Origin of the sequence: Bacillus sp. FJAT-27001 (assembly GCF_019039175.1) — a bacterium.
GTDB classification, from domain to species: Bacteria; Bacillota; Bacilli; order Bacillales; family Bacillaceae; genus Bacillus; species Bacillus velezensis.
On the sequence record NZ_JAHOAA010000006.1, the window covers coordinates 9077 to 66747 of the forward strand.

Sequence of the window (57671 nt, forward strand, 5' to 3'; positions counted from 1 at the left end):
CTGAAGGAAGCTGAGTCGAACAATAAGCAGCATGAAACGGAAAAAGGCGCGAAAACGGCCGATGAAATTATGATCGATATTCCCTTAGGGCAGGTCACGGGAAACAGCATTCTCGGAAATCTGGGGCCGAAAATCCCCGTGCGCTTTAACCTGATCGGTGATGCGTTAACTGATGTGAAAACAAAAATAAAGCCGTACGGCATTAACAATGCCCTGATCGATATCAGTATTTTTGTGGAAATAAAAGTGAAGGTCATTATTCCGTTTGCCAGTAAGACATCAGTCGTGACAAATAATATTCCGGTCTCCATTAAAGCGATTCAAGGAGAGGTGCCGCAGTTTTATAACGGAAGCGGCGGGTCAGGTGTGACGCCTTCCGTCCAGCTGCCGAGTGAAAAACAGAAGAAAGATAAATAAAAACACACAGCCGCAATCTTTCCTGGCGGCTGTGTGTTTACTTTTTCCTGCGGATTTCTTTTCGCTCCCATGCCCTTAAATGGGGATACGGATCAAAAGACCATTCCGATCTGCCGTTATCTTTATACATCCCGTAGTGAAGATGCGGCGGAAATTTTCCCGCGGTGCCCGGCGGTCCGTACCCGGAACTGCCGACAGAGCCGATCACCTCTCCGGGTTTGACGATCTGGCCTTTATGCACACCTTTTGCAAAGCCGTTCAGGTGAGCGAAGTAGTGATACGTGTTATTGATATCCCTGATGCCGATTCTCCAGCCGCCGAAACGGTTCCAGCCCTTCATTTCAACAATACCGTAGCAGGTCGATCTGACGGGGAGCCCGTAATGAGCGAACAGATCCGTTCCTTCGTGAATCCGGCGCCCGCCGAAACCCCGTGCGGCGCCCCATGTGCTGCGGTAGCTGTAATCCGTCTTCACGGGAAGCGGAAAAGCGTGCTCTCCGAGATCAAGGCGGCCGAACGTTTTAAACAGTGTCATGAATTCGGTGATAATGCCGACCGTCTGATCACGGCGGTAATAATTCCAGAGACCGATGCGGATATGGTCAAGATCGGTTCCGAATCCCGCTAAATACTGAGCAAATGTATAAAGGATATCCTCATCATTGCTTACCTCGGCTTTTCCGTCGCCGTCGCCGTCCAGGCCGATCCCGTCAAATACTTTAATGCTGAGAGGCGCATCGTCCTTAGGATTTGGATTTTCAGGGCCGCTCCACAAATGATCCGGAATATAAATGCTGATGATTCCCGCTTTTTCCGGCAGATCCTTTCGGTTCGAGCGGACATTTTCTTCATATTGATCAACCGCCGCAAGCACATACCAAGGAATCTGCGTGACTGCTTCGGCTTTGCGGTACAACTGCATCCGTTCGCCGTAAACAAGAGCCGATTGTTCTTTCCCGCTTGCAGCCGGACAGAAAACTGAAAAAAGGAGAAGAGCAGATAACAGAACTTTCACAACATGATCTCCTTTCAGGATTGAATACAAATAGTTTGCGGCAACAATCCGAGAAAATGTAAGTAATTCTCTTCCCTTGTCGAGAAATTTTTCCTATGTTAAAGTGACTATTGAATAGAAATCCGCAAGTTTTATATCCATCGTGAAATAGAAATTTTTCGCACACGAACATGAATAAAGGGATAATGGAGATGATGGGGAAATGGCAAAGAAAGACGAGCATCTGAGAAAGCCGGAATGGCTCAAAATAAAGCTGAACACGAATGAAAACTATACGGGTCTGAAAAAATTAATGCGTGAAAATAATCTGCATACCGTATGTGAAGAAGCAAAATGCCCGAACATCCATGAATGCTGGGCTGTCAGACGTACGGCGACGTTCATGATTCTCGGTTCCGTCTGTACGAGAGCATGCCGCTTCTGCGCTGTAAAAACGGGTCTGCCGACCGAGGTGGATCTGCAGGAACCGGAACGCGTAGCTGATTCCGTCGCGCTGATGAATTTAAAACACGCCGTCATCACGGCCGTAGCGCGTGATGATCAGAAAGACGGCGGAGCAGGCGTCTTTGCGGAAACGGTCCGGGCGATCCGCAGAAAAAGCCCGTTCACGACAATTGAAGTGCTGCCATCCGATATGGGCGGAAATTACGACAACCTGAAAACATTAATGGATACCCGTCCTGATATTCTGAACCACAACATTGAAACCGTCCGCCGCCTGACACCGAGAGTCCGGGCCCGCGCAACATATGACCGTTCTTTGGAATTCTTGCGCCGTGCGAAAGAAATGCAGCCTGACATCCCGACGAAATCAAGCATTATGATCGGTCTCGGCGAAACGAAGGAAGAAATTATTGAAGTGATGGACGACCTGCTTGCGAACAATGTCGACATCATGGCGATCGGCCAATACCTGCAGCCGTCGAAAAAACATTTAAAAGTCCAAAAATATTATCATCCGGACGAATTTGCCGAACTGAAAGAAATCGCGATGCAAAAAGGCTTCAGCCACTGTGAAGCAGGCCCGCTTGTCCGTTCTTCCTACCATGCGGATGAACAAGTGAACGAAGCGTCTAAAAAACGCCAGGCCCAAGCATAAGATAAGCCGAAAAAACCCAAAACGCCGCAGGTTTTGGGTTTTTTGTGATGGAGCCGTTTTTGCAGGGAAAAAGTCATTCTTGAATAAGGATCGTCTGAACCGCTACACTGGATATAAAGAGGAAAAATTCTCCGTCCGTCCGAACCGTCTCATTTTGCAATTGATGGACAGAAGTCAATGAATTATGATAGTAAAGAGTGATAAAAGAGGTGAAGACATGATTCTTATTCAAAATGCCGAGTTTGAACTCGTACACGATTTTAAAAACGGCTTTAATGAAGAAGCGTTCAAAGCCCGCTATTCGGACATATTAAATAAATATGATTACATTGTGGGAGACTGGGGATACAGTCAGCTGCGGCTCAAAGGCTTCTTTGATGACCAGAATCAAAAAGCAACCTTTGAAACGAAAATCAGCACATTGGACGAATACATTTACGAATACTGCAATTTCGGCTGCGCGTATTTTGTTTTAAAACGAATCAGAAAATAATTGATGCAGAAGGGGATGCTGTCACGTGTATTTTGTTGACAGAAATAATATCGAACAAACACTCCGTTTTTTTGAGACCCAGCTGGCGCTGTTTGACAGCACGCCTGCATGGGAGAGCGAGATCGAAAAAAGGGCGCTTGAGCGGATCAGCCATCTTATGATCGAATGCATTCTCGATGTCGGAAATGATATGATTGACGGCTTTATCATGCGCGATCCGGGGAGTTATGACGACATCATGGATATTCTGACGGATGAAAAGGTGGTAGCTGAGGATGAAGGGAATAAGCTGAAGCAACTGATCTCTTCCAGAAAGCAGCTTGTCCAGGAATATCAGCACGCCGATTATCAAGAGCTGTTTACGCTGATCACGTCAAACAGAGATGTGCTGAAAGCCTTTCCGGCCCGTGTAAGAACCTACCTGGAAACAGAATTAGGGCCTGTTTCCGCATTTAAATAACAACGAGTGAGAAAATCCACAGGAGTGTTGAGTATGAAGGATTATAAAGGATATTTGATAGATTTGGACGGCACAATGTACAACGGGACGGAAAAAATCGAAGAAGCGTGTGAATTCGTGAGAACGCTTAAAGCGCGCGGCATTCCGTATTTATTCGTGACGAACAATTCTTCCCGGACGCCGAAGCAGGTGGCGGACAAGCTGATGAGCTTTGACATTCCGGCATCTGAAGAGCAGGTCTTCACGACGAGCATGGCGACTGCGCAGCATATCGCCCAGGAGAAAAAAGACGCGTCGGTGTATGTGATCGGCGAAGAAGGCATCCGTCAGGCCATTGAAGAAAACGGGCTGAGCTTCGGAGAAGAAAACGCGGACTTTGTCGTTGTGGGAATCGACCGCGGCATTACATATGAAAAGTTGGCAACGGGATGCCTTGCGATCAGAAACGGCGCCCGGTTCATTTCAACAAACGGCGACGTTGCCATTCCGACTGAAAGAGGGCTTTTACCAGGGAACGGTTCGCTCACATCCGTTTTGACGGTGTCAACGGGCGTTGAGCCTGTCTTTATCGGCAAGCCTGAATCCATTATTATGGAACAGGCGATGCGTGTGCTCGGAACGGATATTTCCGAAACACTCATGGTCGGCGATAACTATGCAACGGATATTATGGCCGGCATCAATGCGGGCATGGATACGCTGCTGGTTCATACCGGAGTGACAAAGCGTGAGCATATGGCAGATTACGGCCAAAAGCCGACATATGCGATTGACTCTTTAACCGAATGGATTGAACATCTATAAAAAAAGGGATGGCCATGACGGCCGTCCTTATTCTGTATTTCTGGCGCTGTGAGCAAGCCGGCTTGAAGCCGCTGCTGCGATTGCGCCGACGATATCATCAAGAAACGTATGGCATTCGCCCGTAGATTTATCATTTAACCGCCCGAGAATGCCGGGTTTTTCTTTGTCAATGTAGCCGTAATTCGTAAAGCCGATTGAGCCGTATATATTCACGATAGAGAAGGCGAGCACCTCGTCAACCCCATACAGGCTTTCATCAATGGCCAGAATAGTCTGAAGCGGTTCAGACAGCTTTTTTTGTTCGGCGAGCACATCTAATTCTATTCCCGTTAAAATGGCGTTTTGCACCTCGCGTTTTGCGATGACACGGTCCACATTGAGCCTGCATACCTCCATCGTCAAATCAGGATGATATTTTTTTTGAAGGAAATACACCAGCTCGGCAATATCGTCCGTCTCAACCCCCCGTTCTTTTAAACGCGCCCTGGCGACAGCTTCCACCTGATTCAGTTGTTCCTTTTCTGACATTTGCTTCACCCAATCTTTTTTTACTAGTTTATACAACACTCTTCCGATGTGTACGATGTTTCTCCACTTGATTCAAAGGATTACAATATGTATTCATAATTCCGCCGGCGTATGACTACGATGTGAATAGCTCTAATTTTTCAGGCAGGTGATTATGATGAAAAGCATCATTAAAGAAAAATACGGCATCCACGTCAGACAGCTCTCCGTTTATCAGAAATACCAATGCTTCCAGACGCCTAATTCCTTCTTTCTTATAATTCCCGTTTCCGGGTTTTCGCAATCAGAGCTGACGGAGCTTTACTACATGAGTCAGTATTTACAAGAACAAAGTGACCCATACGTTTCAGTGTTTATCTTTACGAAGGAAGGAGAACTGACCTTTGAGGACGAAGGCAAAACGTATGCGCTCTTAAAAGCGCCGATTCCCGTCTCAAACCGGTCGTTTTCTGTCGGAGGGGAGCTTGCCGAATTTCACAGAAAAGGGCGGGGTTTTCCGTACGAAGTGAAAGAAGCGGGCAGGATCGGCCAATGGAAGGACTTATGGGGAAAACGGGTGGATCAGCTGGAATCATTCTGGATGCAGAAAATTCATATGTCTCCGCTTGAACCGTTCGAAAAGAAAATGATCGAAGCATTTCCTTATTATTCAGGCTTAGCGGAAAACGCTATTCAATATTTAGTGGATACGGAGCTGGATGACAATCCCGGCGCAGAAGACTCGGGGACAATCTGCCATCAGCGGATGGAACGGGATACCTGGTCGGAGGAATCATTGATCCGCATTCCGGGCGATTGGGTATTCGACCATGCCGCCCGTGATATTGCGGAATATATGCGCAGCACATATTTGTATCATCGTGACGACCTGCTCAAAGATGGGTTTTTGTTTCTGCAGGAATATGAGCAAGTTACGCCGTTATCCTCCTTTTCCAAGCGCCTGTTTTACAGCCGCCTGCTGTTTCCGCTCCATTTCTTCGAGACGGTGGAGAGCTATTACATTTCTCATGATTCTGAAAAACAGTTTTACGAAGAGCAGCTTGACTACATTCTTGCCGACTGCACCCGCTATGAACAGTTTTTACAGACATGTCACAACATGATGAATGTCAGGTCGGCGCAGGTTTTTGTCCCGCCTGTGGCGTGGCTCGGAAAAGGAATCAGTTCGTAAGAAAATATGACGTAAAAATATTTAGAAAATAGGGAATCTTGTCATATCAGTGTGTTAAGCGTTTTCATATCCGCAGAAACAATATTCAGCCGCTTGTCAAAACAAATGCGGGCTTATATAATATTTGTAACTTAAATGTCTGTGAAGGGTTAACAATTGTCCTTTTCTAGTGGACAAAAGGAAGAAAGGTGGAGTTTCTCTTTGGAAGCGATTCGTATTGGACTGTTAGGACTGGGAACCGTGGGAAGCGGAGTCGTCAAAATTATACAAGATCATCAGGATAAGCTTATGCACCAGGTCGGCTGTCCGGTGACGATCAAAAAAGTGCTAGTTAAAGATATTGATAAAAAACGAGACGCAGACCTGCCGAAAGAAGTGCTGACGACAGAAGTCTATGATGTGATCGATGACCCTGAGGTCGACGTGATTATTGAAGTCATCGGCGGTGTCGAACAGACGAAGCAATATCTTCTTGATGCCTTGAAAGCGAAAAAACATGTTGTGACCGCAAATAAAGATCTGATCGCCGTATACGGGTCAGAGCTTTTAGCCGCCGCAAAGGAAAATGGCTGTGACTTGTATTATGAAGCGAGTGTCGCCGGCGGAATCCCGATTTTACGCACGCTCGAAGAAGGCCTTTCCTCTGACCGGATCACAAAAATGATGGGAATCGTCAACGGAACGACGAACTTCATCTTAACGAAAATGATTAAAGAAAAAAGCCCGTATGAAGAAGTGCTGAAGGAAGCGCAGGATCTCGGATTCGCGGAAGCGGACCCGACCGCCGATGTAGAAGGGCTCGATGCCGCACGCAAGATGGCGATTTTAGCCCGTCTCGGCTTCTCTATGAATGTCGATCTGGACGATGTCAAAGTAAAAGGAATTTCCCGGATTACGGATGAAGACATCAGCTTCAGCAAACGGCTCGGCTATACGATGAAGCTGATCGGCATCGCCCAGCGTGATGACAATAAAATCGAAGTCAGCGTTCAGCCGACACTGCTGCCGGATCATCATCCGCTCTCTGCGGTGCATAACGAGTTTAATGCCGTTTACGTGTACGGAGAAGCCGTCGGCGAAACGATGTTTTACGGCCCCGGAGCCGGAAGCATGCCGACTGCGACATCGGTCGTTTCCGATCTGGTCGCGGTCATGAAAAACATGCGTCTCGGCGTAAACGGAAACAGCTTTGTCGCCCCGCAGTTTGAAAGAAATCTGAAGCAGCCGTCTGATATCTACGCCCAGCAGTTTTTAAGAATTCACGTCAAAGACCAGGTCGGCTCTTTTTCAAAAATCACATCGGCCTTCTCAGAGCGCGGCGTCAGCTTTGAAAAAATTCTGCAGCTGCCGATCAAAGGCCATGACGACCTCGCGGAAATTGTCATCGTCACGCATCATACATCGGAAGAAGATTTCAGTGACATTCTGCAAAACTTAAATGACCTCGAAGTCGTACAAGAAGTAAAAAGCACATATCGCGTAGAAGGGAACGGTTGGAGCTAATGTGGAAAGGACTCATCCATCAATATAAAGAATTTCTGCCGGTGACGGATCAGACGCCGGCCCTGACATTGCATGAAGGCAACACGCCGCTGATTCACCTGCCGAAACTTTCCGAAAAGCTCGGAATTGAACTGCATGTGAAAACAGAGGGCGTTAATCCGACGGGATCCTTTAAAGACCGCGGCATGGTCATGGCGGTCGCCAAAGCGAAAGAAGAAGGCAATGATACCATCATGTGCGCCTCTACAGGCAACACATCCGCGGCAGCTGCGGCATACGCGGCGAGAGCCGGCATGAAATGCATCGTCATCATCCCGGACGGAAAAATCGCCTTCGGAAAACTTGCGCAGGCCGTCATGTACGGTGCGGAAATCATCGCGATTGACGGAAACTTTGACGACGCGCTGGCCATCGTCCGGTCAATTTGCGAAAAATCACCGATTGCATTAGTGAATTCAGTAAACCCTTACCGGATTGAAGGGCAAAAAACAGCGGCCTTTGAAGTATGCGAACAGCTCGGCGAAGCGCCGGACATTCTGGCGATCCCGGTAGGAAACGCCGGGAATATCACGGCCTACTGGAAAGGGTTCAAAGAATACCATGAGAAAAACGGCACCGGACTTCCGAAGATGCGCGGTTTTGAGGCGGAAGGTTCTGCGGCTATCGTCCGCGGCGAAGTCATTAAAAATCCAGAGACCGTTGCGACGGCAATCCGAATCGGGAATCCTGCCAGCTGGGACAAAGCGGTGCTCGCTGCGGAAGAATCAGCCGGAAAAATTGATGAAGTCACAGATGAAGACATTCTTCACGCTTATCAGCTGATTGCCCGTGAAGAAGGCGTGTTTGCCGAACCGGGCTCCTGTGCATCCATCGCCGGCGTTTTGAAACAGGTAAAATCCGGTGAAATTCCAAAAGGCAGCAAGGTTGTCGCAGTTTTGACCGGAAACGGCCTGAAAGATCCGAACACGGCTGTAGACGTATCTGACATAAAACCGATTACGCTGCCGACAGATGAGGACAGTATTCTGGAATACTTAAATGGAGCGGCGCGTGTATGAATGAGGCGGAGATGCTGTTTTCCATTACGGTTCCGGGAAGCACCGCCAACTTAGGGCCTGGGTTTGATTCTGTCGGGATGGCGCTCAGCAGATATTTGAAGCTTTCGGTTTTCCGAAACGATGAATGGCAGTTCTCGGCGGAAACCGAAACTGTTGCGGGCATCCCTCAAGGAACGGACAACCTCATCTACCAAGTCGCCAAACGGACGGCTGACCGCTATCAGAAAGAGCTGCCGCCCGCCCATGTCAAAGTGTGGAGTGACATCCCCCTTGCACGGGGTCTCGGAAGCAGCGCGGCCGCTATCGTCGCCGCCATTGAGCTTGCGGATGAGTTATGCGGCCTGCAGCTGTCGGAAAGCGACAAGCTGCACTTAGCCAGTCTTGAAGAGGGACACCCTGATAATGCCGCTGCTTCTCTTGCAGGAGGGCTTGTGATCGGCCTTCACGAAGAAGATGAAACACATATCGTGCGTGTTGCCGAAGCGGATATCGACGTTGTGGCAGTGATTCCGTTTTACGAAGTTCTGACCAGGGACGCAAGAGACGTGCTCCCGAAAGAGCTGCCGTACCGGCACGCCGTTAAAGCAAGCGCCGTCAGCAACCTTCTCGTTGCTGCGATCATGTCAAATGACTGGGCGCTCGCCGGGAAAATGATGAGAAAAGACATCCTCCATCAGCCATACCGCGCCATGCTTGTTCCTGAGCTTTCAAAGGTGGAACATGCGGCCGAAATGAAAGGCGCCTACGGGACGGCGCTGAGCGGAGCGGGACCGACGATTCTTGTCCTGATTGAAAAAGGAAAGGGAGAAGAGCTGAGAAAGCAGCTTTCTGAGCATTTCCCCCACTGTGAGATTGCGGCGCTTACCGTCCCGTCAGAAGGAAGCGTAATTGAACGGAATCCTTTAGAGCAGGTGAAAAGTGTATAATGATAAAAAAGCGTTCTTCCCATCAGAGAAGGACGCTTTCTTTTTCTGGAGAAGGATTTTTATTTAGGGAAGCGAAATAAAAAAGAAAAGGAGGAGATACGATTGAAAAAACTCATAACCGAGGAGGACATTGCGACTCTCGTATCCGTGACAGACCCGCAATATGCCCCTGACGGCAGAAGAGCCGCTTACGTCCGGACAACAGTCAATCATAAGCGTGATTCCTATTCCTCAGCCATTATGGTATATGACACAGAATCCGGCATCTCAAACCCATGGACTTTCGGGGACAACAGAAATACAAGTCCGCGGTGGTCACCTGACGGACAGCGCCTCGCCTTTGTTTCTGACAGGGAGAACGGCGTCCCTCAGCTGTACATCATCGACGCTGCCGGCGGAGAGGCAAAGCAGGCGGCCGATATTCCTTGGGGCGTATCAGATCCGATATGGGCGCCCGACGGCAGATCCGTGCTTGTGTCCGTCAGTCTGACATCAGCGGAGCGCGCCGATGAGAAAGAAAAAAAGAAGCATGACGAGTATGAGCCGGTTGATATTCAGTCATTAACATATAAACGTGACGGGAAAGGCCTGCTGAACGGAAGCTGGGCCCAGCTTGTGCTGATTCATCTTGAAACGGGGGAGATTCAGCAGCTGACCGATCATGAAGCGGATCATTATGGCGCGGCCTTTTCACCGGATGGCAGGCAGCTTGCGTTTACCGCCAATTTATGCGAGCCGGGTGACGCCGGAAAGCCGAGCGATGTCTATCTGATGAATCTGGCGGACGGAAACCTGAAGCAGATTACGCCGCACCGCGGTTCTTTCGGTTTCTGCGTGTTTTCACCAGACGGTTCTTATATCGCGATGCTGGGCCATGAAAATGAATTTCGCAATGCGACTTTAGAGAAAGCGTGGCTGTACGACGTGAAAACTGAGCGGCTCTCCTGCCTGACCGACATGCTGGATGTTCATTTGAGCGATGCGCTGATTGCGGATTCAATCATAGGAGGAGTGACGCCCCGGCCGGTATGGACAAACGACGGGCAGGGTTTTTACGTTCTCGGGAGCGAGCAGGGAAGCACCGGTATTTATTATATCTCGATTGACGGCCTCGTATATCCGATCCGATTAGAAGAAGAGTATGTGAATGGTTTTGCTTTTCATCCTGATCAGAAAAGCTGTATCGCTGTCATTGCCAAACCCGCACAGCCTTCCGAGCTTTACAGCATTTCGCTCGAAGATGGGGAAGAGAAGCAATTGACATCCGACAATGATCGGTTTATTGAGGAGCGCATCATATCCGTGCCGGAAAAGCTGCAATATGAAACAAAGGACGGGCTGACGGTAAACGGCTGGTTTTTAAAGCCCGCCGTTTTTGAAGAGGATCAAACTTATCCGCTCATTCTATACATACACGGCGGGCCTCACATGATGTACGGCCATACGTATTTTCACGAATTCCAAGTGCTGGCCGCACAAGGATATGCTGTCGTGTATGTCAACCCGAGAGGAAGCCACGGCTACGGGCAGGATTTTGTCAATCGTGTCAGGGGTGATTACGGAGGCGGAGATTACCGTGATGTCATGCAGGCGGTGGATGAAGCTGTTCAGGCGTATCCGTTTATTGACAGCGGCCGTCTCGGTGTGACGGGCGGAAGCTACGGAGGGTTTATGACAAATTGGATTGTCGGGCAGACCGGCCGTTTTAAAGCAGCCGTCACGCAGCGCTCCATTTCAAATTGGTTCAGTTTCCACGGTGTCAGCGATATCGGTTTCTTTTTTACTGACTGGCAGCTCGGACATGATTTGTTTGAGGAAGCGGATAAGCTTTGGGATCGTTCTCCTGTAAAATATGCGTCCCGCGTTTCGGCACCGCTTTTGATCCTGCACGGTGAGCGCGATGACCGCTGTCCGATAGAGCAGGCCGAGCAGCTTTTTACCGCATTGAAGAAACTGAACAAAACGACGTCGTTCATCCGGTTTCCGAAAGCCACGCATGAGCTGTCGAGAAGCGGCCATCCGGAACAGCGGATGAAACGCATCCGTTATATTTGTTCATGGTTTGATGACTATTTGTAAAAAATAAAAAACCAGGCTGTCATGCAGCCTGGTTTTATGATTAAAATACTTGTTCTACTTCAACGACACCCGGTACTTCTTCAAGAAGTGCGCGTTCGATTCCGGCTTTCAGCGTAATCGTTGAACTTGGGCAGCTGCCGCATGCGCCAAGGAGGCGAAGCTTTACAATGCCTTCGTCTACGTCAACAAGCTCACAGTCACCGCCGTCACGAAGCAGAAACGGACGTAATTTATCCAATACTTCCTGTACTTGCTCTTTCATTTCAACCTCAGTCATGAGATTCGCTCCTTTCATATACATAAAACCATTATATTCACAGTAACGGTAAAAATCTAATGTTTGGTTTGCAAAGCTGCTTTCCCCATTATAGCATATTTAAACTTGAACATAAAAACCGTTTTTTATACAAAAGCTGCCCCGTCCTTTGTATACTGGTGTAAAGGGGATGATATACATGATTAAGCCGGTTACGCTCAGTGTTTACGGCGCTGAAACGCTTTGCGCAAGCTGCGTGAATATGCCGAGCGCCAAAGATACGTTTGAATGGCTGGAGGCGGCGCTGAAACGGAAATACCCGGAGCAGCCTTTTCACATGCGGTATATTGATATTGACGCACCGCCTCAGCAAAAGGAGACAGAAGAGCTTGCGAAGCGCATCAGAAACGATGAATTTTTCTATCCGCTCGTGCTGGTGGAGGATGTCATTGTGGGGGAAGGGAATCCGCATTTAAAAGATATATATGAAGAAATGGAAAAGCGCGGCTATGTTGCGGGCTCTTAAAAAAAGCCGCTGATCGCAATCAGCGGCTTTTTTCTTATCAGCCGTTATGATGCTTGTACATCCATAAAAGGCCTGATTTTAATAAACGGGGCACACGCCCGATGAGCGGACGGTCGTTGACAAGACCGAAGCCCGCTTTTTTTCCGAGTGAACCGAGAACGCCTTTCAGCTTAAATTGCGGCATTGTTTCCGGCAGCTCTTCATTGTTCCAGCGTTTCAGGAGGATCTGCACAATTTGTTCCGCCTGTGCTTCAGCCAGCTGGGCGCTCGGCGCATGCGGCAGGCTCGCGCAATCACCGACGACGTAAACATGCTCATCGCCCGGAAGGTTGTGATGCGTTGTTAAAACGATGCGGCCTTGCGGATCTTTTTCAGCGTCCAGTTCTCTGACGGCTTTATTCGGCTGAATTCCCGCCGTCCACACGATGGCATCGGCCGCTATTCCTTCATCATGATTATAAACGATCCCGTCTTCCACTTTTGTAATATTCGCATTATTGATAATGGTGACGCCGTGTTCTTCAAACCATTTCTGAACATACTTGCTGAGTCTTTTCGGAAAGCTTGATAAAATCAGGTCGCCCCGGTCAAATAACATAATCTTCAGATCGTCACGGCTCTCTCTTAATTCACTGGCAAGCTCCACGCCGCTTAATCCCGCTCCGACGATAGCGACAGATGCATTGGCGCCGAGGTTGTTCAGCTTTTGATAGGCTTCGCGTGACTGATCAATGGTCTGAATGCTGTAAGTATGTTCCGGCGCGCCGGGCACGTTATGATACTTATCCTCGCAGCCCAGTCCGATCACCGCGTCATCGTAAGAAATCGGTTCGCGGTCATGAAACAGAACCTGTTTGTTTTTCGTGTCGACGGAAGCCACCTCACCGTATTGAACATCCAGATTCGGATGCTCAGGAAAAGACACCCTGATATGATGATCAGAAATCGTGCCGGCAGCGAGCGCATAATATTCTGTTTTTAAGCAGTGATACGGGTTTCTGTCAATCAGCGTGATGGATATATCTGACGGAAGCTGGTTCGGCAGTAAGCGGTGCAGCACCCGCATGTTTCCGTACCCCCCGCCGATCAAGACCAATTTTTTCATAATGATTCCCCTTTTACCCGAAAAATATGGTAGTCAATGTTGTTACAAAATAACGAACTATGTAAAATAACATCTAGAATTATATCGAATTTGATCTAAAACCACAATAATAGTTTTAAAATAACCTACAAATTGACCAGAAAACACGTAATAGTAAAACCTTTAACCTGAATTAATATGTTACGATAACATTGAGCGTGAAACCGGATCTTTGACGAATAGAGGAAATTCCGTTAGGATAAGGTACATATGTGAGGTGAAACCGCATGAATCCGATGATTGAATTCTGTGTCAGCAATTTAGCGCGCGGTTCCCAGGAAGCACTTGAGATCTTAGAGAAGGATCCGAACTTGGACGTGCTTGAATATGGCTGTTTAAGCTATTGCGGGAAATGCATGGAGTCCCTGTTCGCCCTGGTCAACGGCGAAGTGGTCACGGGAGGCACGCCTGCTGAACTGGTTGACAACATATATACATTCATAGAAGAAAATCCGATGTTTTAATCAGAGGCTCCGAACGGGGTCTCTTTTTTATTGCGCCCCGGGTTTTGGCAAAATAAAAAATTTGTAGACAGCAAAAATAAATATTGTTATCTTAATAAAGACTTTTTTTAAATAAAATTTTAGAGGTGGATTCATTGAATATCGTTTGGGGGCTGCTCGGGGCAGTTGCTATATTAGCCATTGCTTTTTTGTTATCAGAGAAGAAAAGCAAAATTAACCTGCGAACCGTCATTGTCGGTTTATGTTTACAAATGGCCTTCGGATTCATCGTATTAAAGTGGGACGCCGGACGGGCCGTATTTTTATGGTTCTCAAGCCGTGTGCAGCTTCTCATTGATTATGCGAACGAAGGCATCAGCTTTATTTTTGGCCCGCTGATAAAAGTGGGCAGCAGCCCGGCTTTCGCGCTGAGCGTTCTGCCGGTCATTATCTTTTTCTCAGCGCTGATTGCCGTTTTGTATCACTTGAAAATCATGCAGCTCATCTTTCGCGTCATCGGCGGCGGACTGTCAAAACTTCTTGGGACAAGCAGAACGGAATCGCTTGCGGCGGCTGCGAATATTTTTGTCGGACAGTCTGAATCACCGCTTGCCATTAAACCGCTGATTGCGGGATTGACCCGTTCCGAGCTGTTTACGATTATGACGAGCGGCCTTTCGGCTGTAGCGGGTTCGACGCTTTTCGGTTACGCCCTGTTAGGCATTCCGATCGAATACTTGCTGGCGGCCAGCTTTATGGCGGCTCCGGCCGGTCTCGTGTTCGGAAAAATTTTAATACCTGAAACGGAAAAAACGCAGACGATAAAAGGCGATTTTAATATGGACGAAGAAGGCGAAGGCGCCGCTAATGTGATTGATGCAGCGGCAAAAGGCGCGTCCACGGGCCTTCAGATTGCTCTAAATGTCGGCGCCATGCTGCTTGCGTTTGTCGCGCTCATCGCCGTAGTGAACGGAATTCTCGGCGGAATCGGCGGCTGGTTCGGTTTCAAACATATTACATTAGAATCCATTCTCGGTTACGTGTTTTCACCGATCGCATTTGTAATCGGCGTTCCTTGGCATGAAGCACTCGGAGCGGGAAGCTATATCGGACAGAAACTTGTGCTGAATGAGTTTGTCGCTTATTCAAACTTCGGTCCGCATATTGCGGACTTTTCTAAAAAAACGTCTACGATTATCAGCTTTGCGCTGTGCGGATTTGCCAACTTCTCTTCGATTGCGATTATGCTCGGCACACTGGGCGGTTTGGCCCCAAGCCGCCGTTCGGACATTGCGCGCCTCGGATTAAGAGCGGTTATTGCGGGAACACTCGCAAACCTTCTCAGCGCGGCGATTGCCGGCATGTTTATTTAGTAAACGATAAAAGCTCCCTGCATATGCAGGGAGCTTTTATGTATGAAAAACGGGGGATATTTGTATTGTGTCCGAGCAGAAGAGCTTTTATACTAAGTAAAAGAAAAAAAGTTGGAGGCCGATATGAATTCATTCCGTTTTACCAAGATGCACGGTCTTGGAAACAGTTATATATATGTAAATCAATTTGAAGAACAGCTGCCGGAAGAACGGCTGGCTGAGATTGCCGTTAAAGTGTCCAGCATTCACACGGGCATCGGCTCTGACGGAATGATCCTCATCTGTCCGTCAGAAAAAGCGCCCGTCAAAATGCGGATTTTTAATAATGACGGCTCAGAAGGGAAAAATTGCGGCAACGGCCTTCGCTGTGTGGCAAAGTACGCATACGAACATAAGCTGACAGAAGAAACGTCCTTTTTCATTGAGACGCTTTCAGGTCTAGTGAAAGCAGACATTACAGAGGACAACGGGATTGTGCGTGAAGTCACCGTTGATATGGGCGAACCGCGCCTCACCAAAAAAGAGCTGCCGATGCTCGGCAATGAAGATGAACGGACGATCGATGAAACCTTTGTTTTTGGAGAAACGGAGCTTTCCGGAACAGCCGTATCAATGGGAAACCCCCATATTGTTTTTCCGGTTGCGGATATCAATCAAGCGCCTCTTACAACGCTCGGTCCCGTCATTGAAAAAGACCCGAGATTTCCGGAAGGCGTCAATGTCGAATTTGTGGAAACCGTCAGCGCCGATGAACTTCATTTCCGCGTATGGGAACGCGGCTCCGGCATTACACAGGCTTGCGGAACAGGCGCCTGTGCGGCGGCTGTCGCATCCGTATTGAACGGTGTTTCCGAACGAAACCGGGATATCACCGTTCATTTAGCGGGAGGCGACCTTGTGATTAATTGGCAGGACAACGGGCACGTGCTGATGACGGGCCCCGCCGAAACCGTATGCAGCGGCGTCTATTATTTGTAAACAGCTCGTTTGAGAAATACTCTCCTCAAGGTTTATAATAGATATCAGCATCCGTTTTTAAAAAAGGAGGTCTACCTATGAGTGTTCCAGTAACCATCACTGAAGCAGCGGCTTTGCATATAAAAGATATGATGAAAGAGCATGAAGAAGAAAACGCGTTTCTCCGTGTGGGCGTAAAAGGCGGCGGCTGCAGCGGCCTGTCTTACGGAATGGGATTTGAGCACGAAAAAGGCGAAAAAGACAGCGTGTTTGAACAGCACGGAATCACCGTTTTGGTCGACAGCGAAAGCCTTGATATTATGACCGGCACGATCATTGACTTCAAACAGTCCATGATGGGCGGCGGTTTCACCATTGACAACCCGAATGCCATCGCTTCCTGCGGCTGCGGTTCATCTTTCCGCACGGCCAAAAACGCCGGTACGCCGGAAGAGTGCTAAGGGTCAACCCGCCATTCTTAGGATGAAAAAATATGACGTCTTTCTTTCCGGTGGCGCTTGCACCATTGTTAAGAAAGGCGTTTATCTGTTTAATAAAAGGAAAACCCGCTCAACAGAAGCGGGTTTTCCTTTTTCAAAGAGGTTATTCGATTGTATGTTTCATCGCATGGTACATATTTGCCGTATGTTCATCGGCTTTATCCCGTGACATGCGCAGCCGTTCTTCTGAAGAACCATATCCGATTTCTTGTTTGCCCTCTTTCAGTCCTTTAAAAATCCCATCAGCGAATTCATCCAGCGGTTCTCCTTGAGTATGCAGCCCTGCTCCGCCTAAATCTGTATTCACCGCCGGAGGCGCAACTTCAATCACTTCTACAGATGAATCAGAAAGCTGATGTCTCAGACTCATTGTAAATGAATGAAGCGCCGCTTTCGTTGCTGAATAGATCGGTGCAATGGCAAGCGGTGTAAAAGCCAATCCCGAAGAGACGTTAATGAAAGCCGCATCTTCTTTTCCGGCAAAAAACGGAGCGAACAGCATAGACAGGTGGAAGGGAGCTTCAATGTTCGTTGTGATTTCTTTATTGAAATAGTCCCAATTGTCCTTCGCATCCGCTTTCAGCACATGAAAACGTTGTTGAATCCCCGCGTTGTTTACTAACACATTCACTTCCGGATAATTTTCTTTCACCCAATCAAACAGTGATATACGTTCAGATGGAATGCTCAAATCACTGACATATGTAATAAGATCCGGGAATGTTTCCTTTGCTTTTTGAAGAGCGTGCTCACGCCGTCCGGTCACGATGACTTTATTTCCCGCTTTTAAAAACCGTTCTGCGAAAGCCAATCCTATTCCGGCATTTCCGCCTGTAATCAGTATTGTATTTCCCGTCAGTTTCATATTAACTCCTCTTTTCCGATTGTTTTTACATTTCTTTGTCACATTTCAGCTTTGATCCAATCAATATATTCATCCCGCAAATAGGCATGAAATAAGACAGCAGTGATTCTGTAAAATTGATTTTTAGATCATCGGGAAACCCGCCAAAACTATTCTTTCCTTGTCACAATATGATGATACGGCTTAAAGCACGGTTTAAGTCAACAAAAGAACCTTGTGCTTCCGTTTCGGTTACTCACATCAGACATAGGTCACGAAAGGAAAGGTGAACGTAAAGTCTTGGAATTTTCTTGATGCGATAAAGCGTACCGTATCACATGGGTGAGAGGCAATTAAAAAAACGTTTCTGATCAAAACAAAAGGACGGCGATGCATATGCAGGAAGGAAACAGCGTTGATATCAGGCCGCTCAGCTTGAATGATGCAGAGCAGGAACTGGTTTTGCAGAGGGAAAACCGCATGTTTTTTGAACGGTTTGCCATGACGAGACAAGAGGATTTTTATACGCTGGAAGGCCGGAAAAAACGAATTGAACAATCACTGAAGAATGCAGAAAATGATACTGAATACAGCTTCGGCATTTTTCTTCAGGATCAGACCCTGATTGGCACGATCAGCCTTTTTCAGGTGGTTCGGGGTTCCCTCCAAAGCGCTTTTATCGGTTATTTTTTAGATGGCAAATATAACGGGAAAGGCTATGCGACGAAGGCTGTCAAGCTGGCAGTCGATTATGCATTCAACGAGCTGGAACTGTATCGGATAGAAGCCGGAGTCATGCCGAACAATAAGGCGTCAATCCGGGTGCTCGAAAAAGCTGGCTTTCATAAAGAAGGCATTGCGAGAAAAAATGTAAAAATAAATGGAAAATGGGAAGATCATCAGGTGCTGACGATCATACATCCGGAGGATACATGACGATATCCTCTTTTTTTATATCCTTCGTCTCTTTCGACAGGTTCTTCCTAAAACTTCAAATCAATTGTCTAAATCATACTATTTGCAAATTCAAAAAAAAATAAAGGGTACATAGCACCAAAAACTCTGAAAGATGTGCTCTTTGTCAACACGTCCTAAAGTCATATTTTTCGAAAGGATATTGATTTTTTGATAGGATTAAACTAAATTGTAAAAGTATAGAATAGTTAATTTATTTTGTAAGAAAAGGATGATAATATGATAGGTCAATTGAGCAATAAAAAAATATTTTTAAGTTCTTTTTTCATCATTTTGATCTGTTCATTACTCTTCCAATTCAGTATTTCAGATAAAGTTCTGCAGTCGTATTATTCTTCCGTCGGAGAAAATACCTACGATATCGGGGAGAAAAGTGTTCGTACGATTGTCATGTTTCTGCAAGGGTTTATGATCTTCACAACTTTTGTGGAAATTCTGATAGGCGGATTTCTGTTATTCGTTGCCGCTTTTATTCTCGGTACAAAAAAACCGAAAAAAATATATTTGCTTCTATATACGCTGACTTCTTTAATCTCGGCATTTAAAATGTTGATTCTTTCAGTTGTTAACTACTTAACGGCTGATTCCTCGCTTATATATTCTGCCGGCGGCACCAGCTTGAGTCTGCAGCTGCTGGATCCATTTCTGCTCATATCAATCGCGGCTCTTTATGCTGCTGCGGGAAAACTGACCGATCTCAGTAAAGGCAAGAGAATCATTTTGACTGGATGTTTTGTTTTACTAAAACTCTTTACTATTTTCTTAAACTATTTTATGGCGGATAAAATTTAGCTCGGGAGAGAGTCAATTAAGCTGAATTTTATTATAAATTAAAAAAACAGAGTAGGGAGATGTTATGATGAACTTAGTAAAATCTAATAAAAAGTCTTTCATTTTGTTTGGCGCGGCTCTTGCTGCAGCAACATTGGTTTATGCACTATTATTAACGGGAACTGAATTAAACGTGGCGGCGGCTCATGCATTCTCAGCCAATGCTGAATTAGCTTCGACTCTCGGCATCTCTACAGCAGCAGCTAAAAAAGCAATTGATATTATTGATGCGGCATCAACAATTGCTTCTATCATTTCTCTTATCGGTATCGTTACAGGCGCAGGCGCGATTTCTTATGCAATCGTTGCAACAGCAAAAACAATGATTAAGAAATACGGCAAAAAATACGCAGCTGCTTGGTAAAATCGATCAATAAATAATTGCTCTTTTTGTACAAGCTGCAAAAAGAGCCTCTCTCCCAAATACATATGTAAGGATTGAAAGTATGATAGTCAAACAAATTGCGGCTCTTATCAAATATAATACCCTGTCATCGTTTCGAAAAAGAAAGGAAGATTGGGGCATTCCTCAACTCAACAGCAAACTGCTGTCTGCCATTATTATTTCTCTGTTATGTTTATATCTCGTTTTCCTGGGATGCGGTGTTGTATTCGGGACAAAACTGATTCAGCTGCCCCTAAGCGCATGGGGGCAATTTGTTTTAATCGCCGTTTCACTTGAGCAGCTTTTTTGGGCTGCCGGCTTCTTTAAAGAACACCACAATGCCTTTCTGCTGGATACGCGCAAGGTCATTCATCAATTAAAAAAGGTTCGTTTTTTACAGCTGTTTTCTGTTTTTGCCGGCCAGGCGATCAAAAAAACCATTTTCGTATGGTATCTTTTTGTTTTTCCGGTCTTTTTATTTTTATCAAGCGCAGGCATGACCGGGTCTGCGGCGGTCATCGTATTTTTCTTGGGCTTCGTTTATTTTCTTCTCAATTTATTTTTATCTATGCTGTTTTCTTATGTTGTTTATCTTCTTACAAATATGTGGAGCAAATTGTTTTACTTGAAAATCATGAAAGGCATTTTATTCAGCGTCAGCCTGCTGGTTCCGCTTGCAGTCGGGTATGCCGTTTATCTTCTCGTGTTTGGGGAGTATACCGCAAAGGATATTTCAAGCTTTACGGAGTCACCGGCTTTCCGGAACATCCTCATGAATACGCCGTATGTATGGTTAGCATTCCGCTCACATTCCGTGCTCGTTTTCGCCGCGGTGTTTGCGGCCGCCGTCCTTTTAACGGCGGGGATGTTTAAACTGTGGTCGGCCACGCTGAAGAAAATGGACCTTATTCCTTATATGTTTTTGACAAACGCAGATTTTGCGCCAAAGCTGAAATTATATAGAAATAACAAAATATTTCATGCCGTTTTTCAAAAGGATCTGCTGTTTTTATCGAGAATTGACGGGTTTTTTATCAGGAACTTCGGCAGTATGCTGTATTTGTTCATGCTGTTTTTAGGTTTTTGTATTCCGCTTCTGTCGCATCATTTTATCGGGTATTCGGCAGCCGCCATCGTGTCTGCGGCGGTTATCATTGCGAACTTTTCGTATCAGCTCGTCGGAGATGCGCTCAAAACAGTATTATCAGTTGACGGAGAAATAAAAAATCAGCATCTGTTTCACCGAAATATCAAACATGCGTGGCAGCTGGTGTTTCCGAAAGTATGTATTTATAATCTCGCCGCTCTTATCTATTCGTTCATCATCACCATTTTGATTACGGTGTTTTTTCCGTCTTCCGCTGCGCTGACGATTTACTTGTTTATTGTGTTTTTATGTTCGGGTTTTTTATACAGTCTTGTCCAGATTTCAAGCACCGCCCTGTATCCTAAGAAAAACTGGGAGCATATGTACGAAATTGGAGAAGCGGGGAAAGCAAAGACGTATAACAACTTATACGGATCTTTCATTTTCATTGTGTCGCTTCAAATCGCTGCGATCACGTCGTATTTTATCTATAAAAAGCCGGAACTTGAAACGATGCTTATTCATTCTGCATCAGGTATTTTTGTCCTGTTCACACTATTAAACTATGGAGTCATGTTTCTGTTTCTTCGCAGAATCAATATGGCGGAAAGGTTTGCGAACAATGATTAAATTAGTGAATATACAAAAAAACTATAGTGAAAAACAGGTGTTGAAAGATATTTCGTTTGAGGTGAAAAAAGGCTCAATTTATGCTTTGCTGGGGACTAATGGAGTCGGGAAAACAACGACTTTGAAAATCATTTCGGGCCTGCTTAAACCGACTTCAGGCAGCGTCATGATTGACGGTAAGGAACCGGATTCAGAAGAGGGGGGGCAAATATCGGCTGATATCGGTTTTGTGCCCGACCATGCCTTTTTATATGATTACTTAACGGGAGTCGAATACTTGCGTTTTACAGCGGAGATGTTTGAAGTACCGTCTCAGCGGACAAATGAGTATATAAAGAATATGTTAGAGACGCTGAAGCTTGCTCAAGACGGAAATCAGCTGATTAAAACATATTCACATGGAATGAAACAAAAATTATCAATTGCGGCCGCGCTCATTCATCAGCCAAAGATATTAATTCTTGACGAACCGCTGACGGGCATTGATTTAATCAGCGGTAAAACGATACGGACGTTATTAAAGGAATACGTCAAACAGGGACATACGGTCCTGTTATCGACTCACTTGCTGGAGCTGGCGCATTCGCTGTGCGATACGATCGGTATTATACATGAAGGCGTTTTTGCGGCGGAGTATCAGTCATCCGAGCATTCATTAGAAGAGATTGAAAAATTGGCTGAGAGTATTTATACATGATGAACCGCATGTTGCCGGCAATCAGGACGTCCGTCATTCCGTTAACCGCGTCATTGCTGTTTTTTTCAGGCGGTGTGATCGCTGCGTTTTTTTCCGATCACTTTGTTTCAACCGCGTCTTACAACGGCTCGTCAGGCGCGGTTGAACTGCTGAAAAACAATGCAATCGCTTGTCTGTTTTTAGCCGCGGGTTTTTTTACCTTTGGGTTGACCTCAATCTTTTATTTATTCACCAACGGGTTTATTTTAAGCGGCTCTATTATAGAAAATCTGCATAACGGGGTTCCTTTTTATCAGATTTTTTTACTGCTAATTCCTCATGGTATATTTGAAGTTCCCGCGTTATTATTAAGTGGCGCCATTGGTTTTAAGGGCGTTGAATTGGTCATCAGGCTGTGTTTTTCTAAGGAAAAAAAGATAATGGCTTCAATGTTCAGGCATATTGGAATATTGGTGCTCATAATTATTTGTCTGCTGATCGCCGCTGCCATTATTGAAGCTTACATCACACCAATTTTTAAGTAAAAGGGGCAGAAATCATATGAGAAGTAAATTATCATTAATCGGTGTGCCGATTGTTATGATTATCGGTTATATCATTTCTTTATCCTTTGAGTGGCTGTTTCCTGTTCTTACTTTTGGGGTGGCAGGACTATATCTCTTTATATTTGCACCGGTGCAAAATAAATTCATTCGTTACATCTTTTTGTTTATTTTTGTGATTAATCTGTTGGCCAGTGCGGCTCTTTATTTCGGTATTTAATAAAAAAAATGACATTCATATTGAATGTCATTTTCTTATTTTTTTGCGGCTCTGCTGCGTGTTAAAATCTGTCGCCGTTGAAAATAGAGTTTTTTACGATCACGTAGTCGACATTGCGGATGGCTTCGAGTGTATTGCCGCCGGCGTAAGAGATGGAAGATTGCAGATCCTGCTCCATTTCAACCAGCGTGTCCTGTAATGACCCTTTATGTTCGACATGCATTTTTTTGCCTTCGACGTTTTTCTTTTCGCCTTTTTGAAATTCAGAAGCGGAGCCGAAATATTCTTTGTACAGCTTGCCGTCGATTTCGATCGTTTGTCCCGGTGATTCTTCGTGGCCGGCGAATAATGATCCGATCATGACCATGGATGCGCCGAATCGGATGGATTTCGCGATATCGCCGTGCGTGCGGATGCCGCCGTCAGCAATGATCGGTTTGCTTGCCGCTTTTGCGCACCAGCGAAGCGCGGCTAATTGCCACCCGCCGGTTCCGAAGCCGGTTTTAATTTTTGTGATGCAGACTTTCCCGGGGCCGATTCCCACTTTTGTCGCGTCAGCGCCCGCTCGTTCCAGCTCCCTTACGGCTTCAGGCGTCCCGACATTCCCTGCAATGACAAAGCTTTCCGGGACATGTTCTTTAATAAATTCAATCATGCTGATCACGGCATTGGAATGGCCGTGCGCGATATCAATGGTAATATAATCCGGCACCAGCTCCTGTTCTTTCAGCTCCCGGATGAATTCATAGTCATTTTCCTTCACGCCGACACTGATGGAAGAAATCAGTCCGCGCGCTTTCATATCCCGGACAAAAGCCAGACGTTTTTCCGGCTCGAAGCGGTGCATGATATAAAAATACCCGTTTTCCGCGAGCCAGGCCGCGATGTTTTCATCTATTATCGTCTGCATGTTGGCCGGTACGACCGGAAGTTTAAACGTGTGTCCGCCCAACGTAACTGATGTATCACATTCAGATCGGCTTTCAACAATGCATTTTGCAGGAATCAGCTGAATATCTTCGTAATCAAATACATTTTCCATATATAACACCCCTAAAAGCGAATAATATAATTAAATAAAATTAAAATGTTCGTCTTTTTATAATGTACTTTGTTTTGTCAGGAATGTCAAATGATTTCATGCTGCCTCATATGCGGTCAGCTTGTCATCCATTTGCAGTTTGGTTATCATAGTAGTATTGGTTGTTGTAAGACATTTGTTACGATAGATAGATTTGCAGAAGAAGGGAGGGGCCGGTATGGAACAAAAACAGCCCGGGCACAGTCCGAAAGCCCAAAAAATTCAGGACCGGATTATTTTAGGCACGATTTGGGTCGTGTCGGCGCTTGTCATTGCGCTCGTTGTCGGAACCGTCATGAATTATATTTGGATGTTTAAATAAAAAAGAGTCTGTGCCGGTATGACACAGACTCTTTTTTATATTATTTTTCAAACATGCTTGTAGAATGCAGTGGCTGGACGCGCGCTTTCGGGTCCATGTAAGCCTTCGCGTTGTTCACGGCTGTCGGAGCTTCGCCGAAACCGCTGGCGATCAGCTTGACTTTGCCTTCATATGTGCAGATATCTCCGGCGGCAAAGAAGCCTTCAATATTCGTTTCCATCGTGCTTTTGACGACGATGGAATTTTTCTCGATGTCAAGCCCCCAGTTTTTAATCGGGCCGAGAGAAGAAACAAAGCCGTAGTTTACGATCAGGTCATCAATTTCAATGATTTCTTTACGGTCGCCTTTCACTTCTTCGAGAACGAGCTGTTCGATCCGGTCTTCACCGACAAGTTCAGCGGGAACAAACGGTGTCAGCACGTTGACTTTAGAATTATGCAGGTTTTCGACACTGTGCTCATGCGCGCGGAATTTATCACGGCGGTGGATAATGCTGACTTCTTTGGCAATCGGCTCAAGCATGAGCGCCCAGTCAACAGCGGAATCGCCGCCGCCCAGAACGGCAACGCGTCTGCCTGCGAATTGATTGAGGTCGTCAATGAAGTAGTGCAGGTTTTTGCCTTCATATTGTTCCGCTGATTCCAGCTCAAGCTTTCTCGGCTTAAATGCGCCGTTTCCCGCGGTAATAATGACCGTTTTTGAATAATGCGTTTCTGAATTCGTGACAAGCTTAAACACACCGTCCGCCTGTTTTTCAACAGATTCAACGGCCTGCTCTAAGCAGATGGTCTGATCGAACTTTGCCATTTGCTCTTTTAAGTTGTTCACAAGTTCCTGGGCGCGGATTTTCGGGAATCCGGCTACATCATAAATATATTTTTCAGGGTACAGCGCGCTGAGCTGGCCGCCAAGCTGAGGCAGGCTCTCGATGATTTTGACGCTCGCCTGTCTCATTCCCCCGTAAAAAGCGGTAAACAGGCCGACCGGGCCGCCGCCGATGACCGTAATATCATAAACCTTTGAATCCTCTTGCATACCAAATTGCCTCCTAATTGAAAATTGTTATTAATTATAACATACAATTTAAAAGGATGACGAGTGCCGAAAACCGCCCGGCCGCTTCATTCTTGAAAAAAATTGCGGCCGCCGCTAATATGGGGACAAATTCCAATCTGTTTTTTCCTGAATGTTTTCTGATTCTTCCGGATAGTATGGTGATATGCAGACATGTGCGGTTTTCTAAAAAATTTTATATTTCATTTCATAAAATCCCGCCAATAAGCTGAAGCTAATACAAATGTTGATTTGATTATGCGTCTAACAGCAAAAAAAAGAAGGTGGATGTGATGGCATTGAATAAACCCAAAATCGTGGTTTTAGGTGCAGGTTATGGTGGATTAATGACAGTAACAAGGCTTCCGAAGCATATCGGGGCAAATGACGCTGACATTACTTTGGTCAATAAACACAATTATCATTATGAAACGACATGGATGCATGAAGCGAGCGCAGGAACGCTACATCATGACCGCTGCAGATATCAAATAAAAGATGTAATCAATGAATCACGGGTCAAATTTGTGCAGGATACCGTAAAAGCGATAGATGTGCAAAATAAAAAGGTGACGCTTTCACAAGGGGACATCCCTTATGATTATCTTGTCATCGGGCTTGGCGCCGTCCCTGAAACATTCGGGATTAAAGGCTTAAAAGAATTCGCTTTTCCGATCGCGAATATTAATACGTCGCGCCAGCTGAAAGACCATATTGAGCTCCAATTTGCGACATACAATACGGAGGCCGAAAAACGCCCTGACCGCTTAACCATCGTTGTCGGCGGAGCGGGCTTTACGGGAATTGAATTTCTCGGTGAACTTGCGAACCGCAAGCCGGAGTTATGCAGATATTATGATATAGATGAAAGTCTCGTCCGGATCGTCTGTGTCGAGGCCGCCCCGACGGTTTTGCCGGGATTTGATCCGGAGCTTGTCGATTACGCCGTTCAATACCTTGAGAGCAAAGGCGTTGAATTTAAAATCGGCACCGCGGTTCAAGAATGCCGCGCAGACGGTGTCACAGTCGGCAAGAAAGATGAAGAGCCGGAAGAAATCAAATCCCAGACCGTTGTCTGGGCGGCGGGCGTGCGCGGACATCCGATCGTGGAGGAAGCGGGTTTTGAAAATATGCGCGGCCGTGTCAAGGTCAACCCTGATCTTCGGGCGCCGGGTCATGATGACGTTTTTATACTCGGCGACAGCTCGCTCTTTATCAATGAAGAGACGGAACGGCCGTACCCGCCGACTGCTCAGATCGCGATGCAGCAAGGAGAAACGGTCGCCAAAAATCTGGGCGGTTTGATTAAAGGAGGCCAGCTTGAAGAGTTCAAGCCTGACATTAAAGGAACCGTCGCCTCCCTCGGTGAGCATAACGCCGTCGGAGTCGTATACGGCAGGAAGCTCAAAGGCATGCCGGCGTCCTTTATGAAAAAGGTCATTGACAACCGATCGCTCTTTATGATCGGCGGGCTGGGCCTGACGCTGAAAAAAGGGAAGTTTAAATTCTTCTGAAAACCCGCGGCCGCGGGTTTTCTCTTCTTTTAAAAAAGAGCGCTATCAAAAGAATGTAAAAGAAAAAAATGAATGTTTTCGCTTACATGAGTTATTTTGTTACATATTCTGACTTGGTGCTTGACAAGTAAATATGATATATTATCAGAAAATTAAGAAAAAGGGTGATCCGCATGAAAACGACAGCAAAAAGCACGGCGGCGTGTCCGTTCTGCTCAGGTAAAGGGTATTTTCAATTGCTTCTTGGCGGCTCCGAAACATGTCCCTCCTGCCAGGGAAGCGGCAAAGAGAGACGCTGATTTTTCCAGACGTTGACTTTTTTACCGCCCCCGAGGTACACTGAAAGTGCTGTAGGGGGTGGATGTTTGTGATTAGTTTGCCGGTTGTCCTGATCTCAATCGTACTATTTTTTGTACTGTTTTTCGGCATAGGCTTTCTGTTGAACATGCTGCTTAGAATGTCGTGGATTATGGCTGTTGTCTATCCGATTGTATGCCTTTTCATTATCAGCAATAAAAAGATGATCAGTTACGTGCAGGCGCCGGGGGAATCCTTTCAAAGCCTGTTTCAGCGCATCATGTCATTAGCGGTTGCGGATGTCGTGATTTTGGCGGGCGGACTGGCGGGAGCCATCATGTCAGGCATTGCCATAAAGGCGCTCAGAAAAAGAGGATATCAAATGTTTTAAACCGCTTTCTTATTCAAGAAAGCTTTTTTTGTGTCACGGCGCTTTTTGTATAGCACCCCACCGAGTTGGGAACAATGACTCGGAGGAGAGTGATTTCAGATTGACGATAATCAGACGCGTATTCATGATCGTGCTCTTTTTGGGCGCATGCCATGCGACATACTTTTCCATAACGGGTGTTGAAGCAAAGGATCTGACAAATTGGATGACGGAACATCGCGGCGCCGTTTTGAAAAACATCGGCACTCCGTTTCAATCCTTACAGAATCAGCCGGAAAAGAAGGCATCAGGCAGGATAAAACCGCTGGAAGAAGCTTTTGACTGGGAACGCTATCCGTCACAAAAGGTGACGGCCACCGGTTATACCGCCGGAGCGGAATCTACCGGAAAATCTCCGGGTCATCCGGAGTACGGAATTACATATTCAGGCGTGAAGGTCAAACGCGATTTATATTCAACTGTTGCGGCCGATCCGTCTGTTTTCCCGATCGGGACGATTCTGTTTATACCGAATTACGGTTACGGGGTTGTCGCCGATACCGGCTCAAAAATTAAAGGCAGCCGCCTTGACCTCTACTTTGACACCGTCAAGGACGTCTATAACAATTGGGGCAAAAAAACACTTGAGGTCTACATGATTAAAAAAGGGAACGGCACAGTGACCGAGGACGAACTTGTAAAGCTGAACGAAACCAAGTCGATGCAAGTGTTCAGAAATCAATACAAAACGGTAAAAGAATAAAAACGCTTCAGCATCCGCTGAAGCGTTTTTTACATAAAGAAATAATCTAAAATCAATGTCAGCACAATACCGGTGACGCCGCCGAAGAACACTTCAATCGGCTGATGGCCGAGCAGTTCTTTCAGTTTCTTCTGTTTTTCCTTCTCTTCCGCTTTCTGAAAGTCCTTCGCTTCGCTGACAAACCGATTAAAGTCGATGACCAGTTTATTAATGACCGTCGCCTGTTCACCCGCATGCCGCCTGACACCAGTAGCGTCGAACATCGTAATGACGGCGAAAATCGCGGCGACTGCAAACAGGGGCGAGTCCAGTCCCTGTTCCAAAGCGATTCCGGTTGACAGCGCGGTGACGGCGGCGGAATGGGAGCTCGGCATGCCGCCGGTGCTCGTCACAAGAGACCAGTCAAGTTTTTTGGATACGATAAATTGAATAGGCACTTTTACAACTTGGGCAAAAATAATGGCGGCAAAACTCGCCAGTAAAGGAAAATTCATAAATACATCCATATGCAACATCCTTTCTGTATCTGCTGATTCCGATCGTATCGAAAAACTGCAGAAAACGCCCTTAGTTTGGTAAAATAAAATCAATGAAAAATGTTTTTTCATTATACCACTTTACATAACAAATACCCACATAAGGAGTGTGTACTCATGTTTTATGCATCTGATCAACTGCGGCATCCCGAAACACTGGTCATCGGTCTTTTTCAAAAAAGCACGCTGAACGGATTTACGAAGGAATTGGATGATAAATTGGACGGTCATCTGACCCAGCTGTTAAAGGATGGTGATGTGTCCGCCAAACGCAATCGTGTATCAAAAGTATACCCTCCGGCTGCGACCGGTATGAAACGTATTTATTTTATCGGCCTGGGAAGAGAAGCGGATTATTCGTTTGAAGATACGAAAGAATGCTTTGCACGAGTATTTCAGCAGGTTCATCAAGATAAAAAACAGGAAGTATCCGTTTTGCTCGATACATTCGTCTCCGGGGAAGTGCCTGCCGCCGATGCCGCTCATGCGCTTTCAGAAAGCTGTCTGCTTGCGGTTTACGAAGTGCAGGATTATAAACATAAATCAAATGAGCCGGATCAGGAACTGAAATCAGTCTGCGCCGTGACCGAAGAAGACCTGAGGGAAGTGCAGGCCGGCCTGAACGTTGGCGCGGCATACGGCCAAGGGACGAATTCAGCCCGCACACTTGTGAATATGCCGGGTAATATGCTGACGGCCACTGATTTGGCGTCATATGCCGCTGAGCTGGCGGCAAAATACGATTTCGAGTGTGAAATTTTAGAAAAAGATGAAATGGAAGAGCTCGGCATGGGCGGGCTGCTTGCTGTTAACAAGGGCTCATCCGAACCGCCGAAAATGATCGTTCTGAAGTATCAGGGCAAAGATCAGTGGGAAGACGTTATCGGCCTGGTCGGTAAAGGAATTACCTTTGATACGGGCGGATATTCAATTAAGCCGAAAACCGGCATCGTCGGCATGAAAAGCGATATGGGAGGGGCCGCCTCGGTATTAGGGGCAATGGAAATTATCGGCGAACTGCGGCCTGAACAAAACGTGCTCGCTGTCATACCGTCTACGGACAACATGATTTCGTCCGATGCGATGAAGCCGGATGATGTCATCGTTTCGCTCAGCGGAAAAACCATTGAGATCCTGAACACCGATGCGGAAGGGCGTCTCGTGCTTGCCGACGGCATCACATACGCCAAGCAGCACGGAGCCTCTGTCCTTGTAGACGTCGCAACGTTAACGGGCGGTGTCATTGTCGCCTTAGGAAACGAAATGACAGGCGCCATGACCAATCACGCCGCGTTTTATGAACAGGTGGCGGAATCGGCGAAAGAATCCGGCGAGCCGATCTGGCAGCTTCCGATTACAGAAAAGGATAAAAAACGAGTGAGAAACAGTCAGATGGCTGATTTGAACAATTCTCCGGGAAGAGAAGGCCACGCGATTATGGCGGGGGCATTCATTGGTGAATTCGCGGAAAACACGCCGTGGGTTCATCTCGATATTGCGGGAACCGCAACGGCGAATAAAGCGACATGCTTCGGCCCTGCCGGCGCAACAGGCGTCATGGCAAGGACGTTGGCTGTTTTGACTGAGCGCTTTACGCCCGAAAGATAACAGCATCCCGCTGCCTTTATGCAGCGGGTTTTTTGATTTCCAAAATCTTTAGTTGACTAAAGCGCAGAATATATGTTAACTTTAATTATCTACTACATTAGCAAACTAAAGGATTTTTGGAGGGACTCATCAATGAATGCTGTTGTTGTCGCAGTATTGCTTATGCTCGTCTTAAGCCTGCTGCGTGTCAATATTATTATAGCTTTAATGATCGGCGCGCTTGCCGGCGGGCTGACCGGCGGCTTAGGCCTAGGAGAGACGGTGAAGGCTTTTACGGACGGTCTCGGCGGAAATGCCACCGTCGCGGTCAGCTACGCGCTGCTCGGAGCATTTGCCGCGGCGCTTACAAAGACGGGGCTTCCCGATGCAATGGTGGAAGCGTCTGTCAAACTAATCGGAAAAAAGGAAGATTCGCGGAAAAAAGCACTGTCAAAAGTGTTAATCGTACTGATTATTTTAATCATATCCTGTTTCTCGCAAAACGTGGTGCCCGTTCACATTGCGTTTATTCCTGTATTGATTCCGCCGCTTTTAAAAATATTTAACGAACTTGAAATAGACCGCAGACTGATCGCGTGTGTGATGACATTCGGACTGACTGCGCCGTATATCGTTCTGCCTGTCGGATTCGGACAGATTTTCCAGGGGATGCTGAGAGATAATATGGCGGCAGCCGGTTTAAAGGTGCCGCTCAGTGATATCCCTTATGCTTTAATCATTCCGACGGCCGGGATGGTAGTCGGTTTAATTTTAGCCGTCATCGTCTTCCGGAAACCGAAGAAATATGAGACGAAGGAGATTGCCGGACTATCGTCTTCTCCTTATACGAAAAAAAGCATTGCCATCGCCTTGATCTCCATTGCCGTGTCGCTTGCCGTTCAGCTCTATCTGTCACAAGTGCTCGGAGTGGAAGGTATGATCATGGGCGCGCTTGCCGGCTTGTTTACGCTGTTTATCAGCGGAGTCATGAAGCGCAATGAAGCGGATAAGCTGATCACGGACGGCATGATTCTGATGGCTTTTATCGGGTTTGTCATGCTTGTTGCGGCCGGTTTTTCAAATGTATTGAATAAAACGGGCGATGTGGCTTCCTTGGTCAAAGCATCAACAGGCTTTATCGGCCACAGCCAATCATTGGGCGCGCTCCTGATGCTGGTGGTCGGTTTATTAATCACGATGGGAATCGGATCATCATTTGCAACCGTACCCGTTATTACGACCATATTCGTTCCGCTGTGCGCTCAGCTCGGATTCAGCCCGATGGCGACGATCGCCGTAATCGGAGCGGCCGCCGCGGTCGGTGATGCGGGTTCTCCTGCAAGTGACAGTACGCTCGGCCCGACGTCAGGCCTCAGCGCCGACGGACAGCACCACCACATTTGGGATACGTGCGTACCGACATTTATTTTCTATAACATTCCGCTTGTGATATTCGGCTGGATTGCCGCACTTGTCCTGTAAAAAAAGGCTCCCGGAAAGGGGAGCCTTTTTGTATGCTGAGAACATCTTACGCCGGGTTTCTGCTGAACCCCGTCGCTTTATGAATAGACCTGTAAACGGCAGGCGCGATTGATGCCAATAACAGTGCTAAAACGATATCTTTTATGAAAAACCATATCATGTAAAACCAGGCCATTCCGTAGCTGATCGGAGCATGAAGCCATAATTTCAGCGCAATATACGTATAGGTCGTGCCAATGATATAAATGACGGCGGTACCGATCAAAGAGGCCCATGCATAATGCAGGCGGCCGGGTTTTTTTGTTTTTTCCAGCAGCCATCCGGCTGCAAATGCCGCCGGGATATAAGCGAGAATAAATCCGCCGCTCTTTCCGATAAACGGCGCAAAGCCTGCTGAGAATTGAGCGAAAACAGGCGCCCCCGCGAGTCCGGCCAATGCGTATACCGTCATTGCAATGGCTGCCCGTCTGGCGCCGAGAAGCATCGCGGCTAACAGACAAAAGAAAGGCTGCAGCGATAACGGAATTCCCGCAACTTGCAAAAAAGGAGCCATTGATGTAATGTTGGCGCCGACGGCCATCAGTGCGGCAAACATGCCGATAAGCGCCATATCGCCCGCGCGAAGGTTGCGTTGTTTCATTTGTTTTTCCCCCTTACACTTGTACCAGATTAGCGTAATCGAAGGGTGATTGATTGTCAACAAAGATTTAACACAGGTTTACTAAATGGAGGGAGCCATATGTTTTTCGGGAAAACGAAACAAACAAAACAGTCGGAACGGATTCCGCCAAATCAAAATGTCACAACGAAGTTTCCCGTGCTTCACGCCGGAAATGTTCCTTATTATGAAGATATGTCAAAATGGAATCTGCAAGTGTACGGACTTGTTGACCGTCCTATGCTGTTAAGCTTTGAAGATATCAAATCCTTTCCTGAAGCCGAAGTGAAAAATGATATTCATTGCGTTACGGGCTGGTCCCGTCTTGATAATATCTGGCAGGGAATACGCGCCAAAGACATCGCTGAGAAAGCGGGCGTGCACAAAGAAGCGGGATTCGTCATTCTGCACGCTGAAGAGGGCTGGACGGCCAACCTGCCGCTTTCTGATTTTGCGCGGGAAACATCCCTGCTGGCATATGCGCATAACGGCGAGCCGTTAACGCCAGAGCACGGCTATCCGCTCAGAGGCGTTTTCCCCCATCTTTATTTTTGGAAAAGCGCAAAATGGCTGCGCGGCATTCAGTTCACAAAGGAAAACCACCCCGGCTTTTGGGAGAAAAACGGCTACCATATGAGGGGAGATCCATGGAAGAATGAGCGCTTTACATGGGATTAAGCCCCTATCACTATATAGTTCTTAGGTACCTTATTGAAATAAGGTGCTTTTTTTATATCAAAAATCCATTGACTTTGTTTGGCAAAAAACCTATTATTTGAGGTGTCTTTTGATATTGAAAATCATTATCAATAAGCATAGATAAAGCAATTGCCGCAAAGGGGATGAACACATAATGGACGGAAAACAAATAAAGCGGGGTTTCGCGCCGGCCGGCCGATACGCGGTTCCGGGCACAGAAGTAAGAGAAATGCGCTCAAAAGGAGGCCGTATGTATCGTATCTTTGTCTCTTTTCCTCAGGAAGAACCGCCTGCATCCGGCTTCCCCGTCATATACCTGCTCGATGCGAATTCCGTATTCGGCACAATGGCCGAAGCTTTGCGGGTGCAAAGCCGACGGCCTGAAAAAACAGGCGTTGTTCCGGCGGTGATTGTCGGAATCGGCTACCCGACAGATCAGCCGTTTTCCGCCGAACGTCACAGTGATTTTACGATGCCGCTTTCTGAATCAGAACTGCCGGTGCACCCGCGGGGCGCGGCATGGCCCGAACAGGGAGGGGCGGAAGCGTTTCTGAGTTTTATAGAAGAAGAAGTAAAGCCCGCGATGGAGCGGGATTATCCGATCGACAGAGGCAGGCAGACGATTTTCGGCCATTCGCTGGGCGGTCTTTTTGTGCTGCAAGTGCTTTTGACGAGGCCGGACATGTTCCAGACCTATGTTGCCGGGAGTCCGTCAATTCACTGGAACAAGCGTTTTATTCAGGAAAAAGCGGAACGTTTGTCAGACCGGCTCTCTGCGGAAAATCTTCAAGTCAGCGTATTGCTGGCTGCGGGAGAAATTGAAAAAACACATAAAAGCAGAATCCCGCAGCACGCAGAGGCGCTGTACTCTTTATTATCCGGATTTGAAGATGATGGAGTCCGTGCTGAATACAGCGAGTTTGAAGGAGAGGGCCATATTTCTGTCCTGCCCGTTTTAATCAGCAGGGCCCTGCGTTTCTGCCTGAATCCGGGAGGACCGCATACCCCGTATTCTCCCGCATGAGAAAAAACAGGCCCTTCGAACTAAATGCGGCTGATTCTAATTTTCTAATTGACTGCGTGTTTTGATTTGGATATGATTGTCTTGAATCATAGTTGATAATGATAATCATTATCAATATAGAAAGGGAATGATAATATGGACGCATTGGGAATGAAAGGGAAAACGGCCGTTGTCACCGGCGCCGCTCAAGGCATCGGAGAAGCAACAGCGCTTGCCCTTGCTGAACAAGGCGTAAATGTGGCAGCTATAGATACAAATCAAGACTTGCTTCTCGGGCTTACTGACAGACTTCGGCAAAAAGGCGTGCAGGCGCAGGGGTTTGCCGCAGATGTATCTGACAGTGCGGCTGTCAATGATATCATCGCCGCCGTTGAACGCGACATGGGACCTATTGAAATATTGGCGAACGTTGCGGGCGTGCTGCGGCCGGGTCCGGTGCAATCCCTCAGTGATGAAGATTGGGATCAAACATTTTCTGTTAATACGACCGGCGTATTTCATGTGTCACGGGCTGTAAGCCGATACATGATTGAGCGTCAAAAAGGCGCCATCGTTACGGTCGGTTCGAATGCAGCCGGCGTTCCGCGTGCTTCCATGGCGGCTTATGCGGCGTCAAAAGCGGCTGCCGTCATGTTTACGAAATGCCTCGGACTGGAGCTTGCGGCCCATCATATCCGCTGCAACATCGTATCTCCGGGTTCAACGGAAACCGACATGCAGCGGGCGCTGTGGCAGGACGGGAACGGAGCCCGGGACGTCATCAGAGGTTCGCTTGATACATATAAAACGGGAATTCCGCTTCAAAAGCTGGCGAAGCCTTCTGATATTGCAAATGCCGTTTTGTTTCTGGCTTCTGAACAGGCAAACCATATTACGATGCATGATTTATGCGTTGATGGCGGCGCTACTTTAGGCGTTTGATGTAACGAGAAGGAGGGACAAACATGACAAATCAACATTTATTGGCGGAAGTGTCTGCAAAAGAGGTGCTGGACGCTTACAAGCCCGGGGCGTTCTTTTTAGCTTCCCCGAAAAGTACGATGCTTGCGGAAGGAATGTTTGCGGAAGTGCCTGATACAGACGCGGAAAATCAGCTGGATTCACTGCCTGAACGCGTGAGACAGACGCTTCTTGAGGCAAAGCAAGCCGGCATCAAACATCCGATTGCGGCCGGCGCCATTCCTTTTGACGGCAGAAAAGCTTCCCGGCTTTTTGTACCGAAGAATGTCCATACGGCAGGCCCGCTTTCGTTTGCGGAATCTTCCGCAGAAAAGCCGCAATCCAATACATATGACATCCGTCCCGTTCCGGAGCCTGAGGGCTTTATGAGCGGTGTGGAACAAGGCGTATTCAGCATTACGGACGGTCCGCTCAGCAAAATCGTGCTGTCAAGGACGCTTCATCTGACCGCTGAAAAGGATATCGACATTCCACAGGCCGTCAAGCATTTGGCGCAGCACAACCCGCGCGGCTATACATTCGCTGCGGATGTGACGGGAACGTCAGAAACAAGAAAAACGCTTTTCGGCGCAAGTCCTGAACTATTGCTGTCCAAAAACGGAACATCGATTCTGTCCAATCCGCTGGCAGGTTCCAGACCTCGCAGCACAGATCCCGCCGAGGATCAGAGAAGAGCGGAAGAACTGCTGCAATCAGCAAAAGATCTGCATGAACATGCCGTAGTCGTGGCCGCCGTGGCCGCCGCCCTTAAACCGTTCTGCCGTGTGCTTGATGTGCCGGAAAAACCGTCACTCATTAAAACTGAGGCGATGTGGCACCTGTCCACCGAGGTAAAGGGAGAGCTGCGTGATCCGTCAACGACATCACTTGAGCTGGCCATCGCCCTGCATCCGACACCCGCGGTATGCGGAACGCCGACGGATGCGGCGAGAGAAGCGATTCAGGATATTGAGCCGTTTGACCGCAATTTCTACACGGGAATGGCGGGCTGGTGTGATGCTGAGGGTGACGGAGAATGGATTATCGCACTCCGTTGCGCCGAAGCGGAAACAAGGTCTCTCCGGCTCTTTGCGGGTGCCGGGATTGTCGCCGGATCAAAGCCGCAGGATGAATTGGACGAGACCTCGGCCAAATTCCGCACCATGCTCCGGGCGATGGGGCTTTACCAAGATGAGTTGTAAAAAAGGAGGGAACGGATCGTGCTGACTGGATTTACGCCATGGCCGGAAGAATGGGCTGACAAATACCGAAAAGACGGCTGCTGGAAGGGTGAGACGTTCGGAGGAATGCTGAAAGAGCGCGCGGCTTTATACGGAAATCAAACTGCCGTGACGTGTAAAGATGTACATTGGACCTACAAAGAATTAGATGAAAGGGCAGATCGTTTAGCGGCGGGGCTGCATAAGCTCGGAATTCAAAAGGAAGACCGCGTTGTCGTTCAGCTGCCGAATATCGCTGAGTTTTTTGAAGTGATTTTCGCGCTGTTCCGGCTGGGAGCGCTGCCCGTTTTCGCGCTGCCTTCTCATAGAAGCAGTGAGATTACGTATTTCTGCGAGTTTGCAGAGGCGAAAGCATACATCATTCCTGATATGCATTCAGGTTTTGATTACAGGGCGCTTGCCAGACAGGTGAAAGACAAACTTCCGGATTTGGCGCATGTCATTGTGGCCGGCGAAGCTGAAGAGTTTCAAGAACTGAGCAGCCTGCATAGAGAGCCTGTTCAGCTGGAAGAGGTAAGCCCGGCGGAAGTCGCCTTTTTACAGCTTTCAGGAGGCAGTACGGGGCTGTCCAAGCTGATTCCGCGAACACACGACGATTACATATACAGTTTGCGCATCAGCGCGGAAATATGCGGCTTGGATCAACACAGCGTTTATTTGGCCGCTCTGCCGACAGCGCATAATTATCCGCTCAGCTCGCCAGGTGTGCTGGGAACTTTATATGCCGGGGGCCGGGTTGTTCTGTCACCGACGCCGAGTCCGGATGACTGCTTCCCGTTAATTGAAAAAGAACGTGTCACGATTACAGCGCTCGTCCCGCCGCTTGCGATGGTGTGGATGGACGCATCCGGTTCGCGAAGTGATGATTTATCAAGCCTTCAAGTGCTGCAGGTGGGAGGCGCCAAATTCAGTGCTGAGGCGGCCCGCCGCGTGAAGAGCGCTTTCGGATGCACCCTTCAGCAGGTTTTCGGAATGGCGGAAGGATTGGTGAATTATACGAGACTGGATGATCCTGAAGAGATCATTGTCAATACGCAAGGCAGACCGATGTCCCCTTTTGATGAGGTAAGGGTTTTAGACGATGACGGGCGGGATGTCGCCCCCGGTGAAGCGGGACATTTGTTTACACGCGGCCCTTACACGATTCGCGGATATTATAAAGCGCCTGAACATAATGAAAGATCATTCACAGCCGACGGATTTTATCAGACCGGCGATATCGTCAAACTGACGGCGGACGGCTATATCATCGTCGAAGGACGTGCGAAAGATCAAATCAATCGGGGCGGTGAAAAAATAGCCGCTGAGGAGGTGGAAAATCACCTTCTTGCGCATCCTGCCGTTCATGATGCGGCCATGGTTTCAATGCCGGATGATTTTCTCGGGGAGCGTTCCTGTGTGTTCGTCATCCCGAAAGGAGAAGCGCCGAAACCGGGAGAGCTGAAAGCATTTTTGCGTGAGCGCGGACTGGCGGCATATAAAATCCCCGACCGGATTGAATTTATCGCTTCTTTTCCGAAAACCGGCGTCGGCAAGGTCAGTAAAAAGGATCTTCGCGAAACGATCGCCCAAAAAGTAAAGCCGGCTGAAATCAAACAATCTTAAAAAAGGAAGTGTTTACATTGGCTATACCGTCTATTCCCGCATATGCGCTGCCGACAGCGTCAGATATGCCTGAAAATAAAGTATCGTGGACGCTGAATCCGAAACGCGCGGTGCTTCTGATCCATGACATGCAGAATTATTTCGTCGATGCTTTTGCGAAAGGTGAAGCTCCGATCACAGAGGCGTCTCAGAATATCAAAAAAATAAAAGAGCAATGCAAAGCACTCGGCATTCCGGTGGTGTATACCGCACAGCCGGGCAGCCAAGACCCGGCGGACCGTGCGCTGCTGACGGATTTTTGGGGGCCGGGGCTAAAAAGCGGGCCTTATGAAGAAAAGGTCATTCCGGAGCTTGCCCCGGATGATCAGGACATTGTCCTCACAAAGTGGAGATACAGCGCGTTTAAACGGACGAATCTCCTTGAGATCATGCATGAAAGCGGCAGAGACCAGCTCATGATTACGGGAATTTATGCACACATCGGCTGTCTCGTCACAGCCTGTGAAGCATTTATGGATGATATCCAAAGCTTCTTTATCGGAGACGCCGTTGCTGATTTTTCTTCAGAAAAACATAAGATGGCCATCGAATATGCGTCTCAGCGCTGCGCTTACACAGCTTTGACAAACGAAGTGCTGGAGCTGCTGGGCGGCGCGCCGGTTTCTGGAGGAGAAGAGAAGGTTTCCGCCGTATTGACAAAAGACCGGGTGCGGGAACAAATTGCGGCGATTCTTCAAGAATCACCGTCTGATATTCCGGATCATGAAGACCTGCTGGACAGAGGTCTTGACTCCGTCAGAATCATGAGCCTTGTCGAACAATGGCGCCGTGACGGAGCTGAAGTGACGTTTGTGGAACTGGCGGAGAACCCGACGCTGGAAGAGTGGTGGAGACTTCTTTCTTCCCGATCTCAAAAAGTCTTGCCGAACGCAGATTATTTATAAAGGGAGAGAATAGAATGCATGATACACAACAGCTGCCTCTGACAGGCGCACAGGCCGGTATCTGGTTTGCGCAGCAGCTTGATCCTGATAATCCGATTTACAATACAGGCGAGTACGTTGAGATAAACGGCGCGATCGATGTGAACATATTTAAAACCGCTCTCGAACGCGTGCTGACGGAAGCCGCGTCATTACACGCCCGCTTCGAGGAGGGAGCAGACGGGCCAAAGCAGATCATCAATCCTCCATTTGAGGCTGCGATCGATGTCATAGATGTGAGTTCAGAAGCTGATCCGAAGCAGGCCGCACTCAGACTCATGCAGACAGATTTGGCTGAGCCCGTTGATATGGCGGCCGGGCCTTTGTTCCGCGACATTTTATTTCAGGCGGGACCGGAACGCTTTTTCTGGTATCAGCGCATTCACCACATTGCGATAGACGGCTACGGTTTTTCACTGCTGGCACGGCGTACGGCGCAAATGTACACTGCAATACGGGAAGGACGTCCGGATAACGGGCGCTCCTTCGGTTCTTTGGACGATCTGGTAAAAGAAGATCAAGAGTACCGCGCGTCTGATCAATTCCTGAAAGATCGGGAATTTTGGATGGAGAAATTTGCGGATGAACCTGATGTCGTCAGTTTGGCAGAAAGAGCGCCGCGAACGTCAACACGTTTTCGGAGAAGCACGGCTTATCTTTCTGAAACGGCTTTACAGCATGTAAAAGCGATTCCGAACTGGCATGAAGCCGTCACGGCCGCAGCGGCGGTATATGTCCATCGGATGACAAACGCAGGGGATATCGTGCTCGGTTTACCGATGATGGGGCGGATCGGCTCAATTTCACTGAATATTCCGAGTATGGTCATGAATCTTCTGCCTTTACGGCTTTCTCTCCGCCCGGATATGAATTTTCATGAGGCCGTCAGCCAAGTGGCAAAAGAAATCCGAAACATCCGGCGCCATCAGAAATACCGCCATGAAGACATGCGCCGCGACCTTAAATTGCTCGGAGAAAATCGCAGGCTGTTCGGCCCGCAAGTCAATGTGATGCCGTTTGACTACGCGCTTGATTTCGCCGGAGCGCCAGGGACCGTCCATAATTTATCAGCAGGGCCCGTTGATGATTTGTCAATTAACGTTTACGACAGAGCGGACGGAAGCGGAATGCGTGTGGACTTTGATGCGAATCCGGAAGTGTACAGCGCCGAAGATATTGAAAACCATCAAAAACGATTCCTGCTTCTGTTGGAATCCGCTGTGAAAGACCAGACACAAAAAATCGGCACACTCAACCTTCTGCTTGAAAGTGAACGTCTCCGCGTACTGGAAAGCTGGAATGACACGCGCAAGGCCGAGAAGCAGAAAAGTCTGCCGGAGCTGTTTTACGAACAGGCCGTAAAAACACCGGACCGGCCGGCAATCATCACCGAAAACGAAGAGCTCAGCTATGCCGAATTGAACAAGCGCGCGAACCAGCTTGCCGGCATGCTAAAGGAAAAAGGGCTCGGACCGGAACAATTTGCCGCTTTGCTGCTTCCGCGGTCACAGGAGTTGGCCGTGGGCATGCTGGCCGTTTTGAAAACGGGAGCCGCATACCTGCCGCTTGATCCTGATTTTCCTTCTGAGCGGATCACATACATGCTCAAAGATGCACAGCCTGCATGCCTGATTACAACGATGGAATTATCCGGCCGCATGCCGGAAGACAGTGATGCAAAAAGGATCATTCTCGATGACCCGGATACGGTAAAAGCCGTTGCCGCTCAAAATGCTGACTGTTCCGCTCAGGCGGAATGTTCGCCTTTGCACCCCGCTTATATCATTTATACATCGGGCTCAACGGGCAAACCGAAAGGCGTAGTCGTCACATTAAAAAGCGTAAGCAATTTCCTCTTATCCATGCGGGAAATGTTTACGCTCGGCGAACAAGACCGCCTGCTTGCCGTTACGACTGCGGCGTTTGATATTTCCGGACTTGAGCTCTTCCTCCCGCTCATCAGCGGGGCGGGGTGCGTCATCGCACGTAAAGAGACGATTCAGGAACCGCGGGCGCTTGCGCACATGATTCACTCATACGGTATTTCAATCATGCAGGCAACGCCGACATTGTGGCATTCATTAGTCACCAATGAACCGGATTCTCTCCGGGCGCTGCAGGTGCTTGTCGGAGGTGAGGCGCTTCCGAATGCGCTTATGCATGCTCTGCTTGAATCAGGCTGTACGGTGACGAATCTGTACGGGCCGACTGAAACAACAATCTGGTCGGCCGCACAGCCGCTTGCAAAAGGCCATACAGGGGCGCCTCCGATCGGAACGCCGATTTGGAACACGCGGGTATATGTGCTGGACGCCGCATTGCAGCCCGTCCCGCCGGGAATCGCGGGCGAGCTTTATATAGCGGGGGAGGGGCTTGCCAGAGGTTATTATAACCGTCCTGATTTAACAGCGGAAAGATTCATTGCCGATCCGTACGGGCCCGCGGGCGCGAGGATGTACCGGACGGGAGATCTCGTGCGCTGGCGTGAGGACGGCTCGCTTGATTATATCAGCAGAGCCGATCACCAAATTAAAATCCGCGGGTTCCGGATAGAATTAGGAGAAATTGAGTCAGTGCTGTCGAAATATCCGGGTATTTCGCAGGCCGCCGTCATTGTCCGTGAAGACCAGCCCGGAGATAAGCGGCTGGCGGCTTACGCTGTCGCGGATCAGCCCCTTGATATCGGCGGACTTCGTGAATATATGGGCGAAAGCCTGCCGGATTATATGGTGCCGGGCGCGTTTGTACAGCTGGAAGAATTGCCGCTGACACCGAATAAGAAGCTCGATCGCAGCGCTCTGCCTGCACCTGATTTTTCCGCTGTCCTGTCTGACAGAGGGCCGCGGACGCCGCAGGAAGAAATATTATGCGATCTGTTTGCCGAGGTTCTCGGTCTCGCACGGGTCGGAATTGATGACGGGTTCTTTGAATTGGGCGGACATTCGCTCTTAGCCGGACGCCTGATGAGCCGGGTCCGGGAGACGATGGGCGCAGAGCTTGGCATCGGCCGTCTGTTTGATACGCCGACCGTTGCCGGGCTCGCCGCACAGCTTGACACCGCAAAGAGTGCGCGGCCTAAGCTCAAGCCGTTTGACCGGCCGGAGCACATCCCGCTGTCATTTGCGCAGCTGCGTCTATGGTTTCTCTACTGTCTTGAAGGGCCAAGCCCTACTTACAACATTCCGGTGATTGTCCGCATGTCAGGCAAGCTTGACCAATCAGCGCTGAAACACGCCTTTTACGATGTTGTCAGCCGTCATGAAAGCCTGCGCACCGTTTTTCCGGAAAATAAGGGATCATCTCATCAGCTCATTTTATCTGCTGAAGAAGCCCGCCCTGTGTTTACAGTGACACGTGCAGACAAAAACGAGCTCCAAGACATGCTTGCCGCTGCGGCACGATATCGGTTTAATCTCGCTAAAGAGCCGGCCGTCCGAGCCGAGCTGTTTGATCTTGGTGACGGCGAGTATACGCTGATGATTCTCCTGCATCACATCGCAGGTGACGGCTGGTCCTTGAATCCGCTCATGCGTGACTTATCCATAGCCTATATCGCCCGGCAAACAGGTGGAAAAGCAGAATGGGCGCCGCTGGCGGTTCAATATGCGGATTATGCGCTTTGGCAGCAGCAGCTTTTAGGCAGCGCGTCTGATTCTGAGAGCTTAATTGCGCGCCAGCTGGATTTCTGGAAGAAAACGCTTGAAAATGTACCGGATCAGCTGGAGCTGCCGTCTGATTTTCCGCGTCCCGCTGAATCAAGCTACAGGGGCGGCGTCATTCCGGTCAACATCGGCCAAGAGCTTCATGCCCGTCTTCTCTCACTTGCCAGAAATCAGCGCGTAAGCCTGTTTATGGTGCTTCAATCAGGGCTTTCCGCGTTACTGACCCGGCTCGGTGCAGGGACCGATATTCCGATCGGCAGTCCGATAGCCGGCCGCAGTGATGACGCATTAGGAGACCTTGTGGGTATGTTCATTAATACACTCGTACTGAGAACCGATACCTCTGGCGATCCGAGCTTTTGTGAGCTTCTTGAAAGGGTCAGGGAAATGAATCTCGCAGCATATGAACATCAGGACGTGCCGTTTGAACGTCTCGTGGAAGAATTGAATCCGATTCGTTCCCGATCAAGACATCCGCTGTTCCAAGTGATGCTCGCATTCCAAAATACGCCTGACCCTGTACTCAGTCTTCCTGATATGGAAACAAGCCTGCAAATCAGCAGTGTCGGATCGTCCAAATTTGATTTGACGCTGGAATTGGCTGAACAGCGCCATGACGACGGCACGCCTGCCGGTATTGAAGGCCTGCTGGAGTTCAGTACGGACTTATTTAGAAAAGAAACGGCTGAAGCACTTGCCGGGCGCCTGCTTCTTCTGCTCGAAGATGCCGCATCACATCCGGAAAAACCGATCGGAAGCTTAACCATTCTTTCTGATGAAGAGCGCCGGAAGCTTTTGCCGGTTAAACGTGCAAAACAGCATATTCAGCCTCGGCAGACACTGCCTGAACTGTTTGAAATACAGGCCGCCGCAAAATCGGATGAAACGGCGGCAGTTTTTGAAGAGAGCGGACTCACTTATAAAGAGCTGAATGAAAGAGCCAATCAGCTCGCGCACATGATGATTGCCTGCGGCGTCGGCCCGGAGCAGTTTGTCGCACTGGCGCTGCCGCGTTCTTTAGATATGATTGTCGGGCTGTTAGCCGTCCTGAAGACGGGGGCAGCGTATTTGCCGCTTGATCCTGATTATCCCGCGGACCGCATTGCTTTTATGTTACATGATGCCAAGCCTGTATTTATGCTCACCAACCGTGAAGGCGCAAGTAAGCTCTCTATCGAAAGCGGCATGCCGGCCTTCATCCTGGATGATCCGCAGAATAAAGAAACACTTGAGCGATATGCCGTCAAGAACCCTGCGGACGCTGACCGGATTCGTCCGCTGTCGCCGCTTCACCCGGCCTATGTCATTTACACGTCGGGATCAACAGGTGTGCCGAAAGGTGTCATCATTCCGCACAGCAATGTTATCAGGCTGTTTGAGTCGACGCGGCATTGGTATCACTTTCATTCTGATGATGTATGGACGATGTTTCACTCCTACGCTTTCGATTTCTCTGTCTGGGAAATGTGGGGGCCGCTGCTTCACGGCGGACGTCTCGTCGTCGTGCCGCATGACATCAGCAGATCGCCGGAAGCGTTTTTACATCTCCTCGTGAAAGAGCGGGTAACCGTGCTTAACCAAACGCCGTCAGCGTTTTACCAGCTGATGCATGCGGAAAAAGAACACAAAGAGCTGGGGCGTCAGCTCGCACTCAGATATATCATCTTCGGCGGCGAGGCGCTTGAGCTGAGCCGGCTTGAGGATTGGTACAGCCGCCACGCGGACAATCAGCCGGTGCTCGTGAATATGTACGGCATTACGGAAACGACGGTGCACGTCAGTTACCTTGAATTAGACAAAAACATTGCCGAACTGAGAGCAAACAGCCTCATCGGCTGCGGCATTCCTGATCTGAACGTATATGTGCTTGATGACCGGCTGGAGCCTGTGCCCCCGGGCATCACGGGCGAAATGTATGTGGCCGGAGGAGGCGTGGCACGCGGCTACTTAGGGCGGCAAAGCCTGACCGCCGAACGCTTTGTGGCTGATCCGTACGGCCCGCCGGGAACGAGGATGTACCGGACGGGGGATTTAGCCCGTCTGCGGACGGACGGTTCTCTTGATTATATGGGCAGGGCGGACCACCAGATTAAAATCCGCGGCTTCCGGATTGAATTGGGAGAAATCGAAGCGGTTCTCGTCAAACATCCGGATGTCGAGGATGCCGCCGTAGTCGTCCGTGAAGACCGGCCGGGAGATAAACGGCTGGCCGCCTACCTTGTCCGATCTGCCGGCAGCACCTTGGACACAGGAAACATGCGCCGGTTTGCCGAAGAAAGCCTGCCGGATTACATGATTCCGTCAGCTTTTGTCCAAATGAATGAACTGCCGCTGACACCGAATGGAAAGCTTGACCGAAAAGCGCTCCCTGCGCCTGACTTCCAAACGGAGGTCACCGGCCGGGGACCGAGAACGCCGCAGGAAGAAATGCTGTGTGAGCTGTTCGCAGAGGTGCTTCATCTGCCGCGTGTCGGTATTAATGACAGATTTTTTGATTTAGGCGGCCATTCTTTGCTTGCGGTTCATTTAATGAGCCGTATTCGGGAAGCGATGGGAGCCGAGCTGAGTATCGGAACATTATTTGAAGCTCCTACGGTGGCAAGCCTTGCTGAAAGACTTGAGTCAGGAACGGGCACAAGCGCGCTTGATGTTCTTCTTCCGCTCAGAACGGCAGGAGAAGAAACACCGTTGTTCTGTGTCCATCCGGCCGGCGGTCTCAGCTGGTGTTATGCCGGGCTGATGTCTTCTTTAGAGGCTGATTATCCGATATACGGCTTACAGGCGAGAGGCATCGGAAAAAAAGAATCGCTTCCGCAAAGCCTAGATGACATGGCGGCGGATTATATTGAAAAAATCCGCACCGTGCAGCCGAAAGGGCCGTACCGTCTGCTCGGCTGGTCTCTCGGAGGGAATGTCATTCAGGCCATGGCGACACAATTACAGAGCCGGGGTGAAGAGGTTTCGCTTTTGGTGATGCTTGACGCGTATCCGAATCATTTTCTGCCGATAAAAAATGCGCCTGATGACGAGGAAGCCGTCATCGCGCTGCTTGCCCTGGGAGGGTACGACCCGGACAGCCTCGGTGATCAGCCGCTTGATTTTGACGCCGCGCTGACCATTCTCCGCCGTGAGGGAAGCGCATTAGCCAGCCTGGACGAGTCAGTGATGATGAATCTGAAAGACACGTACATTAATTCTGTCGGGCTGTTAGGAACATACAAGCCGAAACCGTTCCACGGAGATGTGCTGTTCTTCAGATCAACGATTATTCCGGAGTGGTTTGACCCGATTGAGCCGGATACTTGGAAACCGTATATTACGGGGAAAATCGAGCGGTATGACTTAGACTGCCGCCATAAAGATATGTGCCAGCCGGGCCCGCTTGCCGACATTGGCGCGATTCTGGCAGAGAAATTAAACGGACGGCGTACAGTCCGGTAAAGAAAGGAAAGAGATGATATGACAAATCCATTTGAACGGGAAGACGGCTCATACCATGTGCTCGTCAATGCTGAAGGCCAGTACTCACTGTGGCCGGCCTATCTGGATGTGCCGGACGGCTGGGAAACCCGCCTCACGAATGAAACCCGCCCCGTTTGTCTCGAATATATTGAAACAAACTGGCGTGATATGAGGCCGGAAAGCCTGAAACAGGCCGAAGCCGCTAAAATGTAATAAGAAAAGCCTGCCGTTATTTCGGCAGGCTTTTTATGCGGACATCAGCCGTTAAGCTGTGTATGATTACAAAATGTATAAGGGTGGCCTTCTTCATCCGTGCACCATGACTGAGACAGAAAAGCCAAAAAGACCGCGGCCCACTGGTCTGCAAACTGGATTAAAATACCGCCGTCGTGCCACGTTCCGTTATCCTTCTTCCAGCGTGTATCAATTGGGTTTCCCTGATTCATATGAATATTATGCATGCCGTTTGTCGGCTTGAACCCGAAAATCTTATCAGCGCCCGGCTCCGGCCCGAATTTAGAGCCGTAAATATAGACGGTGGCTTTTTCTGATTTGGCTTTTTGCATGTACGTCTCAATAAAGTCATTTAAGTCATTATCCGGACCGGTGACTTCATGCGGGAGGGGCACCATGTTCCGGGGATCAAACAATCCGCCGCGGACATAATCCAGCGCCAGCTCACGGCTGGTTTCATCAATTGGGGTATATCCATACGGAATGTTGGGCAGCAGGGTGATCGCGCTTGCGTCAAAATGATCGCGTGCCGCATACAGAACCTCTGATTCTTTTGAACTTGACATGACATTGATCGCACAGCGATAGCGCGTATCAGGCTCGCCTAGCACCTCGACTTGAAAATGCGGAGAATCATCATCTGTTTCCCTTTTCATATCTGACACAGTGCCTTTTAATACACCATAGTGCTGAACAGCCATATGAATCCTCCTTTTTCTTCCGGGATATGAATTGATATTCGAGACAGGGGGCCGTTTTTCCTTTTATGAGAAAGAAAAAAGGACAGCCCGCTGATCAGGCTGTCCTCTTCATATCTATTAAGCTTTTGCAGCCGAACCTTGCATTGCTTTTTCAGCAGGCACGTAGTCATAGCCTAAGTCTTTGGCTACCGCTTCATACGTGACATGTCCGTTAGCCGTATTTAAGCCCGCTTTAAGCGCAGGGCTGTCTGCAATGGCTTGTGCCGCGCCTTTATTGGCGATTTGAAGCGCGTAAGGAACGGTCACATTCGTTAATGCGAGCGTAGACGTACGCGGTACGGCGCCCGGCATATTGGCGACAGCGTAGTGCACGACGCCGTGTTTTTCGTAAGTCGGATTATCGTGGGTTGTAATATGATCAACGGTTTCCACAATGCCGCCCTGATCGATGGCAACATCAACAATGACGGAACCCGGTTTCATTTGTTTAACCATTTCTTCCGTAACGAGAGTCGGCGCTTTGGCTCCCGGGATGAGCACGGCGCAGATCAGAAGATCCGCTTCCGCGACGGAATCTGCAATATTTACAGGGTTTGACATCAATGTTTTAATCTGATGTCCGAAAATATCATCAAGCTGACGCAGTCGGTCTGCGTTCAAATCGATCATTGTCACATCGGCACCGAGTCCGACAGCCATTTTCGCGGCATTTGTTCCGACGCCGCCCCCTCCGATGATCGTGACTTTTCCGCGGGATACACCCGGTACGCCGGCTAATAAAATTCCTTTTCCGCCCTTTGGTTTTTCAAGAAACTGAGCCCCGATTTGCGCGGCCATTCTGCCGGCCACTTCGGACATCGGCGTAAGCAGCGGAAGGGAACGTCCGTCCGTTACCGTTTCGTACGCGATAGCTGTCACGCCTTTTTTTGTAAGCGCTTTAGCTAATTCCGGCTCTGCAGCTAAATGAAGGTAAGTGAATAAGACCAGACCTTGACGGAAATACGCATACTCTTCAGCCAGCGGTTCTTTTACCTTCATGACCATTTCCGCATCCCATACTTGCTTTCTGTCCTCCAGAATTTCCGCCCCTGCTGATACATAATCTTCATTTGTAAAGCCGCTTCCGAGTCCCGCTCCGGATTCCACAAGAACCCGATGGCCGTTTCCGATAAGCTGTGAAACGCCTCCAGGTGTTAATGCCACTCGATTTTCATTGTTTTTGATTTCCTTTGGAACCCCGATAATCATGTCTGTTTCCCCCAATGTTTGTGTGATGCTTCAAGTGTAGCGCGATTTTTGCGAAAATTCTTTGTTTGAAACAGAAAATAAAAAAACACGGATTTGTGAAATTTCACGAACCCATGCTGCGAAGTTTGATATCAAGGTAAATCGTAAACTTTTCATTCACATTTTTTAAGTCGATTTCTGCGATCTGGCTGATTCTTTTCAGCCTGTAATTCAATGTATTGACATGGATGTTAAGCGCTTTAGCGGCGGTGTTGACATTGCTGTCGGCATCAATAAAATGTTCGAGCGTTTTTACCATATCGGCTTGGTGCTCCCTGTCATACTGCTCAAGCTTTGACAGGGAATAGTTCATATAGCCGCTGTGCTTGCGTTTTTCATCCAACACATCCAGGTACTGATAAATGCCGAGTTCCGAAAAGCTGAAAAGGTGTTTGGTTTCTCTCACAAACCGCTCTTTCGCTTTTAATACGGAAAGCGCTTCCTGATAGGAGCGGTAAACATAAGAAATCGATTCGTAAATACCGCCGACCGCAATCGACGCATCCTCAATTTTATATCGTTCCTTCAGCTGTTTTTGAATATGAAGGGCGAAGTGCTTTACATCTTTAAAAGGCTGATCGGTTTTCGGCGCGGCTAATAAGATTAATTCATTTGAATCAACAGTCGCCAGCATGACATGAATCTGCTGTGTCGTTTCCTGCAAATATTGCAGCTGCTGTTCCGTCTTTTCAGTCAGCTCATCATGTAAACGGATGATCATGACGCTGAACACGGACGGCAGCGCCATTCCGAGCTTATGAAACCCTTCGGCCATTTCGGCTTCCTGATAAATATGGCCGGTCAGCATTTTCCAAAAAAACTCCTGGCCCCGCTCTTCGATTTTCGTTTTGCGGATCTGCAGGTGCAAAAGTTTGTTCCGCACCGCTTTGGCTGCCAGCTGAAGTGTCTTCAGATCTTCGTCATTGAGCTTTTTTTTGATCTCAAGCGCCCAAATAAATCCGAGAACCTGACTGTTTTTCCAGATAGAAATCGCCACGCGGTTGCTCAGGCCCACCTCGTCAATTTCTTTCACTTTGATCGGCTGGTCCGTTTTTAAAAGGGCCGGAATGGTTCCGTCTTTCCAGAGTTTGTTGATGACTTTTTCCGGCACCCTCCGCCCGATAATCGTCGACGTCCGGGCCGGATCTGTACAATCGCTGTGCGTGCTGTATGCAAGCAGTTTATGATTAACGTCTTCTATTGTAATGGGGCATTGAAGAACTTCACTGATATGGTCGGCAACATCTTCAAGCCTGTCGAAACTGTACTTAAATGGATCCTTTGGATTGGTCATCTGTATCCCTACTTTTTCATAGCTTCATATCTTGATCTTACCATCTTGCTTTTCAGACTGAAAGGCATCTTTGCAGGGAAATAGACTAGGACAATAAGATCATTCGATGAAAACGAAAATAATAAGAAAATCATACTACTACATTTACAAAATGTGTAAATATACCGAAAAATCCAATATATCATAAGACTCATTTTGTAAAATTAAAACAGATTTGTTTGACTGTGCCGATTGGTTGTTTTTATAATAATGACGTTCAAAAAATAAGTGAATTAGCCCATATTTAGGCTGATGACACAGGAGGGTATAAGGAATATGTCTGGATTAATTCGTGTCACACCCGAAGAGCTAAGAGCGATGGCTAAGCAATATGGCGTTGAAAGTCAGGAAGTCATGAATCAGGTTGACCGCCTGAACCGCATGATTTCTGATTTGAAAGGCATGTGGGAAGGTGCTTCAAGTGAAGCATTTGCAGATCAATATGAGCAGCTGAAACCTTCATTTATTAAAATGTCTGAATTGCTTCAAGATGTGAATCATCAGCTCGATCAAACGGCAAATACGCTTGAGTCTACTGACCAAGATATCGCTAACCAAATTCGCGGATAATAAGATGAATGAAGAAACGGAGCGCCTGATTCAATCAAGAAGACGGCGCTCTTTCTATGTAAGGGTGATATGAATATGTATATCGATATTACAATAGATTTAACACATTATAACGGCAGCGTCTTCGATCTCAGATTGTCAGATTACCATTCTGTGAAAAAAGTCATTGATATTGCCCGGCAGGCTCAGCATGTATCCGTTCCGCCGCGTGAAGGCTATTGGATCAGAGTGGTCAATAAAGAAGCGGTTTTTTCCGGAGAACAAAAGCTATCTGACTGCGGCATTACGAACGGAGACCGCCTTGAAATTTTATGAAAGGACATGGTGGAATGACAGGTCATAACAGATCTTATTTAGAAACAGAATTAGACGCCGTCCGGGAAGAAACCGAATCAGGCTTCACGTTCACCTTCCAGCGGGAAAAAATCAAGCTTCTTGACGGGCTGGAAGCAAACGTGATTAAAGATGCTGATCCTTTTTTTCAAAAAGAGGTCTCAGTTTCAGAAGACGAAGTAACCATCACAATCAAACCTCCTTCTTCTTATCAGGCTTTCCGCTATATAAAAGGAAAAGATAAAAAAAGCAGGTGGCAATTTGCCTACCGTCTCGTCCAAGCCGTGAAACAGCATAAGCTGAAACGTCTCAATCTGATTGCCGCCCCTGAAAATATCGTGTTTGATAAAGCGCTGACGCCTTACTTTCTTCATTACGGCGTAAAGGAGAGCCTTCCGCCTTATGAGGAAGATAGAGAAAGGGTGTTAAAAGAGCTCAAAGCCTGTGCGGCGCTTGCAGCTGACGGGGCGTACACCTTCGATGAATATTTGAAGTACAAGGAGACGCTTCACTTCTCTCCTGAGGTGAAAAGCGTGCTAGAGGCGGAGACGATTGAAGAACTGGAAGAAACCATTCAAACCGCAATTGATTCCCTCGAAGAAAGGGACAAGACATACATAAAACTGCCGAAAAAGAAATGGCAAATCCAAAGATACGCCGGTCTGGCGCTTGCCGTCCTCCTTGTGCCGACACTTCTTTACTCCTTATACGTTCTGTTTTTCGCCCAGCCGAAGCAAGAGGCAATTACGGAAAGCAACCGCTATTTTTTAAATCAGCAGTACAGCAAAGTCATTGACACACTCGCCAAATACGATGCGGAAAGCCTCCCGGAATCTGTCCAGTACGAGCTTGCTTCCTCTTATGTGGCAGTTGAAAATCTGAGGGAAGAGCAGCGGAAAAACATCGGGAATCTGGTCACGCTGCAATCAGACCCGAAGCATTTCCTTTATTGGATTGATATCGGCAGAGGGGAAAATGAAGAAGCCATCAAAATCGGCCGCAATCTTGAGTACAACCCGTACATCTGGCTCGGACTTACAAAATATAAACAGCAATTATTAGCGGATGACAGTATGAAAGACGACGAAAAGCAGAAAGAACTGGACGCCGTGGAAAGCGAGCTTGCGAAGGCGAAAAAAGAGGCGGAGGAGCAGCATAAAGAAGCGGAGGAAAACGGTGACACCGCCGAAGCTTCCGCCGGACAGGATGAAAGCAAACAAGACAAAGCGAAAGATAACAAAGAGAACGACAAGAAAGATGAGAAAAAAGATGAAAAAAAATAACAGCACACATCAAATGGCCGCAGGTAACGATCAGGCTGTCAGGAGGTTCGCCATATGAGTCTGTTATGGGTCTTTTACCGAGAGCACGTACAAAAGATTCAGCTGTCTGAACTCCCGCCGTCTCAGCCGATTACGATCGGTCCGGATATGAAAGATACAATCACGGTCGGCACACTTCCGTTACGGCAAAACGCCGCAACCCTTTATCGAAAAGAAACAGATCGTTATGATGTTTTCCTGGGAAATAACTGTGCCGGCGAATTGACAATAGGAAATGAAATGCCCTGCCGGATTGAAGAAGAGACGATGCGGCTTCTGCTCACCCCTGACAAAGAAGAATCCTCCGTTTATTTTATCGGCGGGAAGGATGAGATCGTTTTCTCATCAGAAACAGAGGAAGCGGATATATACAAAGAGCCGTCCTCCGCTCAAACAGGGGCTTTTTATCTGCGAAAGTCGGGAGGATGCTGGTCTGTCGTCCCTGATGGCCAGGACGTTTATGTGAACGGAATACTTGCAGAAGCTCCCGAAAGGCTCCGGACGGGAGATGAGCTGCTGTGGAATTTTCTGCGTGTGAGGCTGACGGAGGACGACCTTTTAGAAGTCGTTCATCACGAAAAGCTTCAAACCGGTTTAACCAAAACGGTAAAACCAAGCACCGAAATGAAAAAGAAATACCCGCAATATCGAAGAACGCCGCGCATGGTCTACGATCTTCCAGAAGACCGCGTTTCATTCAGCTTTCCCTCGCAGGAAAGCGAACAGAATAACCGGGGGCTGTGGCTCGTCATTCTGCCTCCTTTGGTCATGCTGGTTGTAATGGGGGTTGTCGCCATTATACAGCCGAGGGGCATATTCATCCTTGTCTCTTTGGCGATGTTTATGATGACTCTCATTACGTCCACCGTGCAGTATTTCCGTGAAAAAAAACAGCGGAAAAAACGGGAGGAAAAACGGGAGCGTGTGTACAAGCAGTATTTGGAAAGCAAACGGAAAGAGCTTCAGATGCTGTCGGAAAAACAGCTGCAAGTGCTGACGCATCATTTTCCCCCGTTTGAAAAAATGAAATATTTAACTTCTGAAATCAGCGGCCGCATTTGGGAGAAATCGCTGGAAAGCAGGGATTTTCTGATGCTTCGACTCGGAACGGGCACGGTCCCGGCAAGCTACGAGATTTCAATGAGCGGCGGAGACCTTGCGAACCGTGATGTGGATGACTTGATGGAGCAGTCGCAGCACATGCAGCGTGTGTATAAAGATATCCGCCATGCGCCCGTGACCGTTGATTTACAAGAAGGGCCGATGGGGCTTGTCGGGAAACCTCAGATCGTCAAAAATGAAATTCACCAGCTGATCGGCCAGCTCGCGTTCTTCAACAGCTACCATGATCTGCGATTTGTCTTTATCTTTCATGAGGACGAATATAAGGAATGGGAATGGATGAAGTGGCTGCCGCAATTTCAGCTGCCTCATATGTACGCGAAAGGATTTATTTACAATGAACAGACCCGCGATCAATTGTTATCGTCCATTTACGAGCTGCTGCGGGAGCGGGATTTGGAAGAAGATAAAGAAAAGAAGATCTTCCAGCCGCATTTTGTCTTTGTCATCACAAATCAGCAGCTGATCGCAGAGCACGTCATTTTAGAATACATCGAAGGCCGACATGAGCATCTCGGCATCTCGGCAATCATCGCCGCGGAAACGAAGGAAAGCCTGGCGGAAAACATTCACACCCTCGTCCGCTACATTAATGAAGATGAGGGAGACATTCTCATTCAGCAGAAAAAAGCGGTGCAGATCCCGTTTAAGCTGGACAGGCACGAACGGACAAACAACGAGCGGTTTTCCCGGACGCTTCGGACATTGCACCATCAGGTCGGAATGACGAATTCCATTCCTGAAACGGTCTCATTTCTGGAGCTGTTTCATGCGAAGGAAGTAAAAGAAATCGGCATCAGGCAGAAGTGGGAGACAAGTGAGTCTGCAAAATCGCTGGCTGTTCCGATCGGCTATAAAGGAAAAGACGACATCGTCTATTTAAACCTGCATGAAAAAGCGCACGGGCCGCACGGATTGCTGGCGGGAACGACCGGCTCCGGGAAAAGTGAATTTCTGCAAACGTACATCCTGTCATTGGCCGTTCACTTTCACCCGCATGAAGCGGCGTTTTTGCTGATTGACTATAAGGGCGGAGGAATGGCCCAGCCGTTCCGCAAGATGCCGCACCTTCTCGGAACCATCACGAATATTGAAGGAAGCAGAAACTTCAGTATCAGGGCGCTTGCATCCATTAAGAGCGAGCTGAAAAAACGGCAGCGTCTGTTTGATCAATATCGCGTCAATCACATCAATGACTATACAAAGCTGTATAAACAGGGAGAAACGGAGATTCCGATGCCGCACCTGTTTTTGATTTCAGATGAATTCGCCGAGCTGAAAAGCGAAGAGCCTGACTTTATCAGGGAGCTTGTCAGCGCGGCCCGCATCGGACGGAGCCTTGGTGTGCATTTAATTCTCGCCACGCAAAAGCCGGGCGGCATCATTGACGACCAAATATGGAGCAACTCACGCTTTAAGGTCGCGCTGAAAGTGCAGGATGCAAGTGACAGTAAAGAAATCCTGAAAAACAGTGATGCGGCGAATATTACGGTCACCGGACGCGGCTACTTGCAAGTCGGAAATAACGAAGTGTATGAGCAGTTCCAGTCTGCCTGGAGCGGCGCCCCTTACATGGAAGATGTATACGGCACCGAGGATGACATTGCCATCGTTACCGACACCGGCTTAATCCCGCTGTCTGAGGTGGATGCGGATGATGCGGCGAAAAAAGACGCCCCGGCAGAAATAGAAGCCGTAGTCGAAGAAATCGAGCGGATTCAAAATGAAATGGGCATTGAAAAGCTGCCGAGCCCGTGGCTTCCGCCGCTTGCCGAACGTATCCCGCGCACGCTTTACCCTGCGCAGGAAAAAGACCGCTTCTTCATCGCCTGCGTGGATGAGCCTGATCAGCAAAGACAGGCGCCTCTCGCTTATACGATGATGGATGACGGTAACATCGGCATTTTCGGCTCATCCGGCTACGGCAAGTCAGTGGCTGCCATCACCTTTCTGATGAACTTCGCGGAAGGATACACGCCGGAAGAGCTTCATATGTACATCTTTGATTTCGGAAACGGCACGCTTCTGCCATTGGCAAAGCTTCCGCACACCGCAGACTATTTCTTAATGGATCAAATGAGAAAGATCGAAAAATTCATGATCCGCATCAAGGAAGAAATCGAGCGGCGGAAACGGCTGTTCAGAGAAAAAGAAGTCAGCCATATCAAAATGTACAATTCGCTCAGTGAAGAAGAGCTGCCGTTTATATTTATCACAATTGACAATTTCGACATCGTAAAAGATGAAATGCATGAATTAGAAACGGAATTTATCCAGATTTCACGCGACGGGCAAAGCTTAGGCATTTACTTCCTGCTGACTGCAACGAGGGTAAACGCCGTCCGCCAGTCGCTGTTAAACAACATAAAAACGAAAGTCGTCCATTATTTAATGGATCAGTCAGAAGGATACTCCATTTACGGGCGTCCGCCGTTCAGTCTCGAACCGATCCCGGGCCGCGTGATGATCCAAAAAGAAGAACTGTTTTTCGCGCAAATGTTTCTTCCGGCTGAAGCGGAAAATGACCTCGAGATGTTCCAGTCGCTGAAAGCCGATGTCAAAGCATTAGCTGAGCGCCACGCCGGAACAGCCGGCCCAGACCCGATTCCGATGCTTCCGGATAGGCTGACGGCCGGCGAATTTTCACTCCGTCTCGGCCCGGATCAAGAACCGTTCCGCATTCCTGTCGGGCTTCATGAGGAAAAGGTCAGCCCTGTGTACTTTGATCTGGGCAAAAATAAGCATTGCCTTATCTTAGGCCAGACACAGCGTGGAAAAACAAACATCCTGAAAGTGATGCTGAATCACCTGCTGCGTGAAGGTACGGAACGGGTCGGGCTGTTTGACTCGATTGACCGCGGACTGTCGCAGTATGCGCAGGAAACAAAGGTCAGCTATCTGGACACAAAAGAAGACGTCCGGCAGTGGATCGAAACGGCAGAAGCCATTTTCACGGAGCGCGAAGCTCAGTATGCGCAGGCCGTCAAAAATGGCGATGTGCACAAACTCAGTTTCTCTCCGGTCGTGTTAATGGCCGACGGCATTACAAGATTCCAGCAGACGATCGACACCGCCATTCAGGACAAGCTGGCGATGTTTATGAAATCTTACGCGCATGTGGGCTTCAGTTTTATCCCGGCGGGCAATCACAGCGAATTCTCAAAAGGCTATGATTCCTTAACGACGGAAATGAAACAGATCCGCCACGCGATGCTGCTTGTGAAAAAATCCGAACAAAATGTCATTCCGCTGCCTTACCAAAGGCAGGAACCGGACATTCAGCCGGGCTTCGGCTATTTGGTTGAAAACGGGAAGGAGCAAAAAATCCAAATACCTTTATGTTCAGCGGAAAGGGAGGCCGTCAGATGACTGAACAACGAAAAAGCCTGATCAAATTAATAGCCGCGGTCGTCATCATTCTGCTGCTGCCGGTGCTGTTTTTCCGGTTTATCGGCGATGACCCGGGAAAACAAAAAATCAACGCCACCCGCCAAATCGCAGTCGTGAATGAAGACATGGGCTTACAAACAGATGAAAATGAGGAAGAGGAATCCGTCCATTTCGGCAAAGAAGTAGCGGCCGCTCTCGGCGGCCGTCCGGATTATTCATGGACGGTTGTCAACAGGAGCGCGGCTGAAAACGGTCTGGCGGCTAAGAAGTATGACGCCGTCGTTTACATTCCATCCGATTTTTCAAAAGACATCTTAAGCTATGACAAGGAGCGTCCGCAAAAAGCCACGCTGACATTCAATATTCAAAGCAACCTGAACGCCGTCAACAAAGAAAAGGTGCAGCGTGAGCTAGAAGACGCCCAAAAATCAATGAATAAAAAAATGTCGGCATTATATTGGAATTTCGTCTCGCAAAAAGTGAACAATGTCCGAGGCGATTTTGACAAGATCGTCAATAAAGAATCAGAGTTTCAAAACGTCATGTACAACTTTTACAAGCCGAGCTCCAATGACTTGGCAGGTGAAATCAAGCGGCAAAAAGACCTGATTGACGAACTGAAAAAATCAATGAATGAAGCGCAGGGCGCGGCAAAAGAAAAATTGACCTCGGCAGATGAAGCCAAAACCACGCTCAAAGACTTTGCCGATACGGTCGAGCGCTATAAACAATATCAAGAAAATCAGAAAAAACTGCTGATGGCCGCGCAGGAACAAAATCAAAAGCAAATCACAACCGGACTGAATGCCATTAAAGCACAGCAGGCCGCCAACCAGTTCAGCACGATGATGAGCGGACTGTCCTCCGGCATAAACCGGGCGCAGACACAGCTTGACCAGACGGGATCGGCTCTTTCTGCCGCCCAACAGGTGAGAGAAGCGCAGGTTCCTGATCAGGAACGCGGGATGGCGAATATTCAATCCAATTTACTGGACAATTATTTGACTCAATATAAAGCTCAAGCAAGATTTGAAACACTGAACAGTATCCAAACCCTTATGAAAAGGGATCGGCCGGCATTAACCGTTCCGGAAAAGGACCCGGGTGATGACGGCTCGGATGAACCGAAAGAAGAAG

54 protein-coding genes (1 of these 54 cut by a window edge) are annotated in these 57671 nt (G+C 48.2%); 42 read left to right on the plus strand and 12 right to left on the minus strand.

Going from position 1 to position 57671, the window contains the following annotated elements; translation table 11 throughout:
* Window positions 1–417, plus strand: a 417-nt coding sequence (gene yunB, locus BGM27_RS16295; RefSeq protein ID WP_217031294.1) for a sporulation protein YunB, incomplete at its 5' end; no start/stop codon positions are given.
* 37 nt (window positions 418–454) lie between these two features.
* On the opposite strand, the gene lytH is transcribed toward yunB, so the two are convergent.
* Window positions 455–1432: an L-Ala--D-Glu endopeptidase gene (gene lytH / locus BGM27_RS16300; RefSeq protein ID WP_007408731.1), complete on the minus strand. Its 978-nt coding sequence runs from the start codon at window positions 1430–1432 to the stop codon at window positions 455–457.
* A 202-nt stretch (window positions 1433–1634) separates the two neighbouring features.
* Here lytH and lipA point away from each other — a divergent pair, with 202 nt between their 5' ends.
* The 4 genes from lipA (at window position 1635) to BGM27_RS16320 (ending at window position 4288) form a co-directional block, all read left to right on the plus strand.
* Window positions 1635–2531: a lipoyl synthase gene (gene lipA, locus BGM27_RS16305; RefSeq protein WP_007408730.1), complete on the plus strand. Its 897-nt coding sequence runs from the start codon at window positions 1635–1637 to the stop codon at window positions 2529–2531.
* Between the two features lie 217 nt (window positions 2532–2748).
* Window positions 2749–3024: a YutD family protein gene (locus BGM27_RS16310; RefSeq protein ID WP_003151928.1), complete on the plus strand. Its 276-nt coding sequence runs from the start codon at window positions 2749–2751 to the stop codon at window positions 3022–3024.
* Between the two features lie 25 nt (window positions 3025–3049).
* Complete coding sequence (locus tag BGM27_RS16315) at window positions 3050–3484, plus strand: DUF86 domain-containing protein (RefSeq protein ID WP_007408729.1); 435 nt, start codon at window positions 3050–3052, stop codon at window positions 3482–3484.
* A gap of 33 nt (window positions 3485–3517) precedes the next feature.
* The gene (locus BGM27_RS16320) at window positions 3518–4288 is read left to right on the plus strand and encodes a TIGR01457 family HAD-type hydrolase (RefSeq protein ID WP_007408728.1); all 771 of its coding nucleotides are present in this window, start codon (window positions 3518–3520) and stop codon (window positions 4286–4288) included.
* Window positions 4289–4315: 27 nt separating this feature from the next.
* Here the strand turns inward: BGM27_RS16320 and BGM27_RS16325 are convergent, their stop codons facing one another.
* Window positions 4316–4816, minus strand: a complete 501-nt coding sequence (locus tag BGM27_RS16325; protein ID WP_003151934.1) for a phosphatidylglycerophosphatase A family protein — start codon at window positions 4814–4816, stop codon at window positions 4316–4318.
* A gap of 154 nt (window positions 4817–4970) precedes the next feature.
* Here BGM27_RS16325 and cotNH point away from each other — a divergent pair, with 154 nt between their 5' ends.
* The 5 genes from cotNH to BGM27_RS16350 all read left to right on the plus strand — a co-directional run bounded on the left by cotNH (window position 4971) and on the right by BGM27_RS16350 (window position 11553).
* Window positions 4971–5987 carry a spore coat-associated protein CotNH gene (gene cotNH / locus BGM27_RS16330; protein WP_007613555.1) on the plus strand — a complete coding sequence of 339 codons (1017 nt, stop codon included), beginning with the start codon at window positions 4971–4973 and terminating at the stop codon, window positions 5985–5987.
* 201 nt (window positions 5988–6188) lie between these two features.
* Window positions 6189–7490 carry a homoserine dehydrogenase gene (locus tag BGM27_RS16335; protein WP_003151938.1) on the plus strand — a complete coding sequence of 434 codons (1302 nt, stop codon included), beginning with the start codon at window positions 6189–6191 and terminating at the stop codon, window positions 7488–7490.
* Window positions 7490–8548 carry a threonine synthase gene (gene thrC / locus BGM27_RS16340; protein WP_007408726.1) on the plus strand — a complete coding sequence of 353 codons (1059 nt, stop codon included), beginning with the start codon at window positions 7490–7492 and terminating at the stop codon, window positions 8546–8548. Before BGM27_RS16335 ends, thrC begins: the two co-directional genes overlap by 1 nt.
* A complete protein-coding gene (thrB, locus tag BGM27_RS16345; protein WP_007408725.1) occupies window positions 8545–9474 on the plus strand; it encodes a homoserine kinase in 930 nt (309 codons plus the stop codon). Before thrC ends, thrB begins: the two co-directional genes overlap by 4 nt.
* 102 nt (window positions 9475–9576) lie before the next feature.
* Entirely contained in the window at window positions 9577–11553 is a 1977-nt protein-coding gene (locus BGM27_RS16350; RefSeq protein ID WP_007408724.1) for a S9 family peptidase, read from the plus strand.
* Between the two features lie 40 nt (window positions 11554–11593).
* Here BGM27_RS16350 and BGM27_RS16355 read toward each other — a convergent pair whose 3' ends face one another.
* Entirely contained in the window at window positions 11594–11929 is a 336-nt protein-coding gene (locus BGM27_RS16355; protein ID WP_169510385.1) for a NifU family protein, read from the minus strand.
* 79 nt (window positions 11930–12008) lie between these two features.
* Here BGM27_RS16355 and BGM27_RS16360 point away from each other — a divergent pair, with 79 nt between their 5' ends.
* Window positions 12009–12335 (plus strand): YuzD family protein, encoded by a 327-nt coding sequence (locus BGM27_RS16360; protein ID WP_007408723.1) that lies wholly within the window; start codon window positions 12009–12011, stop codon window positions 12333–12335.
* Window positions 12336–12372: 37 nt separating this feature from the next.
* Here the strand turns inward: BGM27_RS16360 and BGM27_RS16365 are convergent, their stop codons facing one another.
* Window positions 12373–13440, minus strand: coding sequence for an NAD(P)/FAD-dependent oxidoreductase (locus tag BGM27_RS16365; RefSeq protein WP_007408722.1), 1068 nt, complete (start codon window positions 13438–13440; stop codon window positions 12373–12375).
* Between the two features lie 266 nt (window positions 13441–13706).
* Here BGM27_RS16365 and BGM27_RS16370 point away from each other — a divergent pair, with 266 nt between their 5' ends.
* The 4 genes from BGM27_RS16370 to BGM27_RS16385 all read left to right on the plus strand — a co-directional run bounded on the left by BGM27_RS16370 (window position 13707) and on the right by BGM27_RS16385 (window position 16713).
* Window positions 13707–13943 (plus strand): YuzB family protein, encoded by a 237-nt coding sequence (locus BGM27_RS16370; protein ID WP_007408721.1) that lies wholly within the window; start codon window positions 13707–13709, stop codon window positions 13941–13943.
* Between the two features lie 134 nt (window positions 13944–14077).
* On the plus strand, window positions 14078–15295 hold the full coding sequence (locus BGM27_RS16375) for a NupC/NupG family nucleoside CNT transporter (RefSeq protein ID WP_007408720.1): 1218 nt from the start codon (window positions 14078–14080) through the stop codon (window positions 15293–15295).
* A 123-nt stretch (window positions 15296–15418) separates the two neighbouring features.
* Window positions 15419–16273: a diaminopimelate epimerase gene (dapF, locus tag BGM27_RS16380; protein WP_007408719.1), complete on the plus strand. Its 855-nt coding sequence runs from the start codon at window positions 15419–15421 to the stop codon at window positions 16271–16273.
* Between the two features lie 77 nt (window positions 16274–16350).
* Window positions 16351–16713 carry a HesB/IscA family protein gene (locus tag BGM27_RS16385; protein WP_007408718.1) on the plus strand — a complete coding sequence of 121 codons (363 nt, stop codon included), beginning with the start codon at window positions 16351–16353 and terminating at the stop codon, window positions 16711–16713.
* A 142-nt stretch (window positions 16714–16855) separates the two neighbouring features.
* Here BGM27_RS16385 and BGM27_RS16390 read toward each other — a convergent pair whose 3' ends face one another.
* Window positions 16856–17617 carry an SDR family oxidoreductase gene (locus BGM27_RS16390; RefSeq protein WP_007408717.1) on the minus strand — a complete coding sequence of 254 codons (762 nt, stop codon included), beginning with the start codon at window positions 17615–17617 and terminating at the stop codon, window positions 16856–16858.
* 375 nt (window positions 17618–17992) lie between these two features.
* Here BGM27_RS16390 and BGM27_RS16395 point away from each other — a divergent pair, with 375 nt between their 5' ends.
* The 7 genes from BGM27_RS16395 to BGM27_RS16425 all read left to right on the plus strand — a co-directional run bounded on the left by BGM27_RS16395 (window position 17993) and on the right by BGM27_RS16425 (window position 22963).
* A complete protein-coding gene (locus BGM27_RS16395; protein WP_007408716.1) occupies window positions 17993–18532 on the plus strand; it encodes a GNAT family N-acetyltransferase in 540 nt (179 codons plus the stop codon).
* A gap of 258 nt (window positions 18533–18790) precedes the next feature.
* Window positions 18791–19363 (plus strand): hypothetical protein, encoded by a 573-nt coding sequence (locus BGM27_RS16400; protein WP_007408715.1) that lies wholly within the window; start codon window positions 18791–18793, stop codon window positions 19361–19363.
* A 67-nt stretch (window positions 19364–19430) separates the two neighbouring features.
* A complete protein-coding gene (locus BGM27_RS16405) occupies window positions 19431–19766 on the plus strand; it encodes an uberolysin/carnocyclin family circular bacteriocin (protein ID WP_003151973.1) in 336 nt (111 codons plus the stop codon).
* 82 nt (window positions 19767–19848) lie between these two features.
* On the plus strand, window positions 19849–21504 hold the full coding sequence (locus BGM27_RS16410; protein ID WP_007408714.1) for a hypothetical protein: 1656 nt from the start codon (window positions 19849–19851) through the stop codon (window positions 21502–21504).
* The gene (locus tag BGM27_RS16415) at window positions 21497–22201 is read left to right on the plus strand and encodes an ABC transporter ATP-binding protein (RefSeq protein ID WP_007408713.1); all 705 of its coding nucleotides are present in this window, start codon (window positions 21497–21499) and stop codon (window positions 22199–22201) included. Before BGM27_RS16410 ends, BGM27_RS16415 begins: the two co-directional genes overlap by 8 nt.
* Window positions 22198–22725 carry a stage II sporulation protein M gene (locus tag BGM27_RS16420; RefSeq protein WP_007408712.1) on the plus strand — a complete coding sequence of 176 codons (528 nt, stop codon included), beginning with the start codon at window positions 22198–22200 and terminating at the stop codon, window positions 22723–22725. Before BGM27_RS16415 ends, BGM27_RS16420 begins: the two co-directional genes overlap by 4 nt.
* Before the next feature lie 16 nt (window positions 22726–22741).
* Window positions 22742–22963, plus strand: coding sequence for a DUF5970 family protein (locus tag BGM27_RS16425; protein ID WP_003151978.1), 222 nt, complete (start codon window positions 22742–22744; stop codon window positions 22961–22963).
* 61 nt (window positions 22964–23024) lie between these two features.
* On the opposite strand, the gene guaC is transcribed toward BGM27_RS16425, so the two are convergent.
* The gene (guaC, locus tag BGM27_RS16430) at window positions 23025–24005 is read right to left on the minus strand and encodes a GMP reductase (protein ID WP_020954302.1); all 981 of its coding nucleotides are present in this window, start codon (window positions 24003–24005) and stop codon (window positions 23025–23027) included.
* 217 nt (window positions 24006–24222) lie between these two features.
* Between guaC and BGM27_RS16435 the strand changes: the two genes are divergently transcribed.
* Complete coding sequence (locus BGM27_RS16435; RefSeq protein WP_003151982.1) at window positions 24223–24366, plus strand: hypothetical protein; 144 nt, start codon at window positions 24223–24225, stop codon at window positions 24364–24366.
* Window positions 24367–24406: 40 nt separating this feature from the next.
* Here the strand turns inward: BGM27_RS16435 and yumC are convergent, their stop codons facing one another.
* Entirely contained in the window at window positions 24407–25402 is a 996-nt protein-coding gene (gene yumC, locus BGM27_RS16440) for a ferredoxin--NADP reductase 2 (RefSeq protein WP_003151984.1), read from the minus strand.
* A 311-nt stretch (window positions 25403–25713) separates the two neighbouring features.
* Here yumC and BGM27_RS16445 point away from each other — a divergent pair, with 311 nt between their 5' ends.
* The 4 genes from BGM27_RS16445 to BGM27_RS16460 all read left to right on the plus strand — a co-directional run bounded on the left by BGM27_RS16445 (window position 25714) and on the right by BGM27_RS16460 (window position 28364).
* Window positions 25714–26934: an NAD(P)/FAD-dependent oxidoreductase gene (locus BGM27_RS16445; RefSeq protein WP_007408709.1), complete on the plus strand. Its 1221-nt coding sequence runs from the start codon at window positions 25714–25716 to the stop codon at window positions 26932–26934.
* Between the two features lie 173 nt (window positions 26935–27107).
* Window positions 27108–27233, plus strand: coding sequence for a YuiA family protein (locus tag BGM27_RS16450; RefSeq protein ID WP_007408708.1), 126 nt, complete (start codon window positions 27108–27110; stop codon window positions 27231–27233).
* 68 nt (window positions 27234–27301) lie between these two features.
* On the plus strand, window positions 27302–27622 hold the full coding sequence (locus BGM27_RS16455; RefSeq protein ID WP_003151989.1) for a YuiB family protein: 321 nt from the start codon (window positions 27302–27304) through the stop codon (window positions 27620–27622).
* Window positions 27623–27722: 100 nt separating this feature from the next.
* Complete coding sequence (locus BGM27_RS16460; RefSeq protein ID WP_007408706.1) at window positions 27723–28364, plus strand: 3D domain-containing protein; 642 nt, start codon at window positions 27723–27725, stop codon at window positions 28362–28364.
* Between the two features lie 29 nt (window positions 28365–28393).
* Here the strand turns inward: BGM27_RS16460 and BGM27_RS16465 are convergent, their stop codons facing one another.
* Complete coding sequence (locus tag BGM27_RS16465; protein WP_007408705.1) at window positions 28394–28870, minus strand: divergent PAP2 family protein; 477 nt, start codon at window positions 28868–28870, stop codon at window positions 28394–28396.
* Window positions 28871–29017: 147 nt separating this feature from the next.
* On the opposite strand from BGM27_RS16465, the gene BGM27_RS16470 reads away from it, so the two are divergent.
* Together BGM27_RS16470 and BGM27_RS16475 are read left to right on the plus strand one after the other, a co-directional pair.
* The gene (locus BGM27_RS16470) at window positions 29018–30508 is read left to right on the plus strand and encodes a leucyl aminopeptidase (RefSeq protein WP_007408704.1); all 1491 of its coding nucleotides are present in this window, start codon (window positions 29018–29020) and stop codon (window positions 30506–30508) included.
* Between the two features lie 132 nt (window positions 30509–30640).
* Window positions 30641–31969 (plus strand): Na+/H+ antiporter NhaC family protein, encoded by a 1329-nt coding sequence (locus tag BGM27_RS16475; RefSeq protein ID WP_007408703.1) that lies wholly within the window; start codon window positions 30641–30643, stop codon window positions 31967–31969.
* A 46-nt stretch (window positions 31970–32015) separates the two neighbouring features.
* Here BGM27_RS16475 and BGM27_RS16480 read toward each other — a convergent pair whose 3' ends face one another.
* Window positions 32016–32609 carry a biotin transporter BioY gene (locus BGM27_RS16480; RefSeq protein WP_007408702.1) on the minus strand — a complete coding sequence of 198 codons (594 nt, stop codon included), beginning with the start codon at window positions 32607–32609 and terminating at the stop codon, window positions 32016–32018.
* A gap of 99 nt (window positions 32610–32708) precedes the next feature.
* Here BGM27_RS16480 and BGM27_RS16485 point away from each other — a divergent pair, with 99 nt between their 5' ends.
* From BGM27_RS16485 to BGM27_RS16520, 8 genes are all read left to right on the plus strand, one after another.
* The gene (locus tag BGM27_RS16485) at window positions 32709–33305 is read left to right on the plus strand and encodes a sulfite oxidase-like oxidoreductase (RefSeq protein WP_007408701.1); all 597 of its coding nucleotides are present in this window, start codon (window positions 32709–32711) and stop codon (window positions 33303–33305) included.
* A 175-nt stretch (window positions 33306–33480) separates the two neighbouring features.
* The gene (locus tag BGM27_RS16490; protein ID WP_007408700.1) at window positions 33481–34350 is read left to right on the plus strand and encodes an alpha/beta hydrolase; all 870 of its coding nucleotides are present in this window, start codon (window positions 33481–33483) and stop codon (window positions 34348–34350) included.
* A 135-nt stretch (window positions 34351–34485) separates the two neighbouring features.
* Entirely contained in the window at window positions 34486–35271 is a 786-nt protein-coding gene (locus BGM27_RS16495; protein ID WP_007408699.1) for a 2,3-dihydro-2,3-dihydroxybenzoate dehydrogenase, read from the plus strand.
* Between the two features lie 23 nt (window positions 35272–35294).
* A complete protein-coding gene (gene dhbC / locus BGM27_RS16500; protein WP_007408698.1) occupies window positions 35295–36491 on the plus strand; it encodes an isochorismate synthase DhbC in 1197 nt (398 codons plus the stop codon).
* 18 nt (window positions 36492–36509) lie between these two features.
* Entirely contained in the window at window positions 36510–38135 is a 1626-nt protein-coding gene (locus BGM27_RS16505; RefSeq protein ID WP_007408697.1) for a (2,3-dihydroxybenzoyl)adenylate synthase, read from the plus strand.
* A 17-nt stretch (window positions 38136–38152) separates the two neighbouring features.
* The gene (locus BGM27_RS16510) at window positions 38153–39079 is read left to right on the plus strand and encodes an isochorismatase (protein WP_007408696.1); all 927 of its coding nucleotides are present in this window, start codon (window positions 38153–38155) and stop codon (window positions 39077–39079) included.
* Between the two features lie 14 nt (window positions 39080–39093).
* On the plus strand, window positions 39094–46221 hold the full coding sequence (locus BGM27_RS16515) for an amino acid adenylation domain-containing protein (RefSeq protein WP_007408695.1): 7128 nt from the start codon (window positions 39094–39096) through the stop codon (window positions 46219–46221).
* Window positions 46222–46239: 18 nt separating this feature from the next.
* Window positions 46240–46455: an MbtH family protein gene (locus BGM27_RS16520; protein ID WP_007408694.1), complete on the plus strand. Its 216-nt coding sequence runs from the start codon at window positions 46240–46242 to the stop codon at window positions 46453–46455.
* A 44-nt stretch (window positions 46456–46499) separates the two neighbouring features.
* Here the strand turns inward: BGM27_RS16520 and BGM27_RS16525 are convergent, their stop codons facing one another.
* The 3 genes from BGM27_RS16525 to BGM27_RS16535 all read right to left on the minus strand — a co-directional run bounded on the left by BGM27_RS16525 (window position 46500) and on the right by BGM27_RS16535 (window position 49758).
* The gene (locus tag BGM27_RS16525; RefSeq protein WP_007408693.1) at window positions 46500–47177 is read right to left on the minus strand and encodes a YukJ family protein; all 678 of its coding nucleotides are present in this window, start codon (window positions 47175–47177) and stop codon (window positions 46500–46502) included.
* A 117-nt stretch (window positions 47178–47294) separates the two neighbouring features.
* Window positions 47295–48425, minus strand: coding sequence for an alanine dehydrogenase (gene ald / locus BGM27_RS16530; protein ID WP_007408692.1), 1131 nt, complete (start codon window positions 48423–48425; stop codon window positions 47295–47297).
* 103 nt (window positions 48426–48528) lie between these two features.
* Window positions 48529–49758 (minus strand): sporulation transcriptional activator AdeR, encoded by a 1230-nt coding sequence (locus BGM27_RS16535; RefSeq protein WP_007408691.1) that lies wholly within the window; start codon window positions 49756–49758, stop codon window positions 48529–48531.
* Between the two features lie 315 nt (window positions 49759–50073).
* On the opposite strand from BGM27_RS16535, the gene BGM27_RS16540 reads away from it, so the two are divergent.
* From BGM27_RS16540 to esaA, 5 genes are all read left to right on the plus strand, one after another.
* Window positions 50074–50367, plus strand: coding sequence for a WXG100 family type VII secretion target (locus tag BGM27_RS16540; RefSeq protein WP_003152013.1), 294 nt, complete (start codon window positions 50074–50076; stop codon window positions 50365–50367).
* A gap of 75 nt (window positions 50368–50442) precedes the next feature.
* Window positions 50443–50682, plus strand: a complete 240-nt coding sequence (yukD, locus tag BGM27_RS16545) for an ESX secretion system protein YukD (protein WP_007408690.1) — start codon at window positions 50443–50445, stop codon at window positions 50680–50682.
* 14 nt (window positions 50683–50696) lie between these two features.
* Complete coding sequence (essB, locus tag BGM27_RS16550) at window positions 50697–51983, plus strand: type VII secretion protein EssB (protein ID WP_032865219.1); 1287 nt, start codon at window positions 50697–50699, stop codon at window positions 51981–51983.
* Window positions 51984–52037: 54 nt separating this feature from the next.
* Window positions 52038–56513, plus strand: a complete 4476-nt coding sequence (essC, locus tag BGM27_RS16555; protein ID WP_007408688.1) for a type VII secretion protein EssC — start codon at window positions 52038–52040, stop codon at window positions 56511–56513.
* Window positions 56510–57671, plus strand: partial view of a type VII secretion protein EsaA gene (gene esaA, locus BGM27_RS16560; RefSeq protein ID WP_007408687.1) — the 5' portion only. Its footprint extends 1955 nt past the window's final position; the window shows 1162 of its 3117 coding nt (coding positions 1–1162); it begins with the start codon at window positions 56510–56512; its stop codon lies off the right edge, out of view. Before essC ends, esaA begins: the two co-directional genes overlap by 4 nt.

Coding starts and splice junctions, on each gene's coding strand:
- BGM27_RS16535 (WP_007408691.1), bottom strand. CDS start 49,758: ATGACCAATCCAAAGGATCCATTTAAGTACAGTTTCGACAGGCTTGAA.
- guaC (WP_020954302.1), bottom strand. CDS start 24,005: ATGGAAAATGTATTTGATTACGAAGATATTCAGCTGATTCCTGCAAAA.
- BGM27_RS16310 (WP_003151928.1), top strand. CDS start 2,749: ATGATTCTTATTCAAAATGCCGAGTTTGAACTCGTACACGATTTTAAA.
- BGM27_RS16525 (WP_007408693.1), bottom strand. CDS start 47,177: ATGGCTGTTCAGCACTATGGTGTATTAAAAGGCACTGTGTCAGATATG.
- thrB (WP_007408725.1), top strand. CDS start 8,545: ATGAATGAGGCGGAGATGCTGTTTTCCATTACGGTTCCGGGAAGCACC.
- BGM27_RS16360 (WP_007408723.1), top strand. CDS start 12,009: ATGATTAAGCCGGTTACGCTCAGTGTTTACGGCGCTGAAACGCTTTGC.
- BGM27_RS16450 (WP_007408708.1), top strand. CDS start 27,108: ATGAAAACGACAGCAAAAAGCACGGCGGCGTGTCCGTTCTGCTCAGGT.
- BGM27_RS16390 (WP_007408717.1), bottom strand. CDS start 17,617: ATGAAACTGACGGGAAATACAATACTGATTACAGGCGGAAATGCCGGA.
- BGM27_RS16435 (WP_003151982.1), top strand. CDS start 24,223: ATGGAACAAAAACAGCCCGGGCACAGTCCGAAAGCCCAAAAAATTCAG.
- BGM27_RS16365 (WP_007408722.1), bottom strand. CDS start 13,440: ATGAAAAAATTGGTCTTGATCGGCGGGGGGTACGGAAACATGCGGGTG.
- dhbC (WP_007408698.1), top strand. CDS start 35,295: ATGACAAATCAACATTTATTGGCGGAAGTGTCTGCAAAAGAGGTGCTG.
- BGM27_RS16415 (WP_007408713.1), top strand. CDS start 21,497: ATGATTAAATTAGTGAATATACAAAAAAACTATAGTGAAAAACAGGTG.
- BGM27_RS16540 (WP_003152013.1), top strand. CDS start 50,074: ATGTCTGGATTAATTCGTGTCACACCCGAAGAGCTAAGAGCGATGGCT.
- BGM27_RS16445 (WP_007408709.1), top strand. CDS start 25,714: ATGGCATTGAATAAACCCAAAATCGTGGTTTTAGGTGCAGGTTATGGT.
- BGM27_RS16410 (WP_007408714.1), top strand. CDS start 19,849: ATGATAGTCAAACAAATTGCGGCTCTTATCAAATATAATACCCTGTCA.
- cotNH (WP_007613555.1), top strand. CDS start 4,971: ATGATGAAAAGCATCATTAAAGAAAAATACGGCATCCACGTCAGACAG.
- BGM27_RS16400 (WP_007408715.1), top strand. CDS start 18,791: ATGATAGGTCAATTGAGCAATAAAAAAATATTTTTAAGTTCTTTTTTC.
- BGM27_RS16490 (WP_007408700.1), top strand. CDS start 33,481: ATGGACGGAAAACAAATAAAGCGGGGTTTCGCGCCGGCCGGCCGATAC.
- BGM27_RS16320 (WP_007408728.1), top strand. CDS start 3,518: ATGAAGGATTATAAAGGATATTTGATAGATTTGGACGGCACAATGTAC.
- BGM27_RS16485 (WP_007408701.1), top strand. CDS start 32,709: ATGTTTTTCGGGAAAACGAAACAAACAAAACAGTCGGAACGGATTCCG.
- BGM27_RS16395 (WP_007408716.1), top strand. CDS start 17,993: ATGCAGGAAGGAAACAGCGTTGATATCAGGCCGCTCAGCTTGAATGAT.
- yumC (WP_003151984.1), bottom strand. CDS start 25,402: ATGCAAGAGGATTCAAAGGTTTATGATATTACGGTCATCGGCGGCGGC.
- essC (WP_007408688.1), top strand. CDS start 52,038: ATGAGTCTGTTATGGGTCTTTTACCGAGAGCACGTACAAAAGATTCAG.
- essB (WP_032865219.1), top strand. CDS start 50,697: ATGACAGGTCATAACAGATCTTATTTAGAAACAGAATTAGACGCCGTC.
- BGM27_RS16520 (WP_007408694.1), top strand. CDS start 46,240: ATGACAAATCCATTTGAACGGGAAGACGGCTCATACCATGTGCTCGTC.
- BGM27_RS16325 (WP_003151934.1), bottom strand. CDS start 4,816: ATGTCAGAAAAGGAACAACTGAATCAGGTGGAAGCTGTCGCCAGGGCG.
- BGM27_RS16420 (WP_007408712.1), top strand. CDS start 22,198: ATGATGAACCGCATGTTGCCGGCAATCAGGACGTCCGTCATTCCGTTA.
- BGM27_RS16515 (WP_007408695.1), top strand. CDS start 39,094: ATGCATGATACACAACAGCTGCCTCTGACAGGCGCACAGGCCGGTATC.
- BGM27_RS16425 (WP_003151978.1), top strand. CDS start 22,742: ATGAGAAGTAAATTATCATTAATCGGTGTGCCGATTGTTATGATTATC.
- BGM27_RS16475 (WP_007408703.1), top strand. CDS start 30,641: ATGAATGCTGTTGTTGTCGCAGTATTGCTTATGCTCGTCTTAAGCCTG.
- BGM27_RS16370 (WP_007408721.1), top strand. CDS start 13,707: ATGAATCCGATGATTGAATTCTGTGTCAGCAATTTAGCGCGCGGTTCC.
- BGM27_RS16470 (WP_007408704.1), top strand. CDS start 29,018: ATGTTTTATGCATCTGATCAACTGCGGCATCCCGAAACACTGGTCATC.
- BGM27_RS16465 (WP_007408705.1), bottom strand. CDS start 28,870: ATGGATGTATTTATGAATTTTCCTTTACTGGCGAGTTTTGCCGCCATT.
- BGM27_RS16385 (WP_007408718.1), top strand. CDS start 16,351: ATGAGTGTTCCAGTAACCATCACTGAAGCAGCGGCTTTGCATATAAAA.
- BGM27_RS16480 (WP_007408702.1), bottom strand. CDS start 32,609: ATGAAACAACGCAACCTTCGCGCGGGCGATATGGCGCTTATCGGCATG.
- lipA (WP_007408730.1), top strand. CDS start 1,635: ATGGCAAAGAAAGACGAGCATCTGAGAAAGCCGGAATGGCTCAAAATA.
- dapF (WP_007408719.1), top strand. CDS start 15,419: ATGAATTCATTCCGTTTTACCAAGATGCACGGTCTTGGAAACAGTTAT.
- thrC (WP_007408726.1), top strand. CDS start 7,490: ATGTGGAAAGGACTCATCCATCAATATAAAGAATTTCTGCCGGTGACG.
- ald (WP_007408692.1), bottom strand. CDS start 48,425: ATGATTATCGGGGTTCCAAAGGAAATCAAAAACAATGAAAATCGAGTG.
- yukD (WP_007408690.1), top strand. CDS start 50,443: ATGTATATCGATATTACAATAGATTTAACACATTATAACGGCAGCGTC.
- BGM27_RS16495 (WP_007408699.1), top strand. CDS start 34,486: ATGGACGCATTGGGAATGAAAGGGAAAACGGCCGTTGTCACCGGCGCC.
- BGM27_RS16405 (WP_003151973.1), top strand. CDS start 19,431: ATGAACTTAGTAAAATCTAATAAAAAGTCTTTCATTTTGTTTGGCGCG.